Origin of the sequence: Paenibacillus sp. EPM92 (assembly GCF_016586185.1) — a bacterium.
GTDB classification, from domain to species: domain Bacteria; phylum Bacillota; class Bacilli; order Paenibacillales; family NBRC-103111; genus Paenibacillus_G; species Paenibacillus_G validus.
Genome location: NZ_BCPS01000006.1, coordinates 1 through 44,705 on the forward strand (window position 1 = coordinate 1; position 44,705 = coordinate 44,705).

46 protein-coding genes are annotated in these 44,705 nt (G+C 56.4%); 16 read left to right on the forward strand and 30 right to left on the reverse strand.

Features of this window, described 5'->3' with window-relative positions:
• The 6 genes from JMF85_RS00840 to JMF85_RS00865 all read right to left on the reverse strand — a co-directional run.
• Window positions 1-366, reverse strand: a 366-nt coding sequence (locus JMF85_RS00840) for a ParB N-terminal domain-containing protein (protein ID WP_483874214.1), incomplete at its 3' end; no start/stop codon positions are given.
• A complete protein-coding gene (locus JMF85_RS00845; protein ID WP_127609407.1) occupies window positions 314-1,141 on the reverse strand; it encodes a ParA family protein in 828 nt (275 codons plus the stop codon). The genes JMF85_RS00840 and JMF85_RS00845, both read right to left, overlap by 53 nt.
• Window positions 1,142-1,457: 316 nt before the next feature.
• Window positions 1,458-2,993 (reverse strand): 23S rRNA (uracil(1939)-C(5))-methyltransferase RlmD, encoded by a 1,536-nt coding sequence (gene rlmD, locus JMF85_RS00850; protein WP_201317590.1) that lies wholly within the window; start codon window positions 2,991-2,993, stop codon window positions 1,458-1,460.
• On the reverse strand, window positions 2,974-3,969 hold the full coding sequence (locus tag JMF85_RS00855; RefSeq protein ID WP_054795897.1) for a diacylglycerol kinase: 996 nt from the start codon (window positions 3,967-3,969) through the stop codon (window positions 2,974-2,976). Before JMF85_RS00855 ends, rlmD begins: the two co-directional genes overlap by 20 nt.
• An 18-nt stretch (window positions 3,970-3,987) precedes the next feature.
• A complete protein-coding gene (locus JMF85_RS00860) occupies window positions 3,988-4,770 on the reverse strand; it encodes a sirohydrochlorin chelatase (protein ID WP_236595694.1) in 783 nt (260 codons plus the stop codon).
• A 162-nt stretch (window positions 4,771-4,932) separates the two neighbouring features.
• Window positions 4,933-5,223 carry a YerC/YecD family TrpR-related protein gene (locus JMF85_RS00865; RefSeq protein WP_010494821.1) on the reverse strand — a complete coding sequence of 97 codons (291 nt, stop codon included), beginning with the start codon at window positions 5,221-5,223 and terminating at the stop codon, window positions 4,933-4,935.
• Window positions 5,224-5,523: 300 nt separating this feature from the next.
• Between JMF85_RS00865 and JMF85_RS00870 the strand changes: the two genes are divergently transcribed.
• The 4 genes from JMF85_RS00870 (at window position 5,524) to namA (ending at window position 9,809) form a co-directional block, all read left to right on the forward strand.
• Window positions 5,524-6,069 (forward strand): hypothetical protein, encoded by a 546-nt coding sequence (locus tag JMF85_RS00870; RefSeq protein ID WP_155615493.1) that lies wholly within the window; start codon window positions 5,524-5,526, stop codon window positions 6,067-6,069.
• A gap of 285 nt (window positions 6,070-6,354) precedes the next feature.
• Window positions 6,355-6,984: a TetR/AcrR family transcriptional regulator gene (locus JMF85_RS00875; protein WP_127608543.1), complete on the forward strand. Its 630-nt coding sequence runs from the start codon at window positions 6,355-6,357 to the stop codon at window positions 6,982-6,984.
• Window positions 6,985-6,990: 6 nt separating this feature from the next.
• Window positions 6,991-8,541, forward strand: coding sequence for an MDR family MFS transporter (locus tag JMF85_RS00880; protein ID WP_201317591.1), 1,551 nt, complete (start codon window positions 6,991-6,993; stop codon window positions 8,539-8,541).
• 260 nt (window positions 8,542-8,801) lie between these two features.
• Window positions 8,802-9,809: an NADPH dehydrogenase NamA gene (gene namA / locus JMF85_RS00885; protein ID WP_201317592.1), complete on the forward strand. Its 1,008-nt coding sequence runs from the start codon at window positions 8,802-8,804 to the stop codon at window positions 9,807-9,809.
• A 243-nt stretch (window positions 9,810-10,052) separates the two neighbouring features.
• Here the strand turns inward: namA and JMF85_RS00890 are convergent, their stop codons facing one another.
• The 4 genes from JMF85_RS00890 to JMF85_RS00905 all read right to left on the reverse strand — a co-directional run bounded on the left by JMF85_RS00890 (window position 10,053) and on the right by JMF85_RS00905 (window position 13,761).
• Window positions 10,053-10,313 carry a GapA-binding peptide SR1P gene (locus tag JMF85_RS00890; protein ID WP_201317593.1) on the reverse strand — a complete coding sequence of 87 codons (261 nt, stop codon included), beginning with the start codon at window positions 10,311-10,313 and terminating at the stop codon, window positions 10,053-10,055.
• The gene (gap, locus tag JMF85_RS00895) at window positions 10,292-11,347 is read right to left on the reverse strand and encodes a type I glyceraldehyde-3-phosphate dehydrogenase (protein ID WP_127608546.1); all 1,056 of its coding nucleotides are present in this window, start codon (window positions 11,345-11,347) and stop codon (window positions 10,292-10,294) included. Before gap ends, JMF85_RS00890 begins: the two co-directional genes overlap by 22 nt.
• A 239-nt stretch (window positions 11,348-11,586) precedes the next feature.
• Entirely contained in the window at window positions 11,587-12,828 is a 1,242-nt protein-coding gene (locus JMF85_RS00900; protein ID WP_201317594.1) for a sensor histidine kinase, read from the reverse strand.
• A gap of 201 nt (window positions 12,829-13,029) precedes the next feature.
• Window positions 13,030-13,761 (reverse strand): ThuA domain-containing protein, encoded by a 732-nt coding sequence (locus tag JMF85_RS00905; protein WP_054795887.1) that lies wholly within the window; start codon window positions 13,759-13,761, stop codon window positions 13,030-13,032.
• Between the two features lie 216 nt (window positions 13,762-13,977).
• Here JMF85_RS00905 and JMF85_RS00910 point away from each other — a divergent pair, with 216 nt between their 5' ends.
• Complete coding sequence (locus tag JMF85_RS00910) at window positions 13,978-14,916, forward strand: helix-turn-helix domain-containing protein (RefSeq protein ID WP_054795941.1); 939 nt, start codon at window positions 13,978-13,980, stop codon at window positions 14,914-14,916.
• A 56-nt stretch (window positions 14,917-14,972) separates the two neighbouring features.
• Here the strand turns inward: JMF85_RS00910 and JMF85_RS00915 are convergent, their stop codons facing one another.
• Both JMF85_RS00915 and JMF85_RS00920 read right to left on the reverse strand, forming a co-directional pair.
• Window positions 14,973-16,544: an extracellular solute-binding protein gene (locus tag JMF85_RS00915; protein ID WP_201317595.1), complete on the reverse strand. Its 1,572-nt coding sequence runs from the start codon at window positions 16,542-16,544 to the stop codon at window positions 14,973-14,975.
• Window positions 16,541-17,089, reverse strand: a complete 549-nt coding sequence (locus JMF85_RS00920) for an RNA polymerase sigma factor (RefSeq protein WP_201317596.1) — start codon at window positions 17,087-17,089, stop codon at window positions 16,541-16,543. The genes JMF85_RS00915 and JMF85_RS00920 overlap by 4 nt, the downstream gene beginning before the upstream one ends.
• Before the next feature lie 213 nt (window positions 17,090-17,302).
• Between JMF85_RS00920 and JMF85_RS00925 the strand changes: the two genes are divergently transcribed.
• On the forward strand, window positions 17,303-17,563 hold the full coding sequence (locus tag JMF85_RS00925) for a GlsB/YeaQ/YmgE family stress response membrane protein (RefSeq protein ID WP_127608550.1): 261 nt from the start codon (window positions 17,303-17,305) through the stop codon (window positions 17,561-17,563).
• An 88-nt stretch (window positions 17,564-17,651) separates the two neighbouring features.
• Complete coding sequence (locus tag JMF85_RS00930) at window positions 17,652-18,128, forward strand: YtxH domain-containing protein (protein WP_201317597.1); 477 nt, start codon at window positions 17,652-17,654, stop codon at window positions 18,126-18,128.
• A gap of 530 nt (window positions 18,129-18,658) precedes the next feature.
• Here JMF85_RS00930 and JMF85_RS00935 read toward each other — a convergent pair.
• From JMF85_RS00935 to JMF85_RS00955, 5 genes are all read right to left on the reverse strand, one after another.
• Window positions 18,659-18,979, reverse strand: coding sequence for a hypothetical protein (locus JMF85_RS00935; RefSeq protein WP_127608552.1), 321 nt, complete (start codon window positions 18,977-18,979; stop codon window positions 18,659-18,661).
• 117 nt (window positions 18,980-19,096) lie between these two features.
• Window positions 19,097-19,906: a sigma-70 family RNA polymerase sigma factor gene (locus JMF85_RS00940; protein WP_127608553.1), complete on the reverse strand. Its 810-nt coding sequence runs from the start codon at window positions 19,904-19,906 to the stop codon at window positions 19,097-19,099.
• Window positions 19,903-20,352: an anti-sigma B factor RsbW gene (rsbW, locus tag JMF85_RS00945; RefSeq protein ID WP_054795882.1), complete on the reverse strand. Its 450-nt coding sequence runs from the start codon at window positions 20,350-20,352 to the stop codon at window positions 19,903-19,905. Before rsbW ends, JMF85_RS00940 begins: the two co-directional genes overlap by 4 nt.
• Window positions 20,353-20,372: 20 nt before the next feature.
• On the reverse strand, window positions 20,373-20,732 hold the full coding sequence (locus JMF85_RS00950; protein ID WP_127608554.1) for an STAS domain-containing protein: 360 nt from the start codon (window positions 20,730-20,732) through the stop codon (window positions 20,373-20,375).
• A 114-nt stretch (window positions 20,733-20,846) separates the two neighbouring features.
• Entirely contained in the window at window positions 20,847-21,344 is a 498-nt protein-coding gene (locus JMF85_RS00955) for a DUF948 domain-containing protein (protein ID WP_201317598.1), read from the reverse strand.
• A gap of 231 nt (window positions 21,345-21,575) precedes the next feature.
• On the opposite strand from JMF85_RS00955, the gene JMF85_RS00960 reads away from it, so the two are divergent.
• The 5 genes from JMF85_RS00960 to JMF85_RS00980 all read left to right on the forward strand — a co-directional run bounded on the left by JMF85_RS00960 (window position 21,576) and on the right by JMF85_RS00980 (window position 27,143).
• Window positions 21,576-22,061, forward strand: coding sequence for a Dps family protein (locus JMF85_RS00960; RefSeq protein WP_201317599.1), 486 nt, complete (start codon window positions 21,576-21,578; stop codon window positions 22,059-22,061).
• A 425-nt stretch (window positions 22,062-22,486) separates the two neighbouring features.
• Window positions 22,487-23,542: a BMP family lipoprotein gene (locus tag JMF85_RS00965; protein WP_127608557.1), complete on the forward strand. Its 1,056-nt coding sequence runs from the start codon at window positions 22,487-22,489 to the stop codon at window positions 23,540-23,542.
• Window positions 23,539-25,104, forward strand: coding sequence for an ABC transporter ATP-binding protein (locus tag JMF85_RS00970; protein WP_201317600.1), 1,566 nt, complete (start codon window positions 23,539-23,541; stop codon window positions 25,102-25,104). Before JMF85_RS00965 ends, JMF85_RS00970 begins: the two co-directional genes overlap by 4 nt.
• Window positions 25,097-26,176 carry an ABC transporter permease gene (locus JMF85_RS00975; protein WP_141335974.1) on the forward strand — a complete coding sequence of 360 codons (1,080 nt, stop codon included), beginning with the start codon at window positions 25,097-25,099 and terminating at the stop codon, window positions 26,174-26,176. Before JMF85_RS00970 ends, JMF85_RS00975 begins: the two co-directional genes overlap by 8 nt.
• A 4-nt stretch (window positions 26,177-26,180) precedes the next feature.
• Window positions 26,181-27,143: an ABC transporter permease gene (locus JMF85_RS00980; RefSeq protein WP_201317601.1), complete on the forward strand. Its 963-nt coding sequence runs from the start codon at window positions 26,181-26,183 to the stop codon at window positions 27,141-27,143.
• A 314-nt stretch (window positions 27,144-27,457) separates the two neighbouring features.
• On the opposite strand, the gene JMF85_RS00985 is transcribed toward JMF85_RS00980, so the two are convergent.
• A complete protein-coding gene (locus tag JMF85_RS00985; protein ID WP_054798855.1) occupies window positions 27,458-27,916 on the reverse strand; it encodes an ATP-binding protein in 459 nt (152 codons plus the stop codon).
• 16 nt (window positions 27,917-27,932) lie between these two features.
• On the reverse strand, window positions 27,933-28,328 hold the full coding sequence (locus tag JMF85_RS00990) for an STAS domain-containing protein (RefSeq protein ID WP_127608588.1): 396 nt from the start codon (window positions 28,326-28,328) through the stop codon (window positions 27,933-27,935).
• A gap of 198 nt (window positions 28,329-28,526) precedes the next feature.
• On the opposite strand from JMF85_RS00990, the gene JMF85_RS00995 reads away from it, so the two are divergent.
• The gene (locus tag JMF85_RS00995; protein ID WP_164751864.1) at window positions 28,527-28,685 is read left to right on the forward strand and encodes a hypothetical protein; all 159 of its coding nucleotides are present in this window, start codon (window positions 28,527-28,529) and stop codon (window positions 28,683-28,685) included.
• A 147-nt stretch (window positions 28,686-28,832) separates the two neighbouring features.
• Here JMF85_RS00995 and JMF85_RS01000 read toward each other — a convergent pair whose 3' ends face one another.
• The 6 genes from JMF85_RS01000 to JMF85_RS01025 form a co-directional block, all read right to left on the reverse strand.
• Window positions 28,833-29,471, reverse strand: coding sequence for a hypothetical protein (locus JMF85_RS01000; protein ID WP_201317602.1), 639 nt, complete (start codon window positions 29,469-29,471; stop codon window positions 28,833-28,835).
• An 82-nt stretch (window positions 29,472-29,553) separates the two neighbouring features.
• Window positions 29,554-30,774, reverse strand: a complete 1,221-nt coding sequence (locus JMF85_RS01005) for a sugar phosphate nucleotidyltransferase (RefSeq protein WP_236595696.1) — start codon at window positions 30,772-30,774, stop codon at window positions 29,554-29,556.
• A gap of 243 nt (window positions 30,775-31,017) precedes the next feature.
• Window positions 31,018-32,211, reverse strand: a complete 1,194-nt coding sequence (locus tag JMF85_RS01010) for an ATP-binding protein (RefSeq protein ID WP_201317603.1) — start codon at window positions 32,209-32,211, stop codon at window positions 31,018-31,020.
• Between the two features lie 10 nt (window positions 32,212-32,221).
• A complete protein-coding gene (locus tag JMF85_RS01015; RefSeq protein WP_201317604.1) occupies window positions 32,222-33,106 on the reverse strand; it encodes a CheR family methyltransferase in 885 nt (294 codons plus the stop codon).
• Window positions 33,107-33,138: 32 nt separating this feature from the next.
• Window positions 33,139-36,870 carry a response regulator gene (locus tag JMF85_RS01020; protein WP_201317605.1) on the reverse strand — a complete coding sequence of 1,244 codons (3,732 nt, stop codon included), beginning with the start codon at window positions 36,868-36,870 and terminating at the stop codon, window positions 33,139-33,141.
• Between the two features lie 52 nt (window positions 36,871-36,922).
• Window positions 36,923-38,077, reverse strand: a complete 1,155-nt coding sequence (locus tag JMF85_RS01025; protein ID WP_127608566.1) for a PP2C family protein-serine/threonine phosphatase — start codon at window positions 38,075-38,077, stop codon at window positions 36,923-36,925.
• 281 nt (window positions 38,078-38,358) lie between these two features.
• On the opposite strand from JMF85_RS01025, the gene JMF85_RS01030 reads away from it, so the two are divergent.
• Window positions 38,359-38,766 carry a YflT domain-containing protein gene (locus tag JMF85_RS01030; RefSeq protein WP_054795939.1) on the forward strand — a complete coding sequence of 136 codons (408 nt, stop codon included), beginning with the start codon at window positions 38,359-38,361 and terminating at the stop codon, window positions 38,764-38,766.
• Window positions 38,767-38,920: 154 nt separating this feature from the next.
• On the opposite strand, the gene JMF85_RS01035 is transcribed toward JMF85_RS01030, so the two are convergent.
• Both JMF85_RS01035 and JMF85_RS01040 read right to left on the reverse strand, forming a co-directional pair.
• Entirely contained in the window at window positions 38,921-39,427 is a 507-nt protein-coding gene (locus tag JMF85_RS01035; RefSeq protein WP_127608568.1) for a DUF4188 domain-containing protein, read from the reverse strand.
• A complete protein-coding gene (locus JMF85_RS01040; RefSeq protein WP_127608569.1) occupies window positions 39,427-40,071 on the reverse strand; it encodes a TetR/AcrR family transcriptional regulator in 645 nt (214 codons plus the stop codon). Before JMF85_RS01040 ends, JMF85_RS01035 begins: the two co-directional genes overlap by 1 nt.
• A gap of 295 nt (window positions 40,072-40,366) precedes the next feature.
• Between JMF85_RS01040 and JMF85_RS01045 the strand changes: the two genes are divergently transcribed.
• Complete coding sequence (locus JMF85_RS01045) at window positions 40,367-40,933, forward strand: RNA polymerase sigma factor (RefSeq protein ID WP_054798612.1); 567 nt, start codon at window positions 40,367-40,369, stop codon at window positions 40,931-40,933.
• Window positions 40,920-42,203, forward strand: a complete 1,284-nt coding sequence (locus tag JMF85_RS01050) for a hypothetical protein (RefSeq protein ID WP_127608570.1) — start codon at window positions 40,920-40,922, stop codon at window positions 42,201-42,203. Before JMF85_RS01045 ends, JMF85_RS01050 begins: the two co-directional genes overlap by 14 nt.
• Here JMF85_RS01050 and JMF85_RS01055 read toward each other — a convergent pair.
• From JMF85_RS01055 to trxA, 3 genes are all read right to left on the reverse strand, one after another.
• Entirely contained in the window at window positions 42,197-43,327 is a 1,131-nt protein-coding gene (locus JMF85_RS01055; protein WP_054800500.1) for a DUF3048 domain-containing protein, read from the reverse strand. The two genes, JMF85_RS01050 and JMF85_RS01055, sit on opposite strands and share 7 nt — an antisense overlap.
• A gap of 88 nt (window positions 43,328-43,415) precedes the next feature.
• Entirely contained in the window at window positions 43,416-44,186 is a 771-nt protein-coding gene (locus JMF85_RS01060) for a dioxygenase family protein (protein ID WP_054798616.1), read from the reverse strand.
• Between the two features lie 195 nt (window positions 44,187-44,381).
• Entirely contained in the window at window positions 44,382-44,696 is a 315-nt protein-coding gene (gene trxA / locus JMF85_RS01065; RefSeq protein ID WP_054798617.1) for a thioredoxin, read from the reverse strand.
• Between the last annotated feature and the right edge of the window lie 9 nt (window positions 44,697-44,705).

The following is a 44,705-nucleotide window of genomic DNA, read 5'->3' on the forward strand; positions in this document are numbered from 1 at the left end:
ATCCACCATAATGATAGTTGCTTGATCGTCGTCCAGTTCACGAACGATACAAGGCATCGTTTCCATACCTGCTAGTTCGCTCGCTTTCTTGCGCCGGTGTCCGGCTACCATTTCATAGCCGCCGTCCGCCTTTGGACGCACCAGGCCGGGAACAAGAACGCCGTATTGCTTCACGCTGTCCGCCATTTCCAGCATCGCTTCATCTGCTTTCACCTTGAATGGATGACCGGGAAAATCGCTAATTTCCGACAAAGGGATTTCCATCACCTTTTCCCGCTGCTCATCGGCGCGGCTCTCTTCGGTGGAGAACAAATCAGCGACTGTGGTCAGTTTGATGCTGGCGAGCCTGTCGTCTCTCGTTGCCAATGCCTTGCACCTCCTTCGTAAATGCGGCATACGCCTCCGCAGCTTTCCCATCCGGGTCATGGGCATAAATGCTTTTTCCCTTGGCGCTCGTTTCCGCCGCGCGAATGGATAAAGGGATTTCAGTGTTGAACACGCGCAGCTTGTCCCCGTAATCGCGCCGAAGAACGAGCGCAATATCTTTAGCGAAATTCGTGCGACTGTCCACCATCGTGAGCAGCACACCGTCCAAAACCAACTTCGGATTGATCTGCCTGCGTACGCGGGCAATCGTCTGCAACAGTTGCGTCATTCCCTTGGCCGGCAAATAATGCGCCTGAACGGGGATAATGACGCTGTCCGCTGCCGCCAGCGCATTGATGGTCAACATACCCAAACTTGGCATACAATCGATCAGAACGTAATCGTAGTCAGCTTTAACCGAATCGATGTACGAACGCAAGATCGTTTCTCTGCTCATCGTATTGACAAGCGATACCTCGACAGCGGACAGTTCGATATTGCCCGGCATCAGGTCAACACCTTCACTGTGATGCAAAATTCCTTCCTGTGTTTCATAGGATTCCTCCAGCATCGTTTTGACCAGCAACGTGGCTAACGATACCGACAGACTATCCGGTTCATGGAACCCTAACGAGTCCGTCAGGTTACCTTGCGCGTCCGCATCGACCAGCAAAACCTTTTTCCCATCGGCAGCCAAACCGATTCCCAGATTAACTGCCGTTGTCGTTTTGCCCACGCCGCCTTTCTGATTGGCGAGGGCGATTACCTTCGTCATCCAGCATTTCTCCTTTCACGCAAAAAGCCGATTGCGCTGAATAACAGTGCAACCGGCTTTTTGAATAGTATCTATTATAAAAAGAGAACACCGCAATAATGGCGTTCTCTTGAATATTTCTATATCACAGTGGCTTCATTTTCAAATTTCTGGCGGGCTTATTCTATCGAATTCAACATGTCTACACACCCGACGTCCAAATCCAGGTCCAAAACGACGGAAACCTCAATTTTGTCTTTGAGCACCTTATTTTTGAAGTCGCTGCCGTCTGCCGTGAAAGTCATAAAACGCGCAAAGTGTTGAAAATAAAGGATTTCTACGTATTGATTCGTTGCATTCCTATTACGCACTCCACATGCACTGTATGCGGAAACATATCCACCGGCTGTACCTCCACTGTGCGATAGCCCCCATCCTCCAACACGCGCAAATCCCTCGCTAATGTCGAAGGATTGCACGACACATACACCACGCGCTCCGGCCGCATCTCGAGGATCGTCTCCAGCAGCGCGGCGTCGCAGCCCTTGCGCGGCGGGTCGACGACGATAACGTCGGGCGCGATGCCCTGCTGGCGCCAGGCCGGGATGACGACCTCGGCCGCGCCGGTCTCGAACTGAACGTTGCGGATGCCGTTCAGCGCCGCATTGGCGCGGGCATCGTCGATCGCTTCGCCGACGATCTCGACGCCGTACACGTTCCTCGCCCGCTGCGCGAGGAACAAAGAGATCGTGCCGATGCCGCAATAGGCATCGATCACGACTTCTTCGCCCGTCAGCGCGGCGAAGTCCAGAGCCTTCCGGTACAAGACCTCCGTCTGTACCGGGTTCACTTGATAGAACGATCGCGCGGAGATCGCGAATCGAATGTCGCCGATCGTGTCGTAGATCACGTCGCGGCCCCACAGCACGAGCGTCCGGTCGCCGAAGATGACGTTCGTCTGCTGCGTGTTCACGTTCTGGCAGATGCTCGTCACGCCCGGAACAGCTTCGCGAATGAGCCCCACCAGCTCGTCGCGGTGCGGGATCGACTCGCCGTTGGTAATCAGCACGACCATGATCTCGCCGGTGTTGAAACCGTAGCGGGCCACGACGTGCCGCAGCATCCCGCGGCCCGTTTCCTCATTATAGGCGCGGATGCCGAGCTCGCCCGCCACTCTTTTCACCGCGCGCACCACGTCGTCATTCTGCTCGTGCTGGATAAGACAGGCCTCCATGTCGATAATCCGGTGGCTGCCCTGCGCATAGAAGCCCGCGATCAGGCCGCCCTCCATGTCCGGCCCGCCATGGCCGATCGGCACCTGCGCCTTGTTGCGGTAGCGCCAAGGGTCGTCCATGCCGATGGTCGGATGCACGAGAATGCCTTCGCCCGCAGCGTCCCCCGGCCCGGCCACAGCCAGCTTCCCGATCCGCTCCAGGTTATCGGCTACGAGCTGCCGCTTCCAGCGAAGCTGAGCTTCGTAGCTCATGTGCTGCAGCTGGCAGCCGCCGCACTGCTTGTAAATCGGGCACGGCGCGTCAACACGGTCCGCGCTCGGCTCCAGAATGTCCAGCAGCTTGGCGTAGCCATACTGCTTCTTCAGCTTAACTACCTTGACCCGCACCTTCTCGCCCGGCAGCGCGCCTTGAACAAAAAGGGTAAAGCCGTTCACACGGCCTACCCCTTCTCCGTCATGCCCTAAGCCGACAATCTCGGCAATATAGTCCTCATTCTTCGTTACCGGCAGATCGCGCAGCACGGCTGCGGCTGGGGTTGGGGACGATTGCCGGTTCGAAAACGGTTGTTCCCGCCGGTCCGTTCTGCTGCCTGCCTGCGCACCCTTACCGCCGCGGCGGTTATTCTTGCTCTTCATCATGTTCGTTCTCTTCTCCGGCTTTAGTTTTCCAAGGTAATTTCAGGTGCAGCGGGTTCGTATTCTTATACGTCGTCTGGCCCGTCTCATCCACGAAGATGCGCAGGTGCTGCGACAGGTTCGTGAACATACAAGGCAGCGTCCCGCCGAACTCCCCGTCCAGGTTCAGTTGGACATAGTCCGGAGAGGTGACTTGGATTTGATTCGTCTGCAAATAAATGATGTTCGGATCGCTCAGATGTTCGCCGCGCAGCGCCAAGGACACGACGCGGATAAATTCGGCCAGATTGCATTTCTTCAAGATCAGCACGTCGAACAAACCGTCGCTCAGCGACGCGTCCGGCGCGAGCCGCTCGAAGCCGCCGACGGAATTGCTGTTCGAGATAAGGAACAGCATGACTTCCTCGTGGAGCTCGACCTCGGGCGTACGGATGTACAGCTCGATCGGACGCAGCCGGGGCAGTTTCTCGAGGCCCTTCATATAATAGGCCATCTGGCCGATCATCGTTTTCAGCTTGCTGGGCACCTCATAAGTCAGCTCGGTCATCGACCCGCCGCCTGCAATGTTAATAAAGTAACGCTGGTTGACCTTGCCGACATCGATGATGCGCGTATGCTGCTGCAGGATCACGTCGACCGCGCCTTCCCAGTGGCGGGGAATGTTCAGCGCCCGGGCAAAATCGTTCGTCGTCCCCAGCGGCAAAATGCCAAGCGGCGGCCGGTTCTCCTTCTCGGCCATCCCGTTGATGACCTCGTTCAACGTGCCGTCCCCGCCGGCGGCGATGATAATATCAAAACCGCGTGCGACGGCATCGGCCGCCGCCAGCGTCGCATCGCCTTCGCCGATCGTGGCGTGCGTGCTCGTCTCCAGACCGCCGCGCTCCAAGCGCTGCAGCACGTCCGGCAGCCGCCTCTTCATCTCCTCCCGACCGGAGGAGGGGTTATAGATTAACCTAGCGCGTTTGACCCGTTCCGTCATCTCTCTCACCCGTTCGCTTCATAATTCATGCATCTCGTTCCCGTCCAGCACGCGGGCGATCTGCCGCTCCATCCAGCGCGAAATGCCCGCATGGGGCAGCAGCGCCTGACCGTTGTACCGGTACGTGTATCCTTCCAATCGCTCGGGAATGACTTGTCCCGTAAAATATCCTTCGCTCAGGAACAGCGGCGCGACCAGCACCTGACAATCGGGCCTGCGCCTGCGCCAATCGTTCATCTTCCACTTAATTTGATCGGGCAGCAGCATCGCCCCGTCCGCTTCCGCGAACCCGCCGAGCGCCTTCACCCGCGCAGCAAGCCGCTCCAGGCCGCGCCGCCAGGCGAGATGGAAGCCCTTCTCTGCGCTGCCGTGTCCGACGAGCAGCACGATCTCGCGTTCCGGGCGCTCCGACAACGGCCGCAGCTTGCCGTACACGATCTCCGCGATAATCGGATCGTCGTCAATCGGCGGCGTGCAGTGCACCCGGGCCCGAATCGCAAACGGTTCCATGTCCGTCGGGAGCTGCGGCTCCTTTTTCAAACCCAGGGCATACGTGATCTCGTCAATATGCGTGCTCCCCGAGGAGACGAACAGCGGGATCACGATCATATCCGTAACGCCAAGCGCCTCCAGCTCCGTAATGCCGTCCTGAATAAGCCGTCCCTCCACAATCTCCAAGTAGGACGAGTAGATCGGGACCCCCGCCGGCACGCGCACCGCACGGACTGCTTCATCGACGAGCCGTACCCATTCCTCGCTTCGGGAACCGTGGCTTATGACCAATATCCCGTATTTTACCACACCGTATGCCTCCTCTCCAAAACCGCATCCGACGCTCGCTGGAAGAACCCCTCGAACACGAAAAATCCCGCTCAGCCTCCGGGCCGAGAAGGATTCGCATGTTGCGTTAATCATGCCGGGTGAGAGCCTGGCAAGAGCGGGACAACGACTTGTCCGGGACCGTTAGCGGCCCAGGCGTTCCAGCGTCATTTTGTACCCGTCGTTGCCATAGTTCAAGCAGCGCTTCACCCGCGAGATCGTCGCCGTGCTGGCGCCGGTTTCCGCTTCGATCTGGTTGTACGTGTTGCCCTTCCGCAGCATCCGCGCCACTTCGAGCCGCTGAGACAGCGACTGAATCTCGTTCACCGTGCACAAATCGTCGAAGAACACATAGCATTCCTCTATATCCTTCAGCGTCAAAATCGCTTCAAACAGCTGGTCAATCGCTTTATCATTCAGCTTCTTTAATTGCATGGTCGTTCAACCCCTCGATAGACTATCTTACCTATCATACTTCGAATCGGCATCGTTTTACAATCTATACAAGCAGTATTCGACGCCAGAGCCCTAAATCCTTCCTTTATGTTTGTAAAACGTTACTCTTTTTATGCGGTAGCGGACTAAATCGCTTCACTAGGCCAAAATCTAAAACAACGTGACAAGCGCCCATACCATCCATTCGCCTATCACATACAGTATACAAGGAAACCGATGTTGGATGAAAGTCAGGCCGCAGCACTTCTGCGAGAATTTAAATAAAAGGAATGAAAAATGATGAATTCTACAAAACAAATAATCGGCAACCGAGGGATCCATCCGCAAGCTACTGCGCACCAGGCAGCTTCAAGAACGAATCGGCCTCCGTATGCGCAGACGCGGTCTTACAACCAAGGCGTCTACCCGGGGCCGAGCTCCTACACGGATTTCCCCGGTATGGCGGGTACCCAGCTGCCTGCAGAGTCTACGATGTTCGCGCAGCCTCCCGTGACAACGGGCACAGGCGGCGAAGGAGGCGGACTCACTACGCTGTTCGGCGGCGGGTCCGGCGGTAGTGCCGGCGGCGCAAGCAGCGGCGGCGGATTTAACTTGCAGCAGGTCAGCAAGATTCTCGACCGCCTGGGCGGCATCGAGGGGATCGTGGACACCTTCAGCAAAATGCAGAAGATGGTCCAAAGCTTCCAGCAATTCGCGCCCTTGATCAAGGTGCTCCTCGGCTCGTTCGGCAAGGGCAAAGCCAAAGACGACGAGAAGACGAAGCCCCGTCGTCGCAGACGCCGCAGGCGCAGAAGCTCCAGACGCAATCGGCGGATTCGGCGGTAAGCGGCGCGAACGAGAGCGGCGGCGGCGCTGCCGTACGCTTCCCAGCAAGCGTGTGTCCCGCGCGATTAGCGTTGCAAACCGCGAAGACCGGTCCCCTGAGGCTTGAAGCCGCAGGGGACCGGCCTTTGGCGTTGTCGCAGCCGGCGGCCTGAGCGATCGGACAAGCCCCGAAAGGTAGGCGGTCCTATTTTCCGTTTTTTAATTGACACGAGTGTCAACCAATGATATATTTTTAACTGACATGAATGTCAATTAAAAATAATTCGAATTCGGAGGTGCCGGAGCATGTCCCCGCGCTCGTCGGAACAAAACGAAAAAATAAGAGAAGAACGCATCCAGCAAATCATCGATGCGGCGATTGCCGTATATTTGGAAAAAGGCGTACGGGGCACGGAAATGGGTGATATCGCCAAGCGCGCCAATATGGCCCGCGGACTCGTGTACTATTATTTCAAAGACAAGATGGACTTATTTCGCTTCGTGTTCACCCGTCTCATCGAAGAGGCGAAAACGTACATCAGCAGCACGCTGCTGTCCGACGAAGAGGTGATCTCCAAGCTGAGAACGTACGCCCGCTTTTATCTGAGATCAAGTCAGCTGAAGCCGCACATGGTACAGTTCTACCGCAACATACCGGCCGATATCCCGTTCGTGTTCGGCGATAAGGGGGAAGCGGTCTTGAAGGAATATGTGGACAATGCGACCGGACCTCTCCATCGCGTGCTGGAGCAGGGCATCCGGGAAGGGAAGCTGAAGCCGCTCGATCCGAGGCTGATCTCTGCCGTATATTGGGGCGGTCTGATGGGCGGGATGAACGCTATGTCCAGTGGTCAAGTACCGGAGGAACAAGCGGAGCGCATGATGGACGACGTGATTGACATTCTGTTGGATGGCATCGTAAACAAGAAAGGATGACGTGCAATGGCTATGAACGATAAAAGATTGAGCTGGGTGATGGGCGCCCTGCTGCTAAGCCTGTTTCTCTCTTCGCTGGACCAGACGATCGTTTCGACGGCGCTGCCGACAATCGTTGAGAAGCTGGGCGGCTTTGAGCAAATTTCTTGGGTTTTCACGGTTTATATGCTGACCTCTACGGCGATCATGCCGATTGTCGGCAAGCTGTCGGATATGTATGGACGCAAGCGGTTTTATGCCGCCGGTCTGCTGACGTTTATTATAGGGTCGGCGCTGTGCGGGCTGGCGCAGGACATGACGCAGTTGATCGTATTTCGCGGGATTCAAGGGCTGGGAGCCGGCTGCATGATGCCGATCACGTTCACCCTGCTGTTTACGCTGATGCCGCCGGAGCGCGCCGGACGGTTTCAAGCGATGTTCATGGGCGTATTCGCGCTGTCCTCGATCGTCGGGCCGAGCGTCGGGGCGTTCATTACCACCTGGATGAGCTGGCGCTGGAACTTCTATATTAATCTGCCGCTCGGGCTGATCGCGCTCTTCATTCTAATGGGAGCGCTGGTTGAATCGAAGGACACAACCCGCAAGCCGAAGGTCGATTATGCCGGCGCCTGGTGGCTGGTGTTCACGACGGTCCTCACGCTGCTGGCGCTCAAAATGGGCGGCGTCGACTACCCCTGGGCCTCCTGGCCGATCCTCGGCCTGCTTGCCGCTGGGGCGTGCGGACTCGCGCTGTTCCTGTACACCGAGACAAAAGCGGAGGAGCCGATCGTCCCGTTCGAGCTGTTCCGCAACCGGACGATCGCCGGCTCAAGCCTCGCAACCTTCCTGCAAGGCATGATCATGTTCGGCTCCCTGCTGTACGTGCCGATCTTCATCCAAGGCGGTCTTGGCGGCGACGTCGGCGATGCCGGCAACGCGCTGACGCCGATGATGTTCTCCGTCATGATCGGCATGGCGATCAGCGGTTTTCTGATGCGGTTCTTAAGCTGGCGGATGAGCACGCTCCTGTCGATGCTGCTCGCCGGGAGCGGCGCGTACATCATCACCCTGCTGCCGCTGGACGTCAACCAATGGGCGCTGCGCGCCGACATGCTGCTGCTGGGGATCGGCATCGGCTTCCTGATGCCAATCTCGCAGATGGCGATCATGACGAATGCCCCTGCCCGTTATCAAGGCGTCGCTTCTTCGACGGTCACCTTCTTCCGCTCCGTGGGCGGGGTGTTCGGTTCGGCCATTATGGCTGCGATCGTGAACCGGCATATGACGTCGACGATCGAACGGGAAGGGGCGACGCTCGGCATTCCGCCGGAGAAGTTGGAGGCGTTCACGAACCCGCAGGTGCTGCTGCACGCCGAAGGCCAAGTGCCGGAGGCGGTGATGACCATGCTGAAGCATGCGCTTGGCGATGCGGTTCATGTCGGCTTCTGGCTGCTGGTCGGGGCCTCGCTGCTCGGCTTGATCGTCTCGCTGTTCATGGGCGGAGCCCGGTTCGATCTGGAGAAGCACAAGCAGATCCAGGCGGCTAAGCAGACACAAGAAGCGCCCTCGGCCGGTTAGAGGCTGTGCGGGTTGCGGCACCAAGACCGGTCAGCGTAATGGATAGGAGCAATCCGGTCAGCGGATGGTGAGGTGACGCCATAGGCAGGTGAGCGAGTTATTGCGAGGCCTTCCCGTGCGCAGATGAAAGCGGAGTAATCGCGAATACTGGTACATTTTGCACAAATCCCCATCAACATGCTATGATTAGGTTAGTTTGAGACATCGAGTTAATTACTAACCTTTTTTAAGAGACCAAGAATAAAGGATGTGGAGTATTCATGCTGTTTACTTCTTACCCCCTTAGGAACCTTACGCTGAAAAACCGGATTGTCATGTCGCCGATGTGCATGTATGCATGCGCCGATGAGTCGGGCCGTGTGAACGACTGGCATCGAATCCACTACCCGTCGCGCGCCGTCGGGCAGGTCGGTCTGATCATCGTGGAAGCGACAGCCGTCACGGCGCAAGGGCGCATCTCCGCGAACGACCTTGGGATCTGGAGCGATGAGCATGTTGCCGGGCTGCGGGAGCTCACGTCGCTCGTTCACGGTCAAGGCACGCATATCGGCATCCAGATCGCTCATGCCGGACGCAAGGCTACGGTAGACGGCCCGATCTTGGCTCCGTCGGCGATTGCATTCGACGAGAAGAGCCGGACGCCGGAAGCTATGACGCTCGAGCAGATCGAAGAAACGATCGCTGCCTTTGGCGCCGCCGCCCGCCGGGCGAAGGAAGCCGGCTTCGACGTGGTGGAGATCCATGCTGCGCACGGGTATTTGATCAATGAGTTCTTGTCGCCGCTGACGAACAAGCGCGATGACGCTTATGGCGGCGATCGCGCCCGCAACTTCCGATTCTTGAGCGAGGTTGTCCGGGCGGTCCAAGCGGAGTGGGACGGTCCGTTGTTCGTGCGCATCTCCGCTAGCGACTACCATCCGGAAGGCATGACGCCTTCTGATTACGTCGAGTACGCACGCCTGTTGAAGGAACAAGGCGTCGATTTGATCGACGTCAGCTCCGGCGCTCTCGTGCCGGTTCCGCCGAAGGTCTACCCCGGCTACCAGGTGCCGTTCTCGGAGCAGCTACGGCGCGAAGCGGGCATTGCGACCGGCGCGGTCGGCTTGATAACCGAGGCCGAGCAGGCGGAGGAAATTTTGCAGAGCGGCCGCGCGGACTTGATATTCCTCGGTCGCGCGCTGCTGCGCGACCCGTACTGGCCGCGTACGGCGGCGAAGCGCCTGGGCGTACAGCTGGAGCCGCCCAAGTCGTATACACGCGCCTGGTAAGAGCGGGCACCTGCGTGAAGACAGAGAGAGCCGTTCGGGATACATCCCGGACGGCTTTTTGTGATATCGCCGAATCATGGACGGAACTCAGGCACTTAGCATATTCGCTGCTTTCGCCGATCCCCTTGCCCGCCAGCATACAAATAGGCCAACCAGAAGTTTCCGGCTGACCTAGAGATACGAAAAAGCCTGTGTATCCCGTCCTCTATTCCCGAGAGGGGCGAATACACAGGCCTTCGGCTATTAGCAGAGCTCGGTGTAGGTGCGCATATGCAGCGGTTGAGCGCCGTCTTCGCCCAAGCCTGCCCCACCTGACTCGGCAGCCCGGTTGTTGCCGGAACACGACGGATCGTCGCACTGGCTGTAATAGAAAGTTACTTTACGCGTCTCCTGCGTGCCGATAAGCTGCCCGCAGTGCTTGCACAGAATCGTTCCGAGATGCCCTTGCCCGGCCTCACTGACCTTCGCTGCAGCGTCTACCTTCAAACCACCGCTTCTTTCCATGTTTCATCGCTCTCCCTCGGAATGGAATTCGATACGGTTTGCGCCAAATCCATGACGCGGTTAGCATAGCCCCACTCGTTGTCATACCAAGCCAGCACCTTCAACTGATCGCCCGCCGCTGCCACCGAAGGTCCGTCGATCACAGCCGACTTGTCGCAGCCGATATAGTCGGCCGACACAAGCGGCTCGTCAACGTAGCCCAGATAAGGCGCCATCACCCCTTGCGAAGCGGCAAGCAGCGCAGCCTGGGCCTCCGCCGTATCGACCTGACGCTTCAACTGCATGGTCAAGTCGACGAGCGACACGTCCGGCGTCGGTACCCGTATAGAGATACCGTTTACATATGGCGCCAAGTGCGGCAGTACGTCGATCAGCGCCTTCCCTGCGCCGGTGCTCGTCGGAATGATCGACTGTGTGCACGCTCGTGCTCTGCGGAGATCCTTATGCGGATTATCCATATGATTCTGATCGCCGGTAAATGCATGTACGGTCGTCATCCAAGCGCTCTTCACGCCGAAGCTCTGATCGATGACATGCAGAACCGGCGCGACGCAGTTGGTTGTGCAGGACGCCGCCGAAATCAAATGATGCTGCTGCGGAACATAGCGGTCGTCATTGACACCCATGACGACGGTGAGATCCATTCTTTTGCCCGGTGCGGTGATGATCACTTTGCGGGCTCCCGCCTGCAAATGCTTGGAAGCGCCCTCACGGTCATTAAACTTGCCGGTCGCATCGACAGCCAGCTCGACGCCAAGCTCCTTCCACGGAATGGCCACCGGGTCCCGCTCGTACACGATGCGGATCCTTGCTCCGTTAATTACCAGGTCCCCTCCGTCGACGCGGATGTCCGCCTTCCACGTGCCGTGGACCGTATCGTATTTCAACAAATGCGCGATCGTCTCCGCCGGGTACACCGAATTAACCGCTCGAACACCCAGCCCCCGCTTATCTGACTCAAAAGCATGCCGCACCAACAACCTGCCGATACGTCCCATCCCGCTTATCCCTATGGAACCTGCCTGATCTGCCATCGAGGTATACCTCCCGCGCTTGATATCGTGTGTATTATTTATAATTAATGTATAACATATATTTAAATAGTATGCAACATTTAAATCATTTCTTGTATTCTGATGCTTCATAAATGAGAAAAGTGCACAAAAAAACCTTCCCCTTTCAAAAGCTCCGATGCGGGGGAAGGTCGATTTCCCGAATGCATCCGAAGCTTAACAGGTGAAGGCAGCTCTTGTTAGGATATGACGTCTTACTCTCAGCACGTCGGAAGCGTAATGATAAACTTCGTCCCTTTTCCCTTCGTGCTGCTTACTTCAATTCTGCCGTTCATCGCCTTGGCGACGCTGAAGGCGACCATCGTGCCGAGTCCGGTTCCCTTGGTTTTCGTTGTATAATACGGCGTGCCCAGCCGTTCCACTTCCTCCGTCGACATCCCGGCTCCGCTATCGATGATGCAGATGCGCGCTTTCTTGCTGTCGCACACAGCTTTGACCTCAAGCGTTCCGCCACCCGGCATCGCCTCGATTCCATTCTTGAGCAGATTGATCAGGCATTGGCGGAACTTATGTTTATCGCCCAGCACGAATCCTTCTCCGTCGCCGGACACTTTGATTTCAACCTTGCCGAGCAGCGCGTAGGGCTCCAGCACGCTGATCACGTAAGCAAGCTCGTCGGCGACCCGCAGCCGGGAGACCATTTCCGCTTCGGGCTTCGCATAGGCGAGATAGTCGGTTATGATGTGCTGTGCACGATCCATCTCTTCAAGCGTAAGCCGCAAATACCGGGCATCCTGCTCGTTGTCCTTATGGCGCTCCAGCAGCAGCTGCAAGAAACCGCGGGACACCGTCAACGGATTGCGCACCTCATGAGAAACACTCGCGGCAAGCTCGCCGATCACTTGAAGCCTCTGAATTTGCATCATCTCATTGCGCATAAGCATATTTTTGCGCATCGCCTCGATAAATCCGGCAATCATGCCCGAGCTCAAAGCCTGAATCGATAAACCAAGCAGTACGTACCCGGTCAGGGGATCGTGCACCTCTTCCGGAGTGTTCATGTAAAATCCGTAAAGCGACACCATGACGGACAACGTGGAGAGCAGAACGACGACGGAAATTTTCATTTTTGGAGAATAAGTACGGAACCGGATGATGCCGATTTGAATGATCAGCGCCGTAACTGCATTGATGAGCAGCGTATACGGCGATGGATCGTGAATAAGCAAGATATCAAGCAGCAGCATGAATCCGGCAAGCCAAGCCGATATACGATGCCCTCCATACAGCGAGGCGATGATAAACGGTGTCAGGTGCAAATCAAACTGATGACCGGCCGTCAGCCCGATCGGGAACAACATGCACAATCCGATTGAAAGCAATCCCATCAGCGTATAACTGAGGTTGGGCAATTTATGTCTGCGCCGCTCCCCCCAGAATACATCATACAAAAAAATCGGAAATAAGATAAAAAAAAGATTGCTCAGCAGGCTGGTCAGCATGAACGACATGCGCTCCTTCACGCAGAAATCTGGAAGTTGGATTCTACCCTTAGCAGTTCGACGTTCTGAAAATAGTTCCTGCTAATCGCGCATTTTTTTGGCATTATTACAAAAAAATCCGGCATCTTCTCTGCAACTGCAGATCAGAGCCGGATTTCGCCTGCTCAGGCTTCGTGCGTAACGCCGCACGCGGTTTAGACGCTAGCCTTTCGCTTTAATCGTCTCAAGCGGTTTATGGTTGCCGTATGTCGGATACTCGCGAGTCGTCGGAGCTGCCCAATAAGCGGCGTTGCGAATAACCCGGCGAATTTGCTCATTATAATAGGTTGGGTACGCTTCATGACCGGGACGGAAATAGAAGATCTTTCCTTGGCCCCGATGGAACGTGCAGCCGCTGCGGAACACTTCTCCGCCTTCGAACCAGCTGACCATGACAAGCTCGTCCGGAGCAGGGATATCGAAGTGCTCGCCGTACATTTCTTCTTCCGGGAGCTCGATGTATTCGCCGATTCCTTCGACGATCGGATGGTTAGGCGCTACGACCCAGATGCGTTCCTTCTCGTCCGCTTCGCGCCACTTCAGATCGCAGCCGGTTCCCATGAGCCTCTTGAACACCTTCGAGAAATGCCCCGAATGCAGCACGATCAAGCCCATGCCCTGCAGCACCCGTTGCTGCACGCGGTCAACAATTGCGTCCTGCACCTGGTCATGCGCTTTATGTCCCCACCAGATCAGCACGTCGGTGCTGTTCAGTCGCTCCTCGGACAGACCGTGCTCCGGATCGTCGAGCGTGGCGTAGGCGACTTCCACGTCGGCGCCGAGTCCTTCGCCAATGGCCGTATGTATGCCTTGCGGATATACCGAGCGAATACGTTCACTTTCTTTCTCATGCCGAAATTCGTTCCAAACGGTGACGCGTAATTTTTGACCCATCGTCCCATTCCCTCCACATCTTGTGTTCGTGTTACTCTCAGTATAGTGATTCAAACGGGGAAAAGATATGCTTAATCCTGCTTCATCTATATGCAATACTGCTCTCCTCTATCGATTCGTGATATACTGGTTAGGGAAGTGACTACGATGAAAGCTGGTCGTATATATGCAAAAGCGTTCTTCGGAAGCGAGGTCGGTTACGCTGTGAAACCTTTAATGCCGGTGCAGTCCGATGTCATGATCGAGGATGTCGTGTATCAAAATCCGCTGCTTTTTCTGAAAATATGGGAAATCCGCTCCGATAAGAGCGAAGATGGTACGAGCGGCTCTCCCGATCCGTGTCTGTGGCATTATCATAAAGAGGTCGAGTTTCTGGCGATCGTGGACGGCATGCTCGGCGTGCAGACGAAGCATGACTATGTTGCGCTTGGCCCCGGCGATGTGATGGTGCTGGGTTCCTCGCAATTGCACCGCACCCATAAGGCAGCCGTCGGGGAATTAAAATATGTCGTGTTTCAGGTGGATTTGACGCAGCATTTTGACCAGAGCACGCTGCCTTATTTAAGCTCGTTCTCCGAGCTGACAGAGCCTTTGAGTAAACTGAACTACATCTTCGCCGAAAATGCCGCTGCCCGGGCGCAGGCTCACGCGCTGGTTATGAACATCTATACGGAGGCGCTGCAGCGCACGCGCGGATACGAACTCGCCGTCAGCTCGGCCATCAAGCAGCTGCTGCTGCTGTTGATCCGCTCGGACGAGCGGGGCGTGCTGGGCGGCGTGCAGGACGCTGACCTGCTGCGCTTGCGCCCGGCGTTGGATTATGTCGACCGCCACCTGAGCGAGAAGATCGCGGTGGAGGACGTATGTGCCGTGCTGCACTTGAGCTACCACTACTTCATCAAGCTGTTCAAAAAGGTGATCGGCCTGTCGTTCATCGACTACGTGAACTACAAGCGCGTTAAAACCGCCGAGCGTCTGCTCCTGACGCAGGACCTCAGCGTCACCGAGGTCGGCGAGCGAGTCGGCATTCCGAACATGGCGCAGTTTTACAAGCTGTTCAAGCGCCACAACGCGTGCTCGCCGAAGACGTTCAAACAGCGCATGCAGAGCGGCGGCGGTCCGGCTTCCCGCGAAGCGGCAGCCGGGGCTGACTGAGCCCACACTGCGCCGCATGGGCGCGGTATGGGCTCAGATAGCGGAATTACAGAGCGCTATTGCCTGTTTTTTCCATGCCCCGTATTCCCCTTCGGCAGAGGCACCAGCCCCGGTCTCTCGCTTTCCTCCGGGTTCCACAGCTTCTCCGTCTCAGCCTGCAGCTCGCGCAGCGCCTGTTCAAGCGTCTTGCGCCCTTGAAGCACCTCGGCTGACTTCGTTTGCAGCTTCTTGAACACCTCCCCGCTGATGGTGCGGCCAAGCGATGACGATCCGTCGAATAATAGATCCGAGGGCCGCACCTTCAGGAACGCCTCCGTATGCTTGCCGGGGACGCTTGCCACCGGCATCGCCGGACTCGCCGGATAACGATCAACCTCCAGTCGTCTCGGCTCTTCTTGCTGAATCAGCTTGATCAGCTCCCAGGCGGCCCGGCGGTTCGGGGAGTTGGCGCTGACCGCGAATATGCCCCCCAGCGAGAAGGTCATCGATTCCGAAGGGCGATCCGGATGAACAGGCTCGCTCGCCACGTCCCATTCCGGGGCATTCTTCGAGGCCTTCAGCGTTTGGATATAGCTGTACCGCTGCAGCGTCATCGCCGCTTTCCCCGTCAGGAACGGGTCCGGGGTCCCTCCCGTCTCCGCACGGTTGCCGCCGGATGCCGATTGAGGCGCTTCGTATACGGCCCCTTCGCGCAGCGCCTCAAGCACGGTCGCCCACACCATCCGCCACTGCGGCGTATCGATCGCCACCTGCCTGGTCTTCGGATCAATGATGGAAATTCCCGCCGCATTCGCCACCTGCATGATCATACTGGTCGGCCACGACCCGTTCCCCGTCGCCAAACCGTACACGCCTTCCCGCCTGCCGCCTCCTTCGCCGATGGCGGCAGCTATGCCGAGCAGCTCCTCCCAAGACATCCCGTCTTCCGGATAGGCCACTCCATAACGATCGAACAGCGCTTTATTGTAATAAACCGCAAGCTGGTCGAAGCTCGGGGCAAGGCCGTACAGCTTGCCGTCGCCTTGCTTGCGCAGCGCCTCGATCAGGCCCGGATGGGCTGTCTTTAGCGGAAATCCGTCCTTTTTCACAACCTCATCGAGTGCGTACAGCTTGCCTTGACGCACAAGGGTCGCAAACTCCGCACCGTTCACCCCCATCACATCGGGCAGTTCCTCAACCGGCCATGTCGATGGATTCGACCTCATCACGCTGCTGACCGGAGAGACGTCGCCGTACGGAATAATCTCCACCTTCACATTCGGAAACTTCTTCTGAAAAACAGCCCCGTATTGCGACATAAACGCCTCTTCGCTGAAATAAGCCACCTTCAACGTCAATGCTGTATTCGGGTCTAGCGGCTGCAGCGCCGGGTCTTTCGGCTGGGTCACCAACGGAGTGAACGCCGATTTCAGCCGATCGGCTTCGGCCACACCGAATACAACCGCTCCCAGCAAGGCGGCAGCAGGCAACCATAGCCATTTGCGGCTCCGCCCTCTAACCGGCGGCACCATCCGTACCCGCGCCTGCACCCGTTCGGCCAGTTCCTTCGAAAACCCGCCCTGAGACAACGGCAGCCGTCTTAACTGCTGTTCCCACGCTTCGGGTTCGTTACGCTCGTTTTTTGTCACAGGGTATCCCTCCCTTCGGTTTCCAATTGCTGTGATATTTTCGCTCTTGCCCGCGACAGTCGCGACTTCATCGTCCCGACGGAAATGCCCAGCAGCTCCGCGATTTCGACATACGACAGCTGATGATGCGCATGCAGCAGCAGCACCTCGCGCAGCTTCGTCGGCAGCTCCAGCACAAGCTTCCACACGTCCTCCTCCACGAGAGCGCTTAACGCTTGCGATTCGGCCGAGGCGACGGTTTCATCCCGCTTCAGCACGCCTGACGGCACAACGCGCCGAAACCACGCCGAGCGCCACTGATCGCGCACCGTATTGCGCGTAATCGTCAGCAGCCACGTCTTGATGCTCGCTTCACCGCGAAACGAGTAAAGCCGCTCATATACTTTCATAAATACATCCTGCGTAATGTCGTCCGCCGTCATCGGCTGACGCGTCAGAAAGAACGCGTAGTTCCATACATCCTCGCCATAGGTGAGCATCAGCTCGGATAAGATTTCGTTCTTATCCATACCTCCTGCGAGCGATTTCAAATACTCAAAGGCCACCCGGGTTCACCTCTCATCCAATTGGACGATGCAGGGATGGAAAGGTTCCCTTTTTCGCTGAAAAATCATAAACGCCCGGCGCCGATTGCGGTCGAAAATACCTGCAGCAGCTGTCGAACGGACGCCGAATACAGCCGCTTTTTGTTTCACCCTCCCGCCACCCGGGTAAAAGTAGACATGCAAGTAATCAACCTCAAAGGGAGCGTGATGAACATGTTAAGCTTGCTGATAACGTTAATCATGGCTGTTGTCATTGGATCTATCGGGTCGGCGATTGCGCCGGGCGCGATGCCGGGAGGTATGCTTGGTTCGATGATCGCCGGATTCGTAGGCGCTTGGCTCGGTGCCCTGCTGCTCGGTTCGTGGGGGCCGGTTATCGGCGGATTCGCCGTTTTGCCTGCCATCATCGGCTCTGCATTGTTCGTGTTCTTGCTCGGGCTGCTTGCAAGAGGCTTCGGCAAACGCACGGCGTAACGGTTGTACAAACCCTGTAGCCCCGTAACCTGTAGGATTGATTCACACCGGAGATCGTGTGGATGACAAAGAGAAGGAGTGAGGAGATATGAGTACGGTGAACACGGAGACAAGACGAAGCGGCATGCTGATAGGAACGGTAATGGCCGGTCTGGCCGGCGCAGCGATTGCGTTGTTAACGGCGCCGAAATCCGGACGCGAGCTGCGCGGCGATCTGAAGGATCGTTTGCAGACGCTTCAGGCTAAAGGCGCAGACCTGGTGGGAACGTGTAAAGCGAAAGCTGTGGAAACGGCTCAGCTCGTGAAAGAGCAAAGCGGCATGCTTGCGGACAAAGCGCACACGGTTACCGACGACATGGCAGATAAAGCCCATGCTGCGACCGATCGCGCGGAAAGCGCCGCCCATACGGCCGTTGACCGCGCCTCATCCGCAGCGGAGAAGAAGCTCGGACAAGCGTCCGACTTCACTCATCGAACGATGGATTCCGCAGGCGATTCGTCGCAGCGCCTAGTCGACGGCGCCTCCTCTACGGCGCATCGACTGGCCGACAAATCGTCGCATTAATCCAAGCCCTGCGGGGCCCCCATCCAGCCTAAACCGTTGTTGCGGTTTAGGCTCGTTTTATGTTACCCGTCCATCCACAAGGCACACATATTCATATGCTTGATATTCACGTTGATCGCACCTTACCAACTCCGGGTTTCTGAAAGGCAAAGGTATCCATTCCGGCTCCAGGGTCACATACTGCTTTACCTCTAGCCTGAGCGCTTCTTTAAGGCTCTCTTCCCCATACTGCGCACGACTAAGAAAGAGCGACGTAGGGATACATACTGCACCATGTACGCAAGGGCATCTTTACGACTCGGGTTCAACGATAGCTCGCTCAGGATCGACGGCGGGCAGCGCCATCACCATTCCCTGACCAAAAGCGGTGTGATCTTCCCCCGTCGGAAGACGAGCGGCCATTAACTCATTGAAGATTAGAGGATTAGAAGATTAGCGGAACACCAAAAAGCCGGGAACAGCTTGTCCCCGGCGTCACCTGCTTATGCACGGCCTTCCGCGCTGCGCATGCCGTCTGCGCTTTGTCCGCTCTATACCCGCTCCAACCGGATGATCCAGCTCTCCTCGGTCAGCTCATCCTGCTGCAAGCATACGTTTACGGGAATGCGCTCCTTCTCCGGCTTGACGAAATAACCGTTCTCCAAGTAGTAGCCGCGCTCCTTGGCCACCGCCAGCAGCATGCAGAACTTCTCCGCCGCACGAACGGCTTCATCCTGATTCGGGAACGCTTCCAATAGGCTGCCGAAGCCAAGCGGGTTGCTGGAAGCCTGAATCGACAAAATGTACGAACCTTCCTCTTCCCGGACCATGACTTCACTGCCGTCACACTTTATACGATGTTTAACTGCCATGATAACCACCGCCTTCTCGTAAGTTTGGGTGCTTGTCTACCATTACCCGCTCTTTGCCGCGCTGAAACATGCCCCTTCTCTCGCTTCACGCAAAAACGCGCCCCACCCGGGACGCGTTTACGATCCGACGTCGCGATTGCCGCCGGTTTCTTGAAAGTAAGCCTTCAACTTATCGAGCGCACGCTTTTGTATACGCGACACACTCATTTGCGAGACGCCGAGCTGTTCGGCGATTCGCCGCTGCGACTGCCCTTCGGTATAAGCGAGATGAAGCACCTTCTGCTCTTCCGGCTTCAAATGTACAAGCGCATCCTGCAGCGTAAGCCGATTCTCCACCCTCTGATACGCATCGCTGGGACAGCCGATCACATCGCCGATCGTCGATCCGTTATCGTCCGATGACAGCGGTGTATCCAGCGAAACGTAATGGTAATAATCGCGTCCCGCCAAAATCTCGATCGTCGCCTCGACGGACAAGTCCATCGCTTCGGCGATCTCCTCCACGTTCGGGGAACGTTCCAAACGAACGGTCAGCTGATCGACCACCTGCTGGATTTGATTCCCCTTTTCCTTAATCCGCCTGGGCACCTGAACATACCAGGATTTATCGCGCAAGTAATTTTTCATATGCCCGATCACGCTTTTCATCATATAAGCTTCGAACTGCACGCCAAGCGTCAAGTCGAATTGCTTCAACAACCGAAGCACCGACATTTGCCCGACTTGGTACAAGTCCTCGAACAGGTCCGGACGGTTACGCGACATTTTACCCGCAGCCATCTTCACCATCGGCTCGTACTGACGCAGCAGCACCGTTGCCGTTTCATTACAGCCCGTCTCCTGATATCGAACGATTAATGCCTCATTCGCGATGGAAGGAGTTTCATCCGTGGTTCCGGGCACCGTTCGTTCCGAATTGATTTTCATACCATTTCCTCGCTTCGGATGAGGCGTTTGGTCAAAGTCACTTCCGTGCCTGCGCCTGTACGCACCTCAACATCGTCCATGAGCGCCTGCATCAAATATATACCGAGCCCGCCGACATTGATTTCATGGAGCGTCTTCTCATGCAGCGATTCGGCGCGCTGCGCTTTCGCCTCGTAATCGAAGCTCGGTCCTTCATCCTTCACCGTAATGCGCAGCCCGTCGTTCAGCCGCTCGAAGCGCACGTTCATCTTCCCGGGCCGACCCGGTTCGTAGGCGTGCACCACCGCATTATTGCAAGCCTCGGCGACCGCCACTTTCATATCTTCAATTTCTTCATACGAGAAACCGAGCTTGGAGCTGATGCCGTAAAGCGTCAGACGGACCAAGTCGATGTACTCCGGCTCGGCAGGGACAGTTAGACACACGGCGTGAGTTTCGGAATTCATAAGCTCTCTTCGATCCTTTCTTATCCGTTAATGATGCGGGCCTCAGACGAATCTGCCGGCGACTTCGGTTGCAGAAACGAAGTAATGCCCGTCAGATCGAAGAGTCTCCTGATTTTCAGCGGAATCTCTTGTACTGTAAAAGAAGCCTTCAAGACGTCCCTTGCTTTTAATACCGATACAATCACACCGATCCCCGTGCTGTCAATATATTGAAGCTGCCTTAAGTTCAAGACGAGGCCACGCCCGGTGTCCGCTACAAGCGGATCCAGCACGCAGCGCAGTTCCGACACCTTGGACAGATCGAGTTCGCCTTGAAGATATACAATGTTCTCCAGTTCCGTTTTTTTCGTTTGGACTAGAAAGCTGTTCGGTTTATCCATATGAAAATCCTCCTTGGCCGCTGCTTGTCTTGAAGCTTCTGCAAGCAAGCCGTATCGGCTGCTAGAAACTAATTAACCGGAAACCTTCCTTTTGAAACACCGACTCCACAAACTTTATCGGTTGGGGACCGCGGCGGAGACGGCTGTCCGATGTGTTTCGTCAGGTCGGGCGGATTTTTCCGCTTTCTTCCTTTCGCGCCACTTCTGCCACAGCTCGATCACTATCGGCACCGTCTGCAGCACATGTTGAGCCGTTTCCCCTGCCGTCTTCGGATCTTTCGGTACGCTGTTCCGAATCGTTCCCGCCACCGCGGTGGACGCTTGCTTGACCGAAGAAGTAACTTCCTGGACGGCGTCGCCGATATTTTTGACCGAATCCACGACCGAATCGATCGAGTGCAGCTTGTTGCGAACGTCCACCGATACTTCGTTCGTGTGCCGCAGCAGCTCAACCGCTTCCGTGCTGATGCCGTTCATTTGCTCCTGCATTTCACGAATAACCATGTTCGTCTGACCGAGCAGGTCCGACACCGAGCGCAGCGTTTGAATAAGAAATACGACTAAAGCCGCGAATGCGATGGCCACGACGGCCACACTAATTTCAATAATCATCCTGCATCCCTCCATACTCATGGTTCGATTGGGTATTTTTTAACCGCTCGGGACAAGCTTGAAACGCACAGTTGGATCAGGATCAAATTTGTTTCAATCGGCTATCCTATGGGTAAGGAAAGACAAGCAGGCGGACAAGCGACGACCTGTTATTCCCGGACAGTTCGGGTGAGCCTCAAACCGCGCGGGCTGTCCAACCCTAAATAACAAGAATTCGGGAGGTAATAGACAATGGCTAAAGTAATGGAAAAGGAAACCGTTAAGGAAACCACAGGGACAACGGGTAACGGCCTGCTGGCTTTACTGAATCAACAGGTTGCGAATTGGGCCGTCTTACACATAAAGCTGCATCAACATCATTGGTTCGTGAAAGGACCTCACTTTTTCGATTTGCATGCCAAATTCGAAGAACTCTATAATGAAGCCGGCCAGACGATGGACGAACTGGCGGAACGCATTCTTGCTCTGCAGGGATCTCCGGTATCCACGACCAAGGAAATCTCCGCAGCGGCGACAGTGAAAGAACACGCGCCTCTGAAATCGGCGGATGAGATGGTGAAGAGCGTACGCGACGACTTCAAGCAGCTGATCGATGAGATCGGACAAGCGATGGAGGTCGCCGAGAAGCAGAAGGACGACGGCACGCACGATATGCTGATCGGCATTCGTACGACATTGGAGAAGCATGTGTGGATGCTGGACGCCTATATAAAGTAAGATCGGCAACCGCCACAATGGCGGACTGTCGAAAGGGTTTACCCCCTGGTCAGTCTGTTTTCCAATGCAGGCGATAACTGATCGAATTTGGGTAAAAATTACAGATTTTATATTGCCGATGGTCAGTTTTTGTGTTAGAATTTCCGCAAGGAACGCAGTCAGATCAGCATCAGCACGCTATACGAACCCAGGAAACCGATAAGAGCAAGTCCGGTTTTCCTGGGTTTTTTTAGTAAATGACGCCAACCTGCTTGCGTTACCGACCGCACCGAAACCGGCTGCCGTTACAAAACATCTTCCCCGCCGAACACGGGCCGCAAACCGTTAAAGGGAAGCTGGCATTATTTGTGATAAGGAAAGCCGGGATGGTTATACTAGCCTTATGGAAAGGCAAGGTCCACCATTTGAAGGAGGGGTCTATCAGAATGAAGAAGCGGCTTTCACTTAGTTTGATCGTCTTGTTGACGTTTGTCCTTGCCATGACAGGCTGCGGCAGTAAAAATCCTGCACAAACCGAAACCGGAGGAACCACGACCGGAGGAACGACAGCGGGCGCGGAGAAACCCGGTTCCAAACTGAACATCGGGATGGTGACCGACGTTGGCGGCGTAAACGACAACTCGTTTAACCAAAGCGCATGGGAAGCTCTTCAGAAGCTGAACAAAGAAACGGGAGTCAACGTTAAATATTTGCAAAGTAAAAACGACTCCGAATTTGTGCCGAACCTGAACCAACTGGTGAAAAACAACTATAACCTGACTTGGGGGATCGGTTTTATTATCGGCGATTCGCTGAAAACCGTTGCTCAGCAAAACCCGGAAGCAAAGCTGGCTATCATTGATAACGTAGTTGAAGCGCCTAATGTCGTTTCCGTTACGTTCGCCGAGCATGAAGGCTCTTATTTGACAGGCGTTGTGGCAGGCTTGATGACGAAGTCGAACAAAATCGGCTTTGTCGGCGGGATGGACATTCCCGTCATTAAACGTTTCGAGGCCGGGTTTGTAGCCGGCGTTAAAGCGGTAAATCCGAACGCTAAAGTAACGATCAACTACACAGGCGCATTCGACAAGCCCGACCTGGGTAAGGCGGCTGCCTCTACCATTTACAACGACGGCGCGGACATCGTCTTCCATGCGGCCGGGGCAACCGGCGACGGCGTGTTCAACGAGGCGAAAGACCGTGTGAAGAACGGTAAAAAGGTGTGGGTAATCGGCGTAGATAAAGACCAATCGCTTACGTTCGGCGACGATGTGACGTTGACGTCCATGATGAAACGGGTCGATACGGCGGTTTATAATATCTCCAATGACCTGATTAACGGAAAATTCGAAGGCGGCAAAACGATCGTACTCGGTCTGAAGGACAACGGTGTGGGCCTCCCGGAAACGTCCAAAAAGAACGTCCCTGAAGATGTGCTGAAGAAAGTAGACGAGTACAAAGACAAAATCGTCAAAGGCGATATTCAGGTTCCGGATAAATGAGCAGCGGAGCGACCAAAGTAGAGATGCGCGGCATCACGAAACGGTTTCCGGGACTTGTTGCCAATGACGGCATCAACCTGACGCTGAAGGAGGGCGAGATTCTCGCCCTTCTCGGTGAGAACGGCGCGGGCAAATCTACGCTGATGAATATTTTGTTCGGTTTATACCAGCCGGATGAGGGCGAAATCCTCATTGGCGGCAAACCGACCGCTATCCAGGGCCCGAAGACGGCAATCCGTCTCGGGCTCGGTATGGTTCATCAGCACTTTAAGCTCGTGCAACCGTTTACCGTGACGGAGAATATCATTCTCGGTCTGGAGCCGAAGCAGCGGTTGTCCATCCATTACCGGAAGGCGGAACAGCAGGTGGCCGAGCTGTCCGACCGTTACGGACTTCGCGTAGACCCTAAAGCCAAAATTCAAGACATCTCGGTCGGTATGCAGCAGCGTGTGGAAATTTTGAAGACGCTGTATCGCGGCGCCGACATTCTGATCTTTGACGAGCCGACGGCGGTGCTGACCCCGCAGGAAATTCAGGAATTGATCGAAATTATGCGCAAGCTCGTCGCCGAAGGCAAGTCGATTATTTTGATTACGCATAAGCTGAAAGAAATTATGGCCATCGCCGACCGGGTCACGGTCATTCGCAGGGGGAAAGTCATCGATTCGCTGAACGTCAGCGAGACGAATCCGGATGAGCTGGCCGCCAAGATGGTCGGTCGGCAAGTCTCGTTCAAGCGGGATAAGAAGCCCGCGAGTCCGGGTCAGCCGGTGCTGACCGTAGATAAGATCGTCGCCCATGCGGCCAGCGGCGCCCGCGTATTGGATGAGGTGTCGCTGGCCGTGCGCAGCGGCGAAATCCTCGGCATTGCCGGCGTCGACGGCAACGGGCAGAGCGAGCTGGTCGAAGCCGTCGCCGGGCTGCGCCGCATCGACAGCGGCCGCATCTCGCTGGCCGGGCGGGACATTACGAACCGACCGCCGAGGACCATCTCCGAAAGCGGCCTCGGACACATTCCGGAAGACCGTCATAAGCACGGACTCGTGCTTGATTTTACAATGAGCGAAAATATGGTGCTGAAAACGTACTATACGTCCGCCTACAACAAGAACGGCTTCCTGGACTACGCGGCTATCGAGAAGCAGGCGAAACGGCTCACGGAGGAATTCGACGTACGCATGTCCGGGCTCGATAGCGAGGCCCGTTCCTTGTCCGGCGGCAACCAGCAAAAGGCAATTATCGCTCGCGAAATCGACCAAAACCCCGAGTTGCTGATCGCCGCCCAGCCGACCCGCGGCCTCGATGTCGGCGCCATCGAGTTTATTCATAAACGCCTGATCGAGCAGCGGGATAAAGGGAAAGCGGTGCTGCTGTTATCCCATGAGCTCGATGAAATTTTGCAATTGTCCGACCGGATCGTCGTCATCTGCGGCGGGAAAATTATCGGGGAAGCCGATCCTGCCCGCACAAGCGACCGCGAGCTCGGGCTGATGATGGCAGGCTCCGGCCAAACCGGCAAAACCGGCAGCGAGCCAGAATCCGGAGGTGACACGCATGTCTAAGTGGTCCCGCCTATTTATTAAAGACTCGGCGCTTGTTCCGCTCGCGGCCATCGTGCTCGGCCTTCTCGTCGGTGCGATCATCATGCTGATCGGCGGTTACAACCCGCTCTTGGCTTACGCGTCCTTGGTTGAGAAGGTCGTCGGCGATCCATACAGCATCGGCGAAACGATTCGTGAAATTACGCCTCTGATCTTGACGGGGCTGTCGGTCGCCTTCGCGTTCCGCACAGGCTTGTTCAACATCGGCGCCGAAGGCCAGTACATCATCGGCATGACGGGCGCCACCTTTATCGGCATCAAGCTGCAGCTTCCGTTCTGGATTCATGCGCCGCTTGCCATTATCGTGGGGGCCGTGCTCGCGGGCTTGTGGGGAGCGATCGCCGGTTATTTGAAGGCGAAACGCGGCGTGAATGAGGTCATCACGACCATCATGCTGAACTGGATCGCGCTGTTCTTGTCCAACTATATCGTCAGAGAATTCCTGCTTCAGCCCGGCCAACAGCGCTCCTACAAAATTCACGAGTCGGCCATGATCAGCCTTCCGGCCCTGAGCGAGGCTTTCGGTAACGCACGTCTGCACTGGGGCACGCTGATTGCGATCATCGGTGCGGTTATCTTCTACGTGCTGCTGTGGAAAACGCGCCAAGGCTACGAGCTTCGCGCCGTCGGGCACAGTCCTAGCGCGGCCGAATATGCCGGGATGAGCGTCAACCGCAACGTGGTGAAAGCGATGTTCGTCGGCGGCGTGTTCGCAGGTCTTGCAGGCGTGTTCGAAGTGCTTGGCGTATTCCACTACCAGACGATCGCGGCCGGCTCTTCGGGCTACGGCTTCGACGGCGTCGCCGTCGCCTTGCTCGGCGGCAACCATCCGCTCGGCGTCGTGCTGGCGGCCACTTTATTCGGCTCGTTAACGTACGGATCGGCGGGCATGAGCTTCGGCGCCGACGTGCCCCCGGAAATTATCCGGGTCATTATCGGTCTCGTCATTTTCTTCGTCGCTTCGCACGGCATCGTTCGCTTCGTGCTGCGTCCGATTACAGCTAGGCGTAAAGCCCGCGGGGAGGTGACTTGACGTCATGGATGCGTTACGAATAATCGGCGAATTGCTCCAGACGACTCTCGTTTTCTCGACAGCCTTAATCTTCACCGCACTCGGCGGCATTTTCTCCGAGCGATCGGGGGTCGTCAACATCGGGCTGGAAGGTCTTATGGTATGCGGGGCGTTTGCCTCCGCCGTAAGTGTGTACTATGCCGAACAGGCAGGGATGATCGGCGCGGCGCCTTGGATCGGCCTGCTTGCGGCCGCCTTGTTCGCCATGCTCGTCTCCGCGGTCCATGCGGTCGCTTCGATTACGTTCAAGGCGAATCAGGTGGTCAGCGGCGTCGTCATTAACTTTTTGTCGGCAGGCATGACGATTTACTTGGTCAAAGTGCTGTTCGAAGGGGCCGGGCAGACGCAAACGTTAAATGCCGTCTTCCACAAAGTCGCCATTCCGGGGCTGGCGTCCATTCCGGTGATCGGCCCCGCGCTGTTCAATGCCTACCCGACCACCTACATTGCGCTGATTCTCGTGATTGTCATCTGGTACACGCTGTTTAAAACGCCTTTCGGCTTGCGCCTGCGCTCCGTCGGCGAGCATCCCGGCGCGGCGGATACGCTTGGCGTCAGCGTTGCCAAAATGCGGTATATCGGCGTGCTGCTCAGCGGCCTGCTGGCCGGTCTCGGCGGCGCGACCATCACCTTGACGACGACCAGCAACTTCTCGCACAACACGATTTCCGGTCAAGGCTTCATCGCCCTGGCCGCACTGATCTTCGGCAAATGGCATCCGCTCGGCGTATTGGGGGCCACCATCTTCTTCGGTCTCGCGCAAGCAGTCAAAAACTTCGTGCAGCTGTTCGACTTTGCCAAGAACATCCCGATGGAGTTTTTGTACATGCTGCCGTACGTGCTGACGATTCTCGTGCTCGCCGGCGCGGTCGGACGCGCCTATCCCCCGTCCGCTCTCGGCGAGCCGTACGACCCGGGGAAAAGATAAATGAGCGCTTGGAAGATCGTCCTGCCGCAAAACGCAGGACGATTTTTTTGCGCGCACAGCGCAGTCAGGGCCGCCCGATCCGCACCGGCTTCCGTCTTTTCACATTTGCTCCCGCATGCCCCCGGTCCCCAGCCGCCAGCCTCGCACCGTTCCCTCCACGCCAAATAACGGAACCGAGCTGCCTTATCATCCTCCACGAGGATGAAAGAGCGGCACAATGCCGCCTATAAGGTATCCAGGTTCCGCTAGTTCTCCATTCATGTCCATTTGAGTAAAAGGGCACACCACCGGTGCACCCGAGCTCTCAAGAGAGCTTATCCAAGCCGTTTATACAGCTCGATTCGATCGGAAGCGCCCCCCGTCCCGGACTCCACCTTCACCTCGTCCACGAGCGCCTGCATCAAATATAAGCCGAGCCGGGGGCTCTCAAACTGCCGGTCATCCAGAGACGCAGATTGCGGCAGCTCTGCGGCCGAGTCGTCCGCTTCGCGAAACGATAGCCGGCAGCCCGCCCCTTCCAACCGTACGACCAGCTCCGCCGGGCGCATGGTGAAGACGATCCGAAGCGCCGCGCCCGGCGGCTTCTCCGGCGTCTGCAGCAGCGCATGGTTGCACGCTTCCGTGAGCGCGACTTTCAAATCTTCAATTTCTTCGTAAGTATAGCCCATCCGCACGGCAACGCCGTAAAGCGTTAGTCGTACCGTATCCAGCTCATCCGCATCGAACGGGACGGTCAGAATGACTTCTTTGTCCGTGCCGGTATTTCCACTCATGCCGACTCACCCTCCATCATGATAAATCCCGCTGAGATGAGCTGTCCTCTGTTGATGAAGAAGCGGAGGAGCCGGCAGAGCCGCCGGACGGTTCAGACTCCACGAGCAAAAACCGGGTCAATCCTGTCGTATCAAACAGACGGCGAATTTTAGCAGGCACTTCCTGCACGGCTAATCGGGCGTCGGCCGATTGCCTTGTTTTTAACAACGAGACGATAAGACCGATCCCTGTGCTGTCGATATACGTCAGCTCCCGCAAATTCAGCTTGAGCGGCAAAGCCGAGCCTGCAGCCAAAGGTTGCGCAACGCTTCGGAATATTTCCGCCGTGCTCAGATCGAGTTCGCCCGACAAGTGCAGTACATGGGCGTCAGGTATCGTATGAACGATAACCTGAAACTTGCTGGCATCCATCTTCAATAAGCTCACTCCGATTCAAAATGTATAGTTCCTATCATACCAGATTTTGGCCCGTTTTTCACGAGTCCATAGGCCCTCTTCCGTCCCTCCGGCACCGCATCAAGCTGCACGATTCAACAGCGGCTTGGCCGGGTAATCATGGCTAAGGGCGAATCGCCGCATAACCGGCTTGCAGTAAAGGAGCGATATCAGATGGATCCATTCAAAAGCGTCGACATTGAAAAGAAAAATGTGGAGAAAAAAATGGATTCCGGTAGGGTTGCATCCACATTCATTAAATATGCGGCCTACATCGTGATTTTTTTCGGATTCCTGTACTTCCTCGTTCGTTACGTGTTCCCGAAATTTTAATAACTCCCGGCTTAACGGCAAATGCGCAGAAACGCACACGGTTCATCCGCGTGCGTTTCTTGACGATTCGTCGCTCTCCTTGACAGGCAACAAAAACGCGAGCATCCGACACTCCCACCGGATGCTCACGTCTTGATTATACCGTCATCAAGCTGCCGTTCGATGGAAATAATGGACCGCGGTCAGCTTGCCCGTCTCCGCATCGATAAACAGTTTCAACGCCCGCGAATGACTTCGATACACAACCCCGTCCTCGGCGATCCAGTCAGGCTTGCCGAGCGCGTCCTGCAGCTTGGCCGCATCGAGGGGCAGCGTCTTGCCGTCAATGTCGACAGTTTCCGCCTCCGCGGCGGACACGACGATGAAACGGACGAAGTTGTTGTGCAGCCCGACCTTGCAATCCTCGTAGACAAGAACCCGCTCCTCTTTAAACAGAGGATCCGTTTCGACAGCCTTGGGCTCGCCTTTGATTTCGTATACCGTCTTCAAGTCGTCGGTAACCGACAAGCCGTTCACCCGTTCCAACTTGAAGGTGCCGTTCCGGGAAGCAGCGGCCGCTTGAGGCATCGTTCCGGTCGAACCGTTCCCGGCCGGACCGGCTGCTGCCTTCAAGGCCGCGGAATCGACGCCTGGAGATGTATAGGCTGCCTCCGCCTGCACGAACACCATCGCCGACCGGGAAGGCGGCGGCGATAACGACTTGTCGGGTAATACCGTTCCCCATGAGGCCCCGGTAACGCCCATGAGAACGGCGCCGACGACCCATCCTATGCTCCAGCTTTTCACGTCAATTCCCCTCCTCCGGTTGAATCCGCCCGGTTTCAATTATTCGTTAGGCTGAGCCGACTGCTTGTCCGCTGTCAGAGCGCTAACGGATGCGTTCGAATTGGTACTGCCTGATCGGGACATACGCTTTAGGAATAAATTCCGACGGCTCCCCAATCGGCTCCCCAATCGGCTCCGCATCGCCGATGACCGTGACCGGCCTCCCTACCGTCTCCGCATCGCCGATGACCGTAACCGGTTCGCCGAACCGGCTGCCAACCGTCGCTCCGTCTTCGATGACGGCGCCTTCCCCGATTATCGCATTGCGGATAAACACATCCCTGCCGATTCGGGCACGCGGCATCACCACGCAATTGCGAAGCACGCTGCCGTGTCCGACGAACACGCCGGCCGATAACACCGAGCGCTCGATTTGCCCGAAGACGGCAGATTCGCCGGCGACAAGCGCATGCCGCAGCCGCGCGTACAGACCAGCCTGAGTTTGCGCCGATGCCCGCCCAGGCGAACGCATCGGCCAGTCGCCATCCTCGAGGTCGAATTTCGGCGGGTCGCCAAGCAAGTCCATATGCGCCTCCCACAAACTTTCCACCGTGCCGACATCGCGCCAATAGCCTTCGAACGCATACGTCTGTACGCGGTCGCCCCTCGCGAGCATAGACGGAATGAGGTCTTTGCCAAAATCGTGGCTCGAAAGCGGATTGCAGGCATCCCGTTCGAGTATGTGTTTCAAGTAGCTCCAGCGGAACACGTAAATCCCCATCGAAGCGAGGTTGCTGGTCGGCACCCTCGGCTTCTCCGCAAATTCCGTAATCCGTCCTGCCTTGTCCGCTTTCATGATGCCAAAGCGGTGCGCTTCTTCCCAAGCGACCGGCGTTACCGCAATCGTCGCATCGGCTCCCGTCTCGCGGTGCCGCTCCAGCAGCTTGCGGTAGTCCATCCGATAAATATGATCACCCGAGAGAACAAGCACATGCTCCGGGTCATAAAACTTTAGAAACGCCATATTTTTGAAAACCGCATCCGCCGTGCCCGTATACGATCCGCCCGCCGACGGCAGCAGCGTAACGGCATTCGACCAGAGTGCGCCGGAGCCGATATGCCGGTGCAGAGAAGCCGCCTGATACTGCGTGACCACTCCGACGACCGGCAGACCGGAATTGGTGCAATTGCTGAGCGCAAAGTCTATCATTCGGTAGCCTCCGCCAAAATGCACTGCCGGCTTCGCTTTATCCCGAGTCAGTACACCCAGCCTGCGTCCTTCTCCTCCGGCCAACAGCATAGCAACGCATGATTGGGATTTCATAAAGTCACCTCTCACCTCTCACCTTTCTGTGCAAATTGGAGACTTAGGCGTCATGAACATCATGGCTCTCTATAATTATTTTTAACCAAAAACCTGCTTCTATGAAACAAATGGTGAAAAAGCTTCCATTGCCCTTGGCATGCGGCTCCCTCCCCCTCTGCCTGGACAAAACGCAAAACGGCCCTACTCCGAGGAAACCCCACCGACTGCTTGAGTTTGCCTCCCTGCAAGGCCGTCCGATGATTAAGCCAATCTTAAATCATCTTGTTCTTCATAAGGTTTCATACGCACTGAAAAAATAAATTCCGCCCCCGGCTGTTCAGTCGCCACATAGGCGATCTTCCCTCCCATCAGCTGCACCAAATTGCGGCAGATGGCGAGACCCAGACCGGTACCGCCGTACTTGCGCGTCAACGAAGAGTCGACCTGCGTGAACGGCCGGAACAAGAGCCCACGTTTCTCTTCGGGAATGCCGATGCCGGTATCGGTAACGCGGAATTCGAGCGACAGCTGTTCGCCTTCACGCTCGAGCGGTCTCACCGATACATGAACGCCGCCGCGATCCGTGAATTTGACGGCGTTGCCGATCAGGTTGATCAGCACTTGACGCAGCCGGGATTCGTCGCCCAGTAAACACTCCGGAGTCTCCGGGTCAATGTCGCACGTCATTTCCAGCGATTTCGCCCGGCACTCCGCATGGAACATCTCGAACGTTTCGATTAAACAATTGCGAAGGTGAAGCGGCTGCTCCTTGAGCTCCATTTTACCCGATTCGATTTTCGTCAGGTCCAGGATGTCATTCATAATGTACAGAAGCGCAGCCCCGCTTCGCCGGATCGTATCGGTATATTCGCGCTGTTCGCTGTTCAGTTCGGTCTCCATCAGCAGATCGGCCATGGCGATCACCCCATTGAGCGGCGTTCGAATTTCATGGCTGATCATCGCGAGAAAATTCGATTTGGCCGAAGCCGCCTGCTCCGCCGCCTCTTTCGCCCGCTCCAGCTCACGCGATCGCTCATTAAGCAGCTCCGTTTGCTGCTGCAGCTTTTTCTGGGCCATATACATGCTGACGAAGCCTTCGATCTTCGACTTCAGCGTACGCGGCACGAACGGCTTTACGATATAGTCGATCGCGCCGACGGAATAGGCCGTGAATGACTGATCCTGCTCTTCCGGCGCCGCCGTAATGAAGATGATCGGTACGGTCCTCGTCTTCTCCCGGGATTTGATCCATTGCGCCGTTTCGAAACCGTCCATGCCCGGCATCTGTACGTCGAGGACGATCACGGCGAATTCATGCTTCAGCAGACAGCGCAGCGCTTCTTCCCCGGACGTCGCCTTTACCAGATCGTAATGATGGTCTTCCAGCACCGCTTCAAGCGCCAGTAAGTTTTCCGATTGGTCATCGACCAGCAGAATGCGGATCGCCTCGTTCATCCACCACACCTCATTTTTGTTTACGATAAATTTTTTCCTGATGGTCAAGCACTGCGTAGCCGTCTGCATGCTTGGTGAAGGAGATCGACTCCTTATGACCCAGCACCAAAATCCCCTCTGTACTCAAGCTTTCATAGAACAGATCGTGAACCTGATTTTGCAAATATCCATCGAAATAAATCAGTACGTTCCGGCAACAAATAACGTGAAACTCGTTAAACGAGCGATCAGTCACAAGATTATGCTGGGCAAATACGATCTTCTCGCGCAAAAACGGATGGAATGTCGCCCGATCCCCCGCCGCCGTATAGTAGTGGGAAAATGCCTCCTTGCCCCCGGCGTGCATATAATTTTTCGTGTAATCCTGCATTTTCCTGAGCGGGTATGAAGCCTTCTCGGCAGTATGCAGAACTTCCTCGTTAATATCCGTTGCATAAATGCGCACCCGGTCATACAGGCCCTCCTCGTAGAGCAGGATAGCCATCGAGTACACTTCCTCCCCGGTCGAGCAGCCCGCGTGCCAGATCCGAATGGCGGGCACGCTGCGCAGCAGCGGTACAACCTGCTCGCGGAAGGCGTAGAACAGACTCGGATCGCGGAACATTTCCGTGACATGGATGACCAGATCGGCCAGCAGCCGCTCCATGCAGCCGCGATCGTGCAGCACGCGCTCCTGCAGCGCCGACACAGTCGACAGCTTCTCCGCATCGATGCGGTGCCGGATGCGACGCCGCAGCGAAGGATAAGCGTAATGCCGGAAGTCGTATCCGTACATCCGAAACAGTCCTTCCAGCAGCAGCGTGATTTCAATGCGCTCCCGCTCCTCTTCTTCCTTCGTGACGCCTACTTCCTTTTCTCTCCTATAATCGTCGCTTACTTGCCTTAATGAAGCCATTTCCTACAGCTCCTTGCTTATATCCCGGCGGCTCATTTGCACAACCAGACTCTTATTAAGGAGAGCAGTTGTTCCGTATGAACCGGCTTCGTGATGTAATCGGAGGCCCCCGCCTGCATACATTTGTCCCGATCGTCCTTCATCGCTTTGGCCGTTAAAGCGATAATCGGCAGTCCCTCGAACCGTTCGTCGGCGCGGATGGCGCGCATCGCTTCATAACCGTCCATTTCCGGCATCATGACATCCATCAGCACCACATCGAAGTCCGGCTCCCGCTCCAGCTGAGCGAGCGCCTGCTTGCCCGTCTCCGCGAACGCAACCTGCATCTCAAGACCTTCCAGCAAATTGGATAGGGCAAACACGTTGCGAATGTCGTCGTCGACGATCAGCACTTTCTTGCCGGCGAATACCGCCTCGATGCTGTGCAGCTTCTGAAGCACCCGCTGCTTCTCTTCCGGCAGCCGCTCCTCGACGCGGTGCAGGAACAGAGCCGTCTCATCAAGCAAACGCTCCGGCGATTTAACGTCTTTAATAATGATCGACTCGGCGTATTTTTTCAGCCGCATCTGTTCTTTTTTGTCGAGCGTATGACCGGTGTACAGAATAATCGGAATGCGCCTCAGCCTTTCGTCCGCCTTGATGCGGTCGAGCAGATTGTACAGCGGCAAATCCGCCAGCCCGTAGTCGATAACCATGCAATCGAACGAATGCGTCGAGAGCAGCTGCAGCGCACCGGCTTCGTCGGAGGCAGTGGCGATGTTCACATCGTCGTGCGCGATGAGCTCGATCAATCCGCTGCGCCGCGCTTCGTCCGACTGGACGATCAGCAGGCTGCGCAGATCCCGGTTCAGGAACGTCTGGATCGACGCGAACGCTTGCTCCAGCTGTTCCTTGCCGGACGGCTTCCGCAGCCAAGCGATCGCGCCCATGGACAGCCCCTGGTGAATTTCGTCCACGACCGAGATGACATGAACCGGTATGTGGCGGGTGGCCGCGTCGCTCTTCAACTGCACAAGCACCGCCCAGCCGTCGATAACCGGCAGTTGAATATCGAGCAGAATCGCGTCGGGGATATGCTTCTTCGCCAGCTGCAGACCGGTATCGCCTTGCAGCGCGACGATCGCCTTAAAGCCGCGGCTGCGCGCCATGTCGAGCAGAATCGACGCAAAGTGCGCGTCGTCCTCAATAATAAGCAGCACCCGGTCGCCCGCCGCGATCCTCTCCCGGTCGTCGGTCAGCGCGTTTGGCGCGTAATCGCCGGCCGCTACGACGGACGTGCGCAGCCCGCTATCCACGGCGGTCGACATGACCGTGTACGCTTGCAGCGCTCCCGCGCCCGCCGCATCCCCCGCTGCAGCTATCGCCGGCGCCACCTCGTCGGCGCTGCTCCGGCAGCCGGGGTCTGTCGGCACATACAGGGTGAAGCGGCTGCCGCGCCCTTCTTCACTTTCGAGCTCGATCGCGCCGCCCAGCAGCGAAGCCAGTTGCCGGCTAATCGACAGGCCGAGGCCGGTGCCGCCGTATTGGCGGCTTGTTGTGCCGTCGGCTTGCTGGAACGCTTCGAAGATCATATGCTGCTTCTCCGGCGAGATACCGATACCCGTATCTTCCACGTCGAACGCGAGCAGCGTTCTCGAGGCTTTCGTTTGCTCGGGCGATGCCGGAAGAGCGGCGTAGGTTTGCGCCGGCCTTACGGTCAAGGTCACCCCGCCGCGATGCGTAAATTTGAATGCATTGGACAGCAGGTTTTTTAAAATTTGCTGCAGCCGGACGGCGTCCGTCTCGATCCGGTCGGGAATTTCGCCCTCCATCCTCACCTCGAAGGTCAAATCCTTCGTACGGGCGAGCGGAAGGAACGCCTTCTCGACGGAATCGACGATGTCGTGAATCGTCACGTGCTCCGGGTGCAGCTCCATTCTCCCGGATTCCACCTTCGCCAAATCGAACACATCGTCGATCAGCTTCAGCAGATCGCAGCCGGAAGAGTAGATGGTCTCGGCATATTCCACTTGCTTGCCCGACAAGTTCCGGTCCTTATTTTCCTTCAGCAGTTGGGAAAGGATAAGCAGACTGTTCAGCGGCGTGCGCAGCTCGTGCGACATATTGGCGAGAAACTCGGACTTGTATTTCGAAGCAAGCGCCAGCTCCAACGCCTGCTGTTCGAGCGAATCCCGCGCCAGCTCGATCTGCCGGTTCACTTCCTCCGTCTCGCGGATTTGCTCTTCCAGCTCTGCCGTCTTGCTCTGCAGCGCCTCGTTGCTCAGCTCAAGCTCCCCTTGCTGCCGCTGCAGCAGCTCTTCGGACGCTTGCAGCGCTTTCGTCTGTTCTTCAAGCTTCTCGTTCGACGCCTTCAGTTCATCCTGCTGGGAAATCAGCTCCTCCGATTGGCTTTGCAGCTCGTCGGTAAGCGCCTGATGGATGCGCAGCAGCTCCTCGTTCCGCAACCGGCCCTGCAGCGCGTTCAACAGCATACCGATCACTTCGGAGACTTGTTCCATCAGCTTGAGCTCTAATTCGGAGTACGGTTTGAACGAAACAAGCTCAAACACGGCCAGCACGTTGTCCTCGTATTTTATAGGCTGCACCGTAACGGCCATGGGCTCCATCGCCCCGAACGCGGAGCGCACCGTCCCATAGTCGCCGGCATACTCGCGGATGTGAATCGCTTTGCCGTCCTTCGCCGCCTGCCCGACAAGACCTTGCCCAAGCGGCAATTCGGCTGCCGCTGCCGCTTCGGGCTGAGCATGAGCATAGGCCCCGGACAGCACGAGCTTCTTCTCCTTCATGTACCCCGGGGAGGACGGCTCCACGATGTAAAAGGCGCCGCCATGCGCCCCGACGGTAGTCGCCAGCCGGCTAATAAAACCTTCAGCCAGCTCCTCGACCTTGCCGCTTTCCTGCAGCGAATAGTAAATGTTGCCGACCTGTGTCTGCAGCCATAACAGGTCCTCGTTCATTCGGTTCAGCTCGCGTTCGTTCACCGCCGCTTTCTCCAAATCGTCAGCCAAGCGGTTGAACATGCGGCCAATTTGGCCGAATTCGTCGGACGTAGTGACCGGTACCCGGTAAGTCGCCTCTCCCCATTGGACACCGGCAAAGTTGGAGATCATCCCGGTCAGCGTGCCGATTCCTCGAGTCAAGCTGCGCACGATGGCATACATAATCCCGAAGCCGAGCAGCAGCCCGACAATGGTGAGCGATCCCGTCCATTTGAACGACTCCTGATTATCGGCATGCACCGTCTCAATGGCCTTATCCATGGCTTCTTCTTGAAACTTGCTCATGCCCGTCATCGACTCGATAAAGATATCCTGCAGCTCAAGGCCGCTGGCGGTCCGGAGCTTGTTCGCTTCGTCTTCCTTGCCCTGCTGGTGCAAGATGATGACTTGATTGACGTAGTCCAAATAAGCGGTTCCGTATTTAAGCATATCCTCGACGATGGCGCGTTCCTGATTTTCGTCAAAAATCGCATCCGCCTTCTCCATCCCGCTGCGAAGGGATCCGCTCAACGTGCGCATCTGCTCCAGGTGTTTCTTGTCGCTGGACGGGTCGTCGATGAGCAGCAGATTGACGGTCGCTTTGGAGAGCTCCGCCGCCTCATTGCGCATTTGCGTGCTGATCTTCAGTTTTTTATAGCGGTTATTGTACACTTCCTTGATGCTTTCGTCGGTGCTTGACAGTCGGCTGATTCCGAGCCCGGCCAAGGTGAACATAATCACGAGCAGGATGCTGAATCCCAGAAACAGCTTGGTTTTAATTTTCATGCCTGATGACCCTTTCCCCATCTTCATCGTCGTAAGCGGTTGACCCCTGCGTTCATGATGCGCTGATCATCACCATGCAAATATCGTCTTTGCGCGACTCCAGCACATCCGCCGGCAGTACCTCCCGCATCACCTCTTCGGCATTGCGGCCCTCTCCCATACTGGCTTGTATGCGCTCCATGAGCAGGTCGGCTTCGCTCGCCTCTTCCGGATAATCGTCCGGCAGCGGCAGCGCTTCAAGCAATCCGTCCGTATACAGCACAATGCGAATCGGCTGCTCATAAGCGTACGTGCTTTTGGTAATGTCCATCTGATCGAAAAAACCGACGGCGCAGCTCCCTTGATCGAGCGCCATCGGACGTTTACCTTCCTCGAATAAAAACCCGGGCGGATGGCCCGCATTCACATATTCGATCGTCTGCCGTTCCGTATCGATCAATAAATAAATCGCCGTAAAATAATAACTCACGTCTGCGCTCTTCTGATTCAATTGGTTCATATACCGATTCAACTCGGCCACCACGAACTCCGGCGACACGAACCGTGTAATCGTATCCTGCATAACGGAGGAAATGAACATGCACACGAGCGAGGACGAGATGCCATGCCCCATCATATCCAAAATGATGACCCCGTGGCGATGTTCGTCAATGCGGTACCAGGCGTATAAGTCGCCGGCCAGCTCGAACGAAGGGTAATACACCGCCCCGATGGACAGCCGCTCTTTCTGTAAAGGGGGGCTGAGCACGCTGCTCTGTACTTGCCGGGCAAGGTCCAGCTCGCTGCGGATTTTGGCTTCGTTCTCGATATGCCAGTCTTTCTCGTATTTAAGCCGCAGCGCTACGCGGATGCGGGCAATCAGCTCGATTTTGTTGACCGGCTTCATCACGTAATCGATGGCGCCTGCTTCCAGCGCCTCGGCCAGCTTATTTGAATCGCCGAGCGCCGTAACGATAATGACCGGAATGTCCTTCAACCGGTCGTCCTGCTGAATGCGGCGGCACGCCTCAATGCCGTCGACCTCCGGCATCATCATGTCCATCAGAATCAAATCGACGGGAATTTTCCCTTCCGTGTGGGCAGCTAATCGATCCAGCAATTCAACCGCCGACGACGCTTTCCAGAACGAGTGATAACCCGCGCTTTGTAAAATTTTCTCAATGACGATAATATTAACCGGATTATCATCCACAATGGCTATATTCATGCTTGATTCGCCCCTCATTTCTAATCGCCAAGCGGTTCAAATCCGCTTCCAAACATACCCGGAATTGTACCGTTATTACCATTATAGCGAACTTTATAAGTATATGTAACCTTGTCAAGGGGCGATTGAAACAAGAGAAAGGCTGATTCAACGCGGAAAATAAAGGTTAATAAGGGACAAGCCGGTCGGTTAGCAGCCGGCTGCACAACAGCCATCCATGCATGGAACAAGGAAGTCCGGGCGCTTGGCAGCAAAAAAAACATTTTCGGGAGGGACCATCCATGAGAACGATGATCAAGCTGGTTGACCATGTGGAGCAAGCCATTCGAGCGATTCGTGAATTCCGGGAACAAGGCCATCCGTTAAGTGAAATTTACGTGCTGGCTCACGATAGCGAACGAACTGAGGAGCTTAGTAAGCTGACCGATACGAATACGATCGGTTTGATAGAGGAAGGCATGGCGACCGCTTTCGCCAACCTGTTCCGATCGCGCGGAGAGCAGCTGCGGTCCAAGATGGAGTCGCTCGGCATCTCCGCCGGGGAAGCGGAGCGGTATGAAGCCGAGCTGGATCAAGGCCGCGTCCTTGTTCTCGTCTGGCACGACGAGAACAAGGAGCGCGAGGAGGCCGAGCGCCGGCGGGAGCGTCCCGAGGACGCTTACGTGCCGCCGATCGGCGGGGTGTACTGATCGCCGCGGAAGCGCGGTAAGCGGCGGCGGCCGGGTGCTCCGCCGCGCCATGCGAACAGCCCGAAGACGGGACTCGAAAGCGAGTCCGTCTTCGGGCTGTTGCGCGCTGGCGTGGGCGCAGCCGCAGGCCCGCCGCGCACGGGTGCCGGCGCGGCTATTCGACCGGCGGAGACGGCACCGCCGGTTCGTTGTCGCCGCCGAGGCGGCGCGCGGCCGTCTCGCGGGGGCCCGTTGCAGGTACGTGCCGCCCCGCTTTCGCGAGCCCCATCACAGGCATGTGATGGTACACGCATTCGTACCGGCCCTCCGGGACGAGGTAGCTCTCGTGGTAAATGCCGACGGAGCGGCTGGCCGCGACCTTTTGGTTAAACATGCGCCAGGCGTCAAGATGAAGCGCGCCCTGCCGCGCATACTGCTCCAGCTGCTCGAACGACCGCCAATACTGCACGATCATCGGTCCCCGCAGCGTTATGAAATATTCCGCGTGCAGGAAGCCGAGCTCCGGATGCGTGTACAGCTCCTTCAGCATCGGCGGCATCGCCTTAATAATCGGTAGCCAATCGCGAACCGCCCACAGCTTATTCACCCGAACCCCGATAATGAACACCACGAACGAACCTTCGATTTGGGCCGTATAACGACCGGGCACTACAGCAGCCATTACGAATGACCTCCTTCGCCTAATAACGACAAATGCCGCTCGTAATGAGCAAGCAGGTCGCGCTCTTGAAACATATGCGCCGACAAATAGGCACCGTAGAAAATCGTCACCAGCACCTTCGCAGCCTCAAGAGGCGTTACCCCCTGCCTCAATTCGCCGGCTTCCGCCGCCTCGCGGACGGATCTCTCAAACAGTGCATCCATACGGGGCTCCCGTCCCCCCAGCTCCGGATTTCCCGGAAACAGCAGCTGAACCTCGGCTTCGCTCAATTCCGGCATGCACGGATGCATTTTCAACTCGCTCAAAAACCCGATCAAAGCCAGCATCAACCCCGGCCTCTCGGCACTCGACCGCTGAATGTGGAGAAATAAATGACGGATCGCGTCGAACCCCTTCTTACCGTTCTCCTCCAGCTCGATCAGCCGCTCGGTAAGCCATACCCTCATGAAATAAATCAACAAATCTTCCTTTTGCCGAAAAAACTTGAAGAACGTCACCTTCGACACTTCCGCTTTCCGGCAAACATCCTCGACCGTCATGTCGCGAAAAGACCGTTCCCCGATCAAGCTTAAGCTCGCCTCGTAGATCGCCAGCTTGGCCCGCGCTTTCTTAAGCTCACGCAGAGAGATCTGCCGCGTATTCATGGTTCGTCCCCCCTCCATATTAAAGTTAACTTATATAAATAAATTAACTTAAGTTAATTTTAATGTCAAGGGATCAACCTATTTTCAGGCTCAAGGCTATACGCCCGTTAGAGCGCCGGTGCTGCCTGACCACGTGTCTCTTCACTCCGATACTTTAAATACCTCTTTATTAATAGGGACGATCCAAGTAAACTGGTAAGAGAAGCACTGGCGATGTCACCCTTCAATTGCTGTTCCGACTATTTCATTGAACTTTAGCCATGGTAAGATCGTCAAAAGACTTGAGGTGTCTGTTTTGGAATCGGATGTGAATTTTGAATATTTGAAGTATTTGTCCGACAGCTCCGACAAGAAGGCGATCTTACAGGAGCTGATGACCGCTTACGGTAAGGATGTATGGAATTATGCCTACAGCATCACACGCAAGTGGGATCAGGCTGATGATATTACGCAAGAAGTGTTCCTGAAAGTGTACCGGAATTTATACTCGTTTCGCTGTGAATCTTCGGTCAAGACATGGCTGCTCGCCATCACCCGCAACATGACCCTCGACTACCGCAAATCGGCTTTCCTCCGCAAAGTGACGCTTGTCGACGCGTTCACCGCCCGGGAAGAGCAGGCTACGGCTTCAACCGAGCAAGAGGTGATGTCCAAGTTGACGGTAAACGAAATGTGGGACTTGGTGTTGAAGCTTCCGGTGAAATACCGCGAGGTATTGATCTTGTTCGCCCACCATCAGTTATCGATGAAGGAGATTGCGGAGCTGCTCGGCGTGAGCGAAGGAACGGTGAAATCGAGGTTGTTTCATGCGCGGAACAAAATTTCGAGGTTGAAGGAGAGTCGTCGCATTGGATCCGATTGACAAGGAACTTAAACAGGAGTTGTCCGACGGCCCGTTTGCCCAGGACGGGTTTACGGATGCTTTGCGCAAACGAATCGAAGAACGCATCATGACCGCGGAAGCCCCTTCCTCTCCGACGGTCCGCCGAATTCGGCCCTGGCTCGCCGGTGCAGGGGCTGCGGCCGCTGCAGCCTTGCTGTTCCTTGCGGTGGAAGGCGACCGATGGTTCATGCCTCCCGCCTCAACGCTGGATTCAGCGCCTATGGCAGCTACGGCCTCGCAGGTCGTGCCGGATTTCGAGTCGACCGTCCGAACGGCGCTCCTGGTCGGTCTGCGAACCGATACGAAAACCGCCGAACCGACGGAAGAAAAGAGCGAATACCGCACGCTGTTAATCGCGCCGGATGACAGCCGTTTGAAAGTGATAAGCCAAGGCCCCGGCATCCTCATGCCGTATAAAATGGACTTCTGGCGCTTGAGAGAAGCGCGCACCGTAAACGGGGAAGGCCGCGCTTACGTCTACTGGAGCGCAGCGCTCGCCGCCTCCTCCAGATCAGCCGACCAGTCGGCCAAACAGGTCGCAGCCCTGTCTAACGCGGCCTTAACGGAAAAGCTTCTATTCGTCGGCAACCGTTACATCGCCGTGGAGCAGAAGGTCATGACCCGGGATAAGAAAGGCGATTTACGGAGTTCCCGGTTTGTATGGGTGAAAGACGTGCCGCAACTCGCGGGCGCCTCTAACCCCGATGAGCCGCCGTTACAGCAGCCGCATGTGAAGCTGAAGGACATTTTCGGCACGGCCGTCGAGCCTGCGCTCCAGCAGCTGGACCCATACCTCCCGCTTATGCCGAGCGAATTTCAGCCGAAGCATGCGTCAACCGACACCTGGGGGGAGAGCTGGACGATCGCTCGTCAACAAGGCCGCTGGATTGCGAAGGTCGCTTCCTATGAGAACGATGCGAGCGGCGACAGCCAATCCTATCGTCTGAAGGATGTGCCGATGTCGCTGCCGGCGGAAGTCGTTTCACATGATCGGTTAGTTCCCGAGTGGGGGGAAATCAAACGCATTCAACCGGCCGCCGTCGACGCCTACTCTTCGCCGAACCTCGATGTCGTCCTTGTCGTCGCGGACCGCCATTTGATCGTGTATCCTTATAAGGGCGTCCTGCTGCCGAACCCGCTCCTGACCGTCGAGCTGAAACCTCAGGAGTCGGTCATTATGGCGCATTGGGCGACCGACCCGTACATCGATCCGTGGAAGAAGAACGTCTCCGCGTTCCTTACTCAATAAACGACGTGTTCCTCAAACGTCGGCGTGTTCGGCACGATAAGCATATGCGTTTGCCCAGGAAGCAGCGAAACTTCACGGCCCTGATCGTACAAGCGAATAGGGTCGTTTTCGCGTTCCCGCTTCCACTCCACGGATTTAGCCATGCCGCGTTGGAACAAGACGGCCGTCCCCTGCCCCATTAGTTTCACGTCGCGGCGGCCTTCATTATCGAGAATGCGATGCACCGCGCCCAGGACAACGACGTTCGTCGCCGTTAACGTCTCTCCGTTATTCAAATCGCTATGCGCGCTGCCGTTAATCGAACGCTTGTAATTGCGCGCCGCTTCGTCATACTCGTAGGACACCCGGTACGACTTCACCAGGAACGTCACATCGACTTTGCGCGCCTCCTTCGCCCCGCTGCCCATCGTTTCAACCGCGCCGCTTTCCGGCTTGGCGAACGAATAAACGGGCGCCGTCGGTCCTTGATCCTTGAGACCCCGTTTACCGGCGCCGTCGCGGATATTTGTCAAATTCGTATATAAGTTGTGCGGAGCTTTCCGGGATTTCTCCCTCCAGAAGTATGGGCCCGCGTTCGTGATCTCGTCCAGGTTCTCGATTCTCTCGCGGCTGATCGTCTCGTAACCGTCCGGACTGCCTCCCGCGTGCACTTGAATCGCGCCATACGATTTACCGATACTGATGAAATAAGGACGAATGCTGCGGACAGGTCCGATGTCGCCCGTGAAAGCGCTGCTCTGAAACAGCGCGATCAACCGGGTGATTTCGCCTTCAGCGAGCACCTCGTACAGTAAATCAGCCTGCAGCAGCCCACTCTGCGGACGCGCCTGCGGCGCATTGTTGATGACTACCATAACCGGCCGGGATTCGTTCTTCTCCGCGGTCTCTACGCCGGTGAGCGGCGCCAGATACGCAGCCTTCGGTGCAGGAGCCGGAGGCTCCTCTTGCTTCAGGACAGGCTTTGCCGTCTCCGCCGCCTCCGGTACAGTTGTTGCGCCATCATCCGCATTGCAACCCGCTGCCGACAGCGCCATAGCGCAAGCAAGCAGCGCAAAGCCGCCTTTGCGCTTCCATCCCGTCTTTCGTTGCCAGGCCTTCTCCCGGTCCGCTGACCTTTTGTCCATTAAGGCTCACCTCGTTCGCTTGTCTTCTTGTAGCTTCTAGTAATCTATATTCTATCAACTTCACAAATAGAAGCGGATGAATCAAGCATTAACCGAACATCCAACAGCTTAATGACAAGGAACCGTATTGATACTGGCGGTGCAGCAGCTTCGCCTTCTTCCCTTCATGCGCCGCGCCCATGGCGATCAACAGCGGCACGAAATGCTCCGACCGAGGCACCGCCTCTTTCGCGAACGGCGCCTCCGCGTCATAACGAAACAACCGATCGATGTCCCACGTCTCGATCCGCTCCCCAAGCCACTCGTCGAATTCGAGCGCCCACGCGCTGACGTCCCCGCTGTCCCAAGCAAGCCGGTTCAGATTATGAACCGTACCGCCGCTGCCCATAATTAGCACGTCCTGCTTCCGCAAGGCGGCCAGCGCTCGGCCGATTCGGTACTGCTGCTCGGGCACGAGACCGGCATGAACCGACATCGATACAACGGGGACGTCCGCTTGCGGATACATCAGCTTCAAGACGCTCCAGGCTCCGTGATCCAGCCCGCGTCGGTCGTCAAGCTCGGCTGCCACGCCTTCCTTCTCCAGCAGTTCCCGAATTTGCAGCGCAAGCGCAATGTCGCCTTGGGCCCTATATTCGATCTCATATAAGGCGTCCGGGAAACCGAAGAAATCATGGATCGTTGTATAACGCACGGCGGAGCCGATTTGCTGCACCGCAGCTTCCCAATGTGCACTGAACAGAACGATAGCTCGCGGCTTGGGCAGCTTCTGTCCCAGCGTTTGGAGAAACCCGGTGTAGCGGAGCCGATCGGTTACAAGCGTCGGAGCCCCATGGGCAACGAACAAGGAAGGAAGCATACAGGCTGAACTCCTTTCCGGAATCGGGATCACAGACACGGCAGGCGCGTCCTTTCTCCCCCAAAATCATCTACCTACAATATTCCGTTCTTCCGCTCCCAATTCCTGCTGCATCGCGCAAATCGGGCCAAACGCCGAAGAGACCGGCAAACATCGATGCGATGTTTGCCGGTCTCTTCGGTTCATTCGATACTCTTACAGCTGGCCTTGCACCCAAGCTTCCAGCTCCGACAGCGGGCGGAAACCTACTTGCGTCCCGACTTCAACTCCGTCCTTGAACAGCTTCAGCGTCGGAATGCTCATGACGCCGTACTTCCCGGCCGTTTCCGGGTTGTCGTCCACGTTCACCTTCGCGATCGTCACCGAATCGCCAAGCTTACCGTTCAGTTCTTCCAAGACCGGCGCAATCATTTTGCACGGTCCGCACCAAGGGGCCCAGAAATCGACGAGCACGACGCCTTCCTTTACGGTTTGGCCAAAATCGCTGTCTTTCGCATTTACAATCGCCATCGTTTATCT

Coding starts and splice junctions, on each gene's coding strand:
- JMF85_RS01005 (WP_236595696.1), bottom strand. CDS start 30,774: ATGAAATCCCAATCATGCGTTGCTATGCTGTTGGCCGGAGGAGAAGGA.
- JMF85_RS00970 (WP_201317600.1), top strand. CDS start 23,539: ATGAGCAGCGGAGCGACCAAAGTAGAGATGCGCGGCATCACGAAACGG.
- JMF85_RS00950 (WP_127608554.1), bottom strand. CDS start 20,732: ATGGATAAACCGAACAGCTTTCTAGTCCAAACGAAAAAAACGGAACTG.
- namA (WP_201317592.1), top strand. CDS start 8,802: ATGCTGTTTACTTCTTACCCCCTTAGGAACCTTACGCTGAAAAACCGG.
- rlmD (WP_201317590.1), bottom strand. CDS start 2,993: ATGATGAAGAGCAAGAATAACCGCCGCGGCGGTAAGGGTGCGCAGGCA.
- JMF85_RS00965 (WP_127608557.1), top strand. CDS start 22,487: ATGAAGAAGCGGCTTTCACTTAGTTTGATCGTCTTGTTGACGTTTGTC.
- rsbW (WP_054795882.1), bottom strand. CDS start 20,352: ATGAATTCCGAAACTCACGCCGTGTGTCTAACTGTCCCTGCCGAGCCG.
- JMF85_RS01020 (WP_201317605.1), bottom strand. CDS start 36,870: ATGAAAATTAAAACCAAGCTGTTTCTGGGATTCAGCATCCTGCTCGTG.
- JMF85_RS01055 (WP_054800500.1), bottom strand. CDS start 43,327: ATGGACAAAAGGTCAGCGGACCGGGAGAAGGCCTGGCAACGAAAGACG.
- JMF85_RS00960 (WP_201317599.1), top strand. CDS start 21,576: ATGGCTAAAGTAATGGAAAAGGAAACCGTTAAGGAAACCACAGGGACA.
- JMF85_RS01030 (WP_054795939.1), top strand. CDS start 38,359: ATGAGAACGATGATCAAGCTGGTTGACCATGTGGAGCAAGCCATTCGA.
- JMF85_RS00865 (WP_010494821.1), bottom strand. CDS start 5,223: ATGCAATTAAAGAAGCTGAATGATAAAGCGATTGACCAGCTGTTTGAA.
- JMF85_RS00880 (WP_201317591.1), top strand. CDS start 6,991: ATGGCTATGAACGATAAAAGATTGAGCTGGGTGATGGGCGCCCTGCTG.
- JMF85_RS00980 (WP_201317601.1), top strand. CDS start 26,181: ATGGATGCGTTACGAATAATCGGCGAATTGCTCCAGACGACTCTCGTT.
- JMF85_RS01025 (WP_127608566.1), bottom strand. CDS start 38,077: ATGAATATAGCCATTGTGGATGATAATCCGGTTAATATTATCGTCATT.
- JMF85_RS00940 (WP_127608553.1), bottom strand. CDS start 19,906: ATGAAAATCAATTCGGAACGAACGGTGCCCGGAACCACGGATGAAACT.
- JMF85_RS01010 (WP_201317603.1), bottom strand. CDS start 32,211: ATGAACGAGGCGATCCGCATTCTGCTGGTCGATGACCAATCGGAAAAC.
- JMF85_RS00985 (WP_054798855.1), bottom strand. CDS start 27,916: ATGAGTGGAAATACCGGCACGGACAAAGAAGTCATTCTGACCGTCCCG.
- JMF85_RS00935 (WP_127608552.1), bottom strand. CDS start 18,979: ATGGCAGTTAAACATCGTATAAAGTGTGACGGCAGTGAAGTCATGGTC.
- JMF85_RS00925 (WP_127608550.1), top strand. CDS start 17,303: ATGTTAAGCTTGCTGATAACGTTAATCATGGCTGTTGTCATTGGATCT.
- JMF85_RS00900 (WP_201317594.1), bottom strand. CDS start 12,828: ATGCTGACCAGCCTGCTGAGCAATCTTTTTTTTATCTTATTTCCGATT.
- gap (WP_127608546.1), bottom strand. CDS start 11,347: ATGGCAGATCAGGCAGGTTCCATAGGGATAAGCGGGATGGGACGTATC.
- JMF85_RS00930 (WP_201317597.1), top strand. CDS start 17,652: ATGAGTACGGTGAACACGGAGACAAGACGAAGCGGCATGCTGATAGGA.
- JMF85_RS00955 (WP_201317598.1), bottom strand. CDS start 21,344: ATGATTATTGAAATTAGTGTGGCCGTCGTGGCCATCGCATTCGCGGCT.
- JMF85_RS01035 (WP_127608568.1), bottom strand. CDS start 39,427: ATGGCTGCTGTAGTGCCCGGTCGTTATACGGCCCAAATCGAAGGTTCG.
- JMF85_RS01060 (WP_054798616.1), bottom strand. CDS start 44,186: ATGCTTCCTTCCTTGTTCGTTGCCCATGGGGCTCCGACGCTTGTAACC.
- JMF85_RS01015 (WP_201317604.1), bottom strand. CDS start 33,106: ATGGCTTCATTAAGGCAAGTAAGCGACGATTATAGGAGAGAAAAGGAA.
- JMF85_RS00905 (WP_054795887.1), bottom strand. CDS start 13,761: ATGGGTCAAAAATTACGCGTCACCGTTTGGAACGAATTTCGGCATGAG.
- JMF85_RS01040 (WP_127608569.1), bottom strand. CDS start 40,071: ATGAATACGCGGCAGATCTCTCTGCGTGAGCTTAAGAAAGCGCGGGCC.
- JMF85_RS00995 (WP_164751864.1), top strand. CDS start 28,527: ATGGATCCATTCAAAAGCGTCGACATTGAAAAGAAAAATGTGGAGAAA.
- JMF85_RS00845 (WP_127609407.1), bottom strand. CDS start 1,141: ATGACGAAGGTAATCGCCCTCGCCAATCAGAAAGGCGGCGTGGGCAAA.
- JMF85_RS00890 (WP_201317593.1), bottom strand. CDS start 10,313: ATGGAAAGAAGCGGTGGTTTGAAGGTAGACGCTGCAGCGAAGGTCAGT.
- JMF85_RS00990 (WP_127608588.1), bottom strand. CDS start 28,328: ATGGATGCCAGCAAGTTTCAGGTTATCGTTCATACGATACCTGACGCC.
- JMF85_RS00855 (WP_054795897.1), bottom strand. CDS start 3,969: ATGACGGAACGGGTCAAACGCGCTAGGTTAATCTATAACCCCTCCTCC.
- trxA (WP_054798617.1), bottom strand. CDS start 44,696: ATGGCGATTGTAAATGCGAAAGACAGCGATTTTGGCCAAACCGTAAAG.
- JMF85_RS00910 (WP_054795941.1), top strand. CDS start 13,978: ATGCCGGTGCAGTCCGATGTCATGATCGAGGATGTCGTGTATCAAAAT.
- JMF85_RS00875 (WP_127608543.1), top strand. CDS start 6,355: ATGTCCCCGCGCTCGTCGGAACAAAACGAAAAAATAAGAGAAGAACGC.
- JMF85_RS00870 (WP_155615493.1), top strand. CDS start 5,524: ATGAATTCTACAAAACAAATAATCGGCAACCGAGGGATCCATCCGCAA.
- JMF85_RS00975 (WP_141335974.1), top strand. CDS start 25,097: ATGTCTAAGTGGTCCCGCCTATTTATTAAAGACTCGGCGCTTGTTCCG.